Consider the following 57,671-nt stretch of genomic DNA (forward strand, 5'->3'; position numbering starts at 1 on the left):
TAATGATGGCAGAGAGGTCACACCCGTTCCCATACCGAACACGGAAGTTAAGCTCTCTAGCGCCGATGGTAGTTGGGACCTTGTCCCTGTGAGAGTAGGACGTTGCCAGGCTAATATTATTCCGCAGTAGCTCAGTGGTAGAGCTATCGGCTGTTAACCGATCGGTCGTAGGTTCGAGTCCTACCTGCGGAGCCATTATGCTTCCATAGCTCAGCTGGTAGAGCACTTCCATGGTAAGGAAGAGGTCACCGGTTCAAGCCCGGTTGGAAGCTTGGGAATAGGTTTAAAACTTTTTTGGCCCGTTGGTCAAGTGGTTAAGACACCGCCCTTTCACGGCGGTAACACGGGTTCGAATCCCGTACGGGTCACCACTTTTGGAGGATTAGCTCAGCTGGGAGAGCACCTGCCTTACAAGCAGGGGGTCGGCGGTTCGATCCCGTCATCCTCCACCATATATATTTAAAATGTCGGAGGGGTAGCGAAGTGGCTAAACGCGGCGGACTGTAAATCCGCTCCTTCGGGTTCGGCAGTTCGAATCTGCCCCCCTCCACCATTTTCTTTAAAATAACCTGAGAGGGTTTATTTTTTTGAAAAGATAACCATACTAGTAAATATTAATGGGCTATAGCCAAGCGGTAAGGCAACGGACTTTGACTCCGTCATGCGCTGGTTCGAATCCAGCTAGCCCAGCCATTTACGAGCCATTAGCTCAGTTGGTAGAGCATCTGACTTTTAATCAGAGGGTCGAAGGTTCGAGTCCTTCATGGCTCATCATTTTTGCGGAAGTAGTTCAGTGGTAGAATACAACCTTGCCAAGGTTGGGGTCGCGGGTTCGAATCCCGTCTTCCGCTTAATTAATAAGGGGCCTTAGCTCAGCTGGGAGAGCGCCTGCCTTGCACGCAGGAGGTCAGCGGTTCGATCCCGCTAGGCTCCATCTAAATAAAAAAGCTTACATCATACGATGTAAGCTTTTTTTGTGTTTAAAAAGACAACTTTTATACTTGTCGTTTAAAATGAAGAAAACGTAAAAATAAGGGATGGGGAGATAATTGTGAAAGTTGTTATTGCATCTGATTCATATAAAGAAAGCCTAAAAGCTATAGAAGTATGTGGAGCTATTGAAAGAGGTTTTAGAGCAATTTTTCCTAATGCAGAGTATGTGAAAATACCAATTGGAGATGGAGGAGAAGGGACGGTTGAATCGCTTGTTGATGCTACAGGGGGGAGAATTATATCAATTAGTGTGACAGGACCGCTTAGAGAAGGTATACAAGCTTTTTATGGCATTTCTAAAGATAAAAAGACAGCGTTTATTGAAATGGCAGCAGCATCAGGATTACAGCACGTTCCAGTTGAAAAGCGCAACCCACTTATTACAACGACAAAAGGAACAGGAGAACTTATATTACATGCGCTAGATCAAGGAGTGGAGTACATAATTTTAGGACTTGGAGGAAGTGCTACAAATGATGGCGGGGCAGGTATGTTAGCGGCTTTAGGAGTAAGGTTTATAAATGGCAAGGGTGAAGTAATAGATTCATCTGGAGGCACATTACACTCGATTGTTACTATTGATTTTTCACGAATGGACCCACGCTTAAAGGGGGTAAAGATAGAAGCGGCATGTGATGTGGATAATCCATTAGTCGGAATGCAGGGAGCATCTTTCGTATTTGGGAGACAAAAGGGTGCAAATATAGAGATGATGAAAGAGCTAGATGAAAATTTACAACATTATGCGAATATGCTTAAACGATATGTATCTTTTGATGTATCTGAAATACCTGGTGCAGGGGCAGCGGGAGGAATGGGAGCGGCTGTTATTTCAGTGTTAAAGGGAGACTTGCGTAGGGGCATTGAAATTGTATTAGATTATACAAATTTCGATAAACATATAGAAGATGCAAATCTTATTATAACTGGTGAAGGTAGAATAGATAAACAAACTGCATATGGAAAGGCTCCTGTGGGTGTTGCGGGGCGTGCAAAACGTTTTTCTGTGCCTGTAATTGCTATTGGAGGGTCTGTATCATCTGATTATTCAGCTGTGTACGAGAAAGGAATAGATGCGGTATTTAGTATTACAACGAGACCGATGACACTAGAAGAAGCATATAAAGTAGCAGAAGAAAATATTGAAATGACAACGAAGAATATTGCAACAGTATGGAAAATAGCATCAGAAAAACACTTCTAAATATAGGAGTGTTTTATTATTATTTAATAATAGTGATTGCGATTGTTTCATTAAGTTAACTTTATACATAGAATAGTCTTAAAATTTGGTTTTCAACGTGAATATAAGTGAATAAATTGTATATCCATACAGAAAAATGTCGAGTTGAGTCAGACTATATAAAAGATTTAAAATATTTAGTGAAGGCATAAAAGGGGGATACTATCTATGAAAAAAGAAATCTCAGTTATTGGAGTTCCAATGGATTTAGGACAGATGCGTCGTGGAGTTGATATGGGACCGAGCGCGATCCGTTATGCAGGGGTAATTGAAAGAATTGAAGAAATTGGATATGACGTTAAAGATATGGGAGATATATGTATAGAGAGAGAAAAAGAGATAGATGAAAATACAAAATTAAGAAACCTTACACAAGTTGCAACTGTATGTAATGAATTAGCAAGTAAGGTGGATCATATTATAGAAGAAGGTCGTTTTCCACTTGTATTAGGTGGTGACCATAGTATTGCTATCGGTACATTAGCTGGTGTAGCAAAACATTATAAAAACTTAGGCGTTATTTGGTATGATGCACACGGTGATTTAAATACAGAGGAAACTTCACCATCTGGAAATATTCATGGTATGTCACTTGCAGCAAGTTTAGGTTATGGACATTCTTCACTTGTAGATTTATACGGAGCATATCCAAAGGTGAAAAAAGAGAATGTCGTAATTATCGGTGCGCGTGCATTGGATGAAGGAGAAAAAGATTTCATTCGCAATGAAGGTATTAAAGTGTTCTCAATGCATGAAATTGATCGTATGGGGATGACGGCTGTGATGGAAGAAACAATCGCATATTTATCTCATACCGATGGTGTACACTTATCATTAGATTTAGATGGTCTTGATCCTCATGATGCACCAGGTGTTGGAACACCTGTAATTGGCGGTCTATCTTATCGTGAAAGTCATTTGGCGATGGAAATGTTAGCAGAAGCTGATATTATCACATCTGCTGAATTTGTTGAGGTAAATACGATTTTAGATGAGAGAAATAGAACGGCAACAACAGCAGTTGCTTTAATGGGTTCTTTATTCGGTGAAAAACTAAAATAAATGTAAGAAAAGCAACTGAGAAGTTGCTTTTTTTATTTGAAAATAAGCGTATAATAATGATTTATATTATACTGTACAATAAAAATGTTTGACATCTTACCAATTTGAGCTAAAGGGGGTTGTTTGTAATTGTCGTTTGTTTCATGTATGGTATAATTAACTAGTTGTTGGAAATACATACAGATAGAGCATAAAACAATATTTCAATATATGGATAGAATTGCTCGTAAGTAGGAGGAAGGGATAGCATGCCTTTTGAAGATACGACCATTTTGAAATATCTTAGTACGGCATTAGATATTGCCATTGTATGGTTTATTATATATAAGCTAATTCTTATAATCCGAGGGACGAAAGCTGTTCAACTTTTAAAAGGGATTACAGTTATTATCGTCGTTAAGATGATCAGTATTTTCCTTGAATTGCGTACGCTATCTTGGCTAACTGAACAAGTATTAACGTGGGGATTTTTAGCCGTTATTATTATCTTTCAGCCAGAATTGCGAAGAGCACTTGAGCAGCTAGGGCGCGGGAGTTTATTTTCGCGTGTTGGAACGCATGAGGATGATGAACCTGAAATGGTTGCAACAGCGATAGCAAAAGCAACCGAATATATGGGGAAACGTAGAATTGGTGCATTAATTACTTTGTCAAAAGAGACCGGTATGGGTGATTATGTGGAAACGGGTATTCCGCTTAATGCAAACGTATCATCGGAATTACTTATTAATATTTTTATTCCAAATACACCTCTTCATGACGGAGCGGTAATTATGCAAGGAAGTACAATTAAAGCAGCAGCATGCTATCTTCCATTATCAGAAAGTCCGTTTATTTCTAAAGAATTAGGAACTAGACATCGTGCTGCAATGGGAGTTAGTGAAGTTACTGATAGTATTACAGTAGTTGTGTCTGAAGAAACTGGTCAAATTTCTTTAACGAAAAATGGTAAGTTGCATCGTGATTTGAAGACAGAACAGCTGAAAGATATGTTATTAGCTGAATTTAGTGGAAACGAAAAAACGACTTCTTCGTCTTTATGGAATTGGAGGAGAAAGCGTCATGGATAAGTTAATGGAGAATCATTGGTTTTTAAAAGGGATCTCATTACTATTGGCGTGTATGCTTTTTATGTCAGCGACGTTAACTGAAAAAAATACGACATCAGGTATATTACCTTTTGCAAATGATACGAAAGAAACATTAACTAATTATGCTATTAATCTTAAGTATGATGAGGAAAAATATATTGTAAGTGGTATTCCGGCAGAGGGCGTTAAAGTAAAATTAGAAGGCCCAAAAGCATCAGTTGCTACAGCAAAAGCAAAAAAACAATTTGACATACCGGTTGATTTGCGAGATAGTCCAAAAGGAACTTATGAGATTTCTTTAAAAACGAACGGGCTTCCAGATGATGTGAAAGGAACAGTTCAGCCATCAACAATTAAAGTTACTCTTCATGAAAAGGCGAGAAAATATGTTCATGTAGATCTGAAATTATCAAATGAGGATCAGATGCCAGCGGGGGCTACTCTAGAAAAATCAAGCCTTAAACCGGATACTGTTGAGGTAGTTGGGACGAAAGAAGAAATTGAAAGCATTTCATCTGCCAAAGCGTATGTTGATTTAAAAGGTGTTAATAAAACTGTTACAAAAACTCCCGAAGTTACATTATACAATAAAGAAGGAAAACGTTTAAATGTAAGAACAAGTCCATCTAAGATTAGTGTAACGTTGAATGTGGCAACGCAAACTACAGCCAATAATACTGAAAAAACTGTTCCTGTAACGTATACGAAGAAGGGGAGTTTAGCAGAAGGATTGGCGGTTACAAATATCAGTGTTGAACCGAGAGAAGTAACGATAGCTGGTCCAAAAGATATTTTGGATAATATACAATCTCTAGAGGGGGTCGAAGTAGATCTTAGTCAATTGACAGAGTCTACAACATTCGATGCCTCTGTTTTATTACCCAAGGGTGTAACAAGTGCAAAACCGAATCAAGTGAAGGTTTCAGTGGGAGTGCAAAAAACAAAACAAACGAAAACAAAAACGATTGATGGTATCCCAATCCAGAAAAATGGACTGTCTAAAGATGTTACTGCTCAGCTACTTTCGCCGCAAGATGGAAAGATAAGTGTTGATATTTCAGGAGAAGCAAGTATAGTAGATAAAATAACAGCTGCTCAAATAACAGCGGTAATTAATCTGCAAAATGTATCCTCAGGGACGAAAGATATTTCCATTCAAGTGAGCGGTCCTGGTAATATTTCAATAGAGCCAAAACAAAAAAGTGCTAAAGTTACTATTGTGAAGAAAGAAAAACCAGATAAAGAAGTACAGGGTAACGGTCAACAACCGGATTCAAATACGGATCAAGAAAATCAAAATGAGAAACCAAAAAATCCTGAACCTGATTCAGAAAAAGAACAGGAAAAGAATCAAAACCAAAATCAAAATCAAGATAAAGATAAAGATAAAGAAACGAGTCAAGAACCAACAGTAGATAATCAAAAAGAGCAAGAAAAAGGAGCGAATCATAATGGGTAAATATTTTGGTACAGATGGAGTACGCGGAGTTGCAAATAAGGAGTTAACACCTGAATTAGCTTTCAAAATTGGACGTTTTGGTGGTTATGTATTAACAAAAGATACAGATCGTCCAAAAGTAATTATCGGTCGTGATACACGTGTATCTGGTCATATGTTAGAAGGAGCTTTAGTAGCAGGCCTATTATCAACTGGAGCAGAAGTAATGCGCCTTGGCGTTATTTCTACACCGGGCGTTGCTTATTTAACAAAAGCACTAGATGCACAAGCGGGTGTTATGATTTCTGCATCTCATAATCCAGTACAAGATAACGGTATTAAATTCTTTGGTTCAGACGGCTTTAAATTAACAGATGAGCAAGAAGCTGAGATTGAAGCTTTATTAGACAAAGAAGTTGATGAACTACCACGTCCGACAGGTACTAATCTTGGACAAGTGAGCGATTACTTTGAAGGTGGACAAAAATATTTACAGTACATTAAACAAACTGTTGAAGAAGATTTCTCTGGCCTACATATCGCTTTAGATTGTGCACATGGTGCAACTTCTTCTCTAGCTCCATACTTATTTGCAGACCTAGAAGCTGATATTTCAACAATGGGAACTTCTCCAAACGGTATGAATATTAATGAGGGTGTAGGATCTACACATCCAGAAGGCTTAGCTGAATTGGTAAAAGAAAAAGGTGCGGATATCGGACTTGCTTTTGATGGCGATGGCGACCGTTTAATTGCTGTAGACGAAAAAGGAAACATCGTTGACGGTGATCAAATTATGTTCATTTGTGCGAAATATATGAAAGAAACTGGTCAATTAAAACATAATACAGTTGTTTCAACTGTTATGAGTAACTTAGGTTTTTACAAGGCACTTGAAGCAAATAATATTACAAGTGATAAAACAGCAGTTGGTGACCGCTACGTAATGGAAGAAATGAAGCGTGGGGGTTACAACCTAGGTGGAGAACAATCAGGCCATATTATCTTACTTGATTACATTACAACTGGTGATGGAATGTTAAGTGCACTTCAACTTGTAAACATCATGAAAATGACGAAAAAGCCATTATCTGAGCTTGCAGGAGAAATGACGAAATTCCCACAATTGTTAGTAAACGTTCGTGTAACAGATAAAAAATTAGCATTAGAAAATGAAAAAATTAAAGAAATTATTCGTGTTGTAGAGGAAGAAATGAACGGTGATGGCCGTATTCTTGTTCGTCCATCTGGAACAGAGCCACTTATTCGTGTAATGGCAGAAGCACCAACACAAGAAGTTTGTGATGCATATGTACATCGCATTGTAGAAGTTGTGAAAGCCGAAGTTGGCGCTGAATAATTAGCTGAATTTATATGAAAAAGGAGCACAAAAAGTGCTCCTTTTTCATATGTTTTATAGACGATGAAAAAAATTTCATTGACGGTTTATCCATGTTTGTTATAAGATGGTCTTGTTCTTTTTCTCAAAGGAAATATTGTAAATTATAAAAGCGCCAGAACTACAAATAGTGTAGTTGACGAGGTGGGGTTTATCGAGATTTCGGCGGATGACTCCCGGTTGTTCATCACAACCGCAAACTTTTACTTAAATCATTAAGGTGACTTAGTGGACAAAGGTGAAAGTGTGATGAGAGAAGAGGAACGGATGAAAACTAGCTGTATAAGTATATACGGACTTAAACCCAATCGAGAGGAAGGTGAAAGCCGTTACAAGCTTACAGGGCTAGCAATATGTAATCCGTTTTTTAGTATAAATAAAAATGGTATCGGACTATGTCGTTACATGTTCGCAGAGCAGTGTAAGCATTTGTAACGGCGACTAAACATGTGTGGAATCGTAGGATTTATTGGAGAGCAAGATGCAAAGGAAATTTTATTAAAAGGTTTAGAAAAGCTAGAATATCGTGGATATGATTCAGCAGGTATTGCAGTACAAGCAGAGAACGGTGTTGTTGTATACAAAGAAAAAGGCCGTATCGCAAAACTTCGTGAAATCGTAGATGAGAACGTAGCAGCAAGCGTAGGTATCGGACACACACGCTGGGCTACACACGGTGTTCCAAGTAAGGTAAACGCGCATCCGCATCAAAGTACATCAAAACGCTTTACATTAGTTCATAACGGTGTAATTGAAAACTATGAATTAGTGAAAAAGGAATATTTACAAGATGTAACGTTCGTAAGTGAAACAGATACAGAGGTTATCGTACAGCTTATGGAACAACAAGTGAGCACAGGATTAAGTGTAGAAGAAGCGTTCCGTAATACGCTATCTCTTTTACATGGCTCTTATGCAATCGGATTACTTGATGCTGAAAATCCAAACATGATTTATGTTGCTAAAAACAAAAGCCCGCTATTAGTAGGTGTTGGTGACAACTTTAATGTTGTGGCAAGCGACGCTATGGCGATGTTACAAGTTACAGATCAATTTATTGAGCTAATGGATAAAGAAATCGTAATCGTAACGAAAGAAAGTATTACAATTAAAAACTTACAAGGTGAAACGATTGAACGTGCACCGTTTACAGCGGAATTAGACGCAAGTGATATTGAAAAGGGAACATATCCTCATTTCATGCTTAAAGAAATCGATGAGCAACCACTTGTAATCCGCAATATAATTCAAAAGTATCAAGATGAAAATGGCGAAATTGAATTAAATCAAGACATCCGCAATGCGATTTTAGATAGCGATCGTATTTACATCATTGCATGTGGAACGAGTTATCATGCAGGTCTTGTTGGAAAACAATTTATCGAGAAGTTTGCAAAAATGCCAGTTGAAGTACACGTGGCAAGTGAATTCTCTTACAACATGCCATTATTAACAGAAAGACCATTCTTCATTTACATTTCACAAAGTGGTGAAACAGCTGATAGCCGTGCAGTACTTGTGCAAACAAATGAAATGGGCCATAAAGCATTAACAATTACAAACGTGCCTGGTTCTACGCTTTCTCGTGAAGCTGATTATACACTTCCGTTATACGCTGGACCAGAAATTGCAGTTGCATCAACGAAAGCTTACACAGCACAGCTTGCAGTACTTTCAATTTTAGCGGCTGATATTGCTAAAGCAAAAGGTGAAGTTCTTGATTTCGATTTAACACACGAACTAGGACTTGTAGCAAATGCAATGATAGAACTTTGTGATCAAAAAGAAGAAATGGACGCATTAGCAAAACAATTTTTAGCGACAACGCGTAACTGTTTCTTCATCGGACGTAGCGTAGACTTCTACGTAGGATTAGAAGGTGCGTTAAAACTAAAAGAAATCTCTTACATCCAAGCAGAAGGATTCGCTGGAGGAGAGTTAAAACACGGTACAATCGCTTTAATCGAAAATGGTACACCAGTTATCGCACTTGCTACACAAGAGCACGTAAACCTTGGAATTCGTGGTAACGTGAAAGAAGTAGTAGCACGCGGGGCTAACCCATGTATCATTTCAATGAAAGGCTTAGAAATGGAAGGTGACAGCTTCGTATTACCAGCTGTACACGAAGCGCTAGCACCGCTAGTAGCAGTTATTCCATTACAACTTATCTCATACTACGCAGCACTTCACCGCGAGTGTGACGTTGATAAGCCACGTAACTTAGCTAAGTCTGTTACTGTTGAGTAGGAGATTGGTAGGTTAATAAGTATAGTTATACGTTTGAAATAAATTAAAACTAAGAAAAAACTCTGTAAAAATCATTTTACAGAGTTTTTTTAGTTATTTATTGTTTTACATAACAAATTGTTACTTGTTCGTCTATGTGGAAAATCTGTAACGCTTTACCATCTAAATTTTTAACCTCATATGATGAATAAATAGGTCTTTCTAATTTCACTTCTTGACCATTTTGAGTTCCTTTTTCCACCATTAGCGTTAACTGATGGGAAGAAACGTCTGCTTGGTATGTTCCTGTTAAGTAATTATCTTTATTTGGATAAGAACCATTTGCATATGTTTCAAATGTCTTATCTGCTTTTAGGACTAACGTAGTTTTGACTCCGTCTCCGTAATCAATACCCCAATTACCTACAAGCTCTGTACCGTCTTTATAGTTGTTCTGTACATTCTTAAACTTAGCGGAATCCTCGTCTGGTGTATCAATTTTTCCTTTGAATATACCAGTTTTATCTTGGGTACTGTATGTTTTAACTGTATTACCACTAGATAAACTCGGTGAGTTAGAAGAACTAGTACCACTTGTTGTAGAAGTAGTTGTTGAACCACCCTTAGCTTCCGCTTTTAACTTATTAAATACAGGTTTCCAAATGCGTTTTGCTTCATCTAATTTATTGTTTGCTTTATCTATGATTGCATCATCCGTATCTTTAAGTGTTTTAGAGTAATCAAATAACTTCGATACTTCTTTGAAAGATTCTTTTAACTTTTGAACAGCTTTTACAATTTCCTTATGATCTTCTTTGTATTTTCCTGGTGCATCTATACGCTCTATTTTATTAAATACTTTATCTAAGTCTTTAATACTATCTCGTACCTCTTCATTTGACTTACTTCCCTTTTTATTATCCCTCACAGAAGCATCATAGTAATCTAGACGTCTTAATAAGTCTTCTTCAATGTCTACCATAAGTTGTGGGTAATCCTCAGGCAAAACCATAATCATCTTAACATCTTTACTTTCTTCTTTTGAGTTAGTTGATTTTTCCTTTGTTTCAGATGATTTACCTTCTGACTTAGTTGGATTTGTTCCTTCTGTCTTAGTTTCTTTACTTTCTTGTTTACCAGATTCAGTATTTGTTTTTTCTTTTTCTCCAAATAAATTTGTTACACTACAAGCTGACATAGAAACTACTAATCCGGATGCTAGTAAAATTTTACCTGTACTCTTTTTGAAATTCTTCATATGATTTTTCAATTCTCCCTTTAAAAACATAAAATAGATGTGCTTTAGCCCCTTTAAAACTAAAAAACATACCCCTTCTATATTTATTTTATAATACCTTTCTACGTATAATATTTTACAATTAATTACAGATATGGTCAAAGTTTATCTTAGTTTAACGATGTTCACAAAAAAGATGCGAAGCTTTATTCCTTCAAGTAAAGATTCTAAGTGAGTTTGGATTAAAATTTTTTTATAAAAATCTCATACTTAGTTAAAAAGAGTGATTCTATTTTGATCAATCGTTTTTTCAAAATGAATTTTTTTGTTGTTAAATAAAGATTTGTGACTTCATTTTTATCAAATTTTATTCTAAACCAACATATAGTTATAGCTTTAAAATAAATTTACAAATTTGTATCTAAAAGGGGTGTTTTTGTGTCGAAAAAGAACATCTAGAATTGGTAAGTGGATAGAACTCCATAGATTAAAGTTTTACTTTATCGACTTCACTTTTATTTATCTGAATTTTCCGTTATCATTTTAAGTATTCGTGAACAATTTCCTTTATTACGGCAAAAAGAGATGAGAGATTTATAGACATTTCAAGGGGGTATATTGATGAAAGTGAATGAAAAAACATATCTAAGTATAGAAGAGATTATTTCATTACCAACCGTATCAAGTACAAACATAAGTGATGATGGTAAAAACGTAGCATTTGTTAAGAAGACGGCTGATTGGAAAGACAATACATATAGGAATCATGTATGGATATATGAAAAAGATAAGAAGCAGAGTTACCCATTATCAAATGGTGATATAGATAGTACACACCCATTATGGTCTCCAGATGCTAGGTGTATCGCATATCTTAGTCCAGTTGGTGATGGGAAAAATCAGATATTTGTTAAGTCACTAGATGGTTATAGAGAGGTTCAAATTACCGATGAGAAAGAAGGAGTCAGTACATTCAAATGGGGTCATACTGGCAAGGGTCTTTATTATGTTACGCAGTCAAAAGAATGTGAGGAGATAAAGAAACGTAAGGACCTATATGGAGATTTTCAACATATAGGTAAGGAACACCAGAATAATTGTTTATATTACATTGAAATAGAGAAGGTGATACAAAGTGATACAGATGAACACGAGAACAGAGTCGTTTATCAATTAACGGATGGTAAGGATTTTCATATCCATGAATTTGATATTTCAAATGATGGTAAAAAGGTTGTATTTATGGCGACACCAAGCTCAAATATGGCAGATTATATAAATGGAGATCTATACATACTCCATATTAAAACTGGAGAGCTACAAAAGCTGAATGTGGATAAGTTGTTGGGAGGGAGTGTTTGCTTTTCTCCTGACGGCAGTAAAATATGTTACACAGCAAGCATAAGAGAGAAGGATTACTATAGAAACCACATACAAGATAGTACTTTAGAGATATATGATATAAATACCGGAGAGCTAATTCAACCTGTAACAAATTTTGATAGTACGGTTATGCCATTACAGTGGACAGCTAAAGGGGTTTTAATTAGGTGGCAGAATAAAACGAATTATCTTATTGGTTTGCTAGCCGAAGATGGCACTGTGGAAATATTAAGCGAAAAAGTAGATGGCTTTATAATGGATGCTTCTATAACAAAGGATGGCAAACATATATCCTACAATAAGGCAATAACAAATGAAACCTTTGAAATCTATTTAGACGATAAAAAAATAACGGATGAAAATAGCTTTTTCAAAGGGAAACTTAGAAGTAACAGGGAAATCATCTCATGGAAAAGTAGCGATGGTCTTGAAATAGAAGGTGTTTTATCAACGCCAGTAGAGTTTGACACTAATAAAAAATATCCTTTATTAGTAGTAATTCACGGCGGTCCGGCTTGGGCATCTTTTCCGATATTTTCAGACTGCTTCAATGAGAAATATCCGATTGAACAGTTTGTTGAAAAAGGCTTTATCGTTTTAGAGCCAAATTACAGAGGAAGTTCAGGTTATGGTAATGAATTTTTAAAAGCTAACTATAGAAAACAGGGGATTGCTGACTACGGTGATGTTATATCTGGAGTGGATGAACTAGTAGAAAAAGGGATGGTAGACAAGGATAGAGTAGGAGTTATGGGATGGAGCAACGGTGGATATGTATCAGCTTTCTGTTCTACGTTTAGTAGTCGGTTTAAAGCTATTTCAGTTGGCGGTGGAATCACTAACTGGAGTACCCATTATGTAAATACAGATATACCTTACTTTATTAGAATGTATTTAGGAAATACTCCATGGAATGACCCAGAGATATATACGAAGACATCACCTATGACGTATATTAAATCAGCTTGTACGCCTACCTTAATTCAACATGGGGAAAAGGATGCAAGAATTCCAATTACAAATGCATATGATCTATATCAAGGATTAATGGATATGGAAGTTGATACAGAATTAATTATATTTAAAGGAATGGCATATAGTTCTGACCAACCAGGAGTTCATGTGGCTATTATGAAGCAGAACTTGATGTGGTTTTCACACTATATTCTTGGAGAGAGTATGGAGGGTTTTAGGAATTTGTAAGGGATGTTTGTACAAGGCATAAGGTTGAAACGGTCTTCATATTGAGATGATTTATTATAAAATATATACTTAAACTACTATCAGTACATAAATCAGGGAGGACTAATATGACAGGAAATAAAAATGACTTACTAGTAGAAAAACGTGAAGAGTTATTGAAAGTATTGCAAGCTCGTTTTGAGAAAAACATGAACCGCCATGAAGGTCTTGAATGGGCTAAAGTTGAAGCGAAGCTGACTACTAATAATGAAAAAATGTGGTCACTTAACGAAATGGAAGTAACTGGTGGTGAGCCGGATGTTGTTGGTTATGATGAAGAAAAGGACGAATATACTTTCTATGATTGTTCAAAGGAGAGTCCTAAAGGCCGCAGAAGTCTTTGTTATGATCTTGAAGCGTTAGAATCAAGAAAAAAACATAAACCAGAAAATAACGTTATTGATGTTGCCAATGCTATGGGCATTGAGTTATTAACGGAAGAACAATATCGAGAGTTACAACAACTTGGAGATTTTGATATGAAATCATCGAGTTGGGTACAAACACCTTCAGATATTAGAGAGCTTGGTGGTGCTCTATTTTGCGATTATCGCTTTGGACATGTTTTCGTGTACCACAATGGAGCAGACTCTTACTATGCTGCCAGAGGTTTTCGTGGTTCGTTAAAAGTTTAAATTAGGATAAATAAGAAAAAGAGCCTATATTCAGGCTCTTTTTCTTATTTATATTTTAAAAGTAAATTGTTACTACGCAGTTTTACTTAATTTATATGTTCTGTGGTTGTTTTTACGGAAAAGTTTAGGGAAAACATAGCCATCTAATCCAATACGTCCAGCGTTCTGCCCTGCAACTAAAATGAACATAGTCAAAATAAGCAGGTTTGGGTTTACACTAACAGTTCCACTTAATAAAAATGAAAGATTCATTATGATTCCGAAAAATGCAGCTGTTTTTGTTAATCCGCCTAAAATCAAACCTAGACCTACTAAAATTTCTCCCCATTGAACTAAAAAGCTAAATAGGTCTGCGTTTGGAAGGACAAAATGTTGAAGAAAATCTGCCCACCAACTTTGTACTGCAGGGTGGTCACCTGATGCTTGAGCAATAGCACCCTTTAGAAAACCGCTTGCGTCAAAAGATTGTCCGAAGACTTTGCCTATCCCAGCAGCGAGCCATGTATATCCTATGTAAAGCCGTAAAAGTAATAATATGAAAGTAGCACGTTTATCAGTTCTTAAAAAATTGATAACCATTGAAATCCCTCCAATATTGTATTTACAAGTTTATTATATATCCAATGTGAAAAGATTCACAATGGAGAGAATGTGAACAAGGATGGGTTGTGAATAATTGTTTTATTTTTTGTAACATTTTATCTGCTTTGATAAACTAAGAATAGAGATATATGTAAAGGAGACAAAGACTCAATATGTGGATGAACTTGTAATGATTAGAAACTAGATAGATGAATTTTGCTCTCATAAGCGAGGGTTTATTTAGTCATCTGTAAATCATTCAAGGAATGCATATTTGGATTGTACATCCCTTTTATAAGGATAGGTGCCTATTTTATGTATCTGTCTTTTTTGTGGGAAAGTTTATATCTCTTATATAAAATATGCGTCCTTTAAACTTGGAGGAGTATATGATGAACCAATTAAAAAATAAAGTAGCAGTTATTACAGGGGTAAGTCGTCTAGATGGTATAGGCGCAGCGGTTTGTAAAGAATTAGCTGAATCAGGATACGATATATTTTTTACGTATTGGACAGCTTACGATAAAGAGATGCCTTGGGGCGTTGATAAAAATGAACAAATACAATTAAAAGAAGAGTTACTAAAAAACGGTGTTAAAGTCTCAAGTATGGAGTTAGATTTAACTCAGAATGATGCACCGAAAGAGCTTATAAATAAAGTTACTGAACAATTAGGGTACCCTCATATATTAATTAATAATGCAGCATATTCTACGAATAATGATTTCTCTACGTTGACTGCTGAAGAATTAGATAAGCATTATATGGTGAATATTCGTGCGACTACATTGCTCAGTAGTCAATTTGCCCGAGGATTTGATAAAAAATCTGGTGGTAGAATTGTGAATATGACTTCGGGGCAATTTCAAGGTCCTATGGTAGGAGAACTAGCGTATGCAACAACGAAGGGAGCTATTGATGCTCTTACTAGTACGTTGTCAGCAGAGGTAGCTCATTTAGGAATAACAGTGAATGCAATTAATCCAGGACCAACTGATACAGGATGGATGACTGAAGAGATAAAACAAGGGTTAAAGCCGATGTTTCCTTTTGGCAGAATTGGTGAGCCAAAGGATGCAGCTAGACTCATTAAATTTTTAGTAAGTGAAGAAGCTGAGTGGATTACTGGGCAAGTTATTCATTCAGAAGGTAGATTTAAAAGATAAAAAAGAAGGTATCTCACCTTAGTGAGATACCTTCTTTTTTAATCTTTCTTCAACCTTCGTGCAATACCATTCCCTAAAGACTGTAATCCTTGAACGAGGATAATTAAAATAAAGACAGTTGCATACATTACTTCAGGTTCATAGCGTAAATGTCCGAAGCGATATGCTAAGTCCCCTAGCCCACCAGCGCCTACAAGACCAGCCATTGCTGTTGCGCCGATTAAGCCAATCGTTGCAATTGTTAATCCAAGTACAAGGGAGGGACGAGCTTCTTTCACCATAACGTGCCAAATAATTTTTATAGTAGAAACGCCCATCGCTTGATAGGCTTCAATAACGCCGCGATCTACTTCTAATAAAGCAGTTTCCATTAATCGTGCAATATAAGGGGCCGTGAATACGACAAGCGGTACGATTACGCCTTGTACACCAATGGAGGTTCCCATTAGAAACTTTGTAAAAGGTAAAATGAAGAATAATAGAATGATAAATGGAAGAGAGCGAATGATATTAATAATTGTATTAAGAATTGGGTAAATGATTTTATTTTCGTGCTGCCCACCAGGTCTTGTTAAAACAAGTGTGACACCAAGTGGTAGTGCAATAAGGATAGAGATGAATAGTGAAATAGATGTCATTTGAAATGTTTGAATGGTTGCTTCCCATATGACTTTACCCCATTCATCCAAAAAGGACTTGTTTCCCATAATCTGTTCTACCCCCTTCTACGATGATTCCTTGCTCTTGTAAAAATGATAAAGCGTGGTTGATTTCATTTTGTTCCCCTTGCATATGAATGACAAGTTTCCCGTATGCCTCATGTTTTAACTGTGTAATATTACCGGATAAAATATTTGGATACACTTGGAAACGTTTTGTAGCGATAGCTAACGCTGGTTCACCAGAAGAATTTCCTATAAATGAAAGTGTTACGATTTCTCCGGTTCTTTGTAGTTCTTTTTGTACTTCAGCTGGGATTTTTGCTGCAAATGCACTATTTACAAATTTCTTCGTTGTTACATGTTGTGGGTTTGTGAAGATCTCCTTCACAGTCCCGCTTTCAATTACTGCTCCATGTTCCATAACAGCAACTCGGTCGCATATACGTTGGATGACATTCATTTCATGTGTAATTAATAAAATTGTAATCCCGATTTCCTCATTAATCTTTAATAATAGGTCAAGAATAGAATCAGTTGTTTCTGGATCTAAAGCACTCGTTGCTTCGTCGCTTAATAACACTTCCGGTTCATGTGATAGTGCACGTGCAATGGCAACACGTTGTTTCTGGCCACCAGAAAGTTCACTCGGATAGGCATCTTTTCGATTAAAAAGATCGACAATACGTAAATACTTTTCTACCCTTTTTTCAATTTCTAATTTTGGAACGCCAGCAAGGCGTAACGGTAATGCGATATTTTCATAAACGGTAACAGTTTTGAGCAAATTGAATCCTTGAAAAATCATCCCGATTTTTTGTCTCGCTTTTGCTAGTTCTTTTGTAGACAGTGTTGTTAAATCTTGCTCGTTTACAATAATATTTCCTGTCGTTGGTTTTTCTAATAAATTTACACAGCGAATTAATGTACTTTTGCCAGCGCCACTATATCCAATGATTCCAAATACTTCGCCCTTTTTTACTTGGAGGGAAGTGGACTTAAGAGCTTCCACATTCCCCTTTTTTGTTGTAAATACTTTGGATACATTTTTTAATTCAATCATTATCGTCAGCTCCTACCAAGACGGTAAAACAGAACCATCAAATTTTTTCTCGATAAATTCTTTTACTTCTTTAGATTGATAAGCTTTTTTTAATTTATTTACAACAACATCATCTTTATTTTCAGTACGAACAACGACCCAGTTCACATAAGGCGAATCTTTGCCTTCACGGAAAATGGAATCTTTCGCAGGGCTTAATTTTGCACCTAATGCAAAGTTTGTATTAATTGCAGCTGCTTTTACTTCACTTAGTTGTGTTGGTAATTGAGATGCCTCTAACTCAACAATCTTTAATTTTTTTGGATTTTCAATTACATCTTTCGCAGTCGCTTTTTCTGTCGCTTTTGGATCCACTTTTAAAACCCCTGCTTTTTCAAATAACTTTAAAGCACGAAGTTCATTCGTTGGGTCATTTGGGACAGCGATTGCGTCGCCCTCTTTTAATTCTTTTACATCTTTTATGTCTTTAGAATAGACGCCCATAGGGAATGTTACTGTTGAAAATACTTCGGTTAATTTCATATTACGTTCAGCTTTAAATACGTCTAAATATGATTTCGTTTGATAGCTATTTACATCAAGGCTTTTTTCATCGAGGGATACGTTTGGTGCTACATAATCATTAAATACTTTTATATCAATTTCGAGACCATCTTTCGCTGCCACTTCTTTTACCTTTTCAAAAATCTGCTCATGCGGCCCGCCTGTTACACCGACAGTAATCTTTTTCTCATCTAACGCTTTTACTTGTTTATCTGAACCTGCGCTACATGCGCCTAATAATAGTACCGCTCCGCTTACAATGCTTAATAATACTTTCTTCATCTATGATTCCCCCCCTTCATATACGTTCCAAAATAAAAAGCACCTCTCAAAATAAGAGAGGTGCCGAATAGACGAAATAGGTTCCTCTCTTATCTTCCAAAACGAAAACTCGTTTTGCAGGAATTAGCACCTTAGCTTATACGTCATAAGCTCGGTTGCCGGGCATCATCGGGCCAGTCCCTCCGCCACTCTTGATAAGAGTATGTGTATGTAGTTTTTTAGTATGGTACTAATAGTAAATCTTACAAAAAGAATTGTCAATATTGTTTTCTGAATATATTTTATTTTAAGGTAATCGAAACGTTTCCTTTTTTATGCCCTTTTTCCACATACATATGAGCTTCAGCAATTTCTTCTAATCGGTAAGTTCTATCAATAACAGGTTTTAAATGTTCTGTTTCAGTTAGTCTTTTTAGTAGAATCATATCCTCTTTACTTACTTTTGCCATCATTCCATTCACAGATACATATTTTCCATTAGGCGCTAATACTTGTTTACAAAGGGATTTTTTATGCTTCCCAACTGCATCAAATATAATATCGTAACGCTCGCGCCGCTTAGTAAAATCTTCTTTCGTATAATCAATTACTTTATCCGCTCCTAAAGATTGCACTAGTTCAAAATTTGAATTACTACAAACAGCTGTAACGATCGCACCAAAATATTTAGCGAGTTGTATGGCAGCTGTTCCTACTGATCCAGAGGCACCATATATGAGAACTTGTTGCCCCTTTTTTATTCGGCCTTTTCTCAGAAAATGCAACGCTGAAGTTCCACCAAAAGGAATAACTGCGGCTTCTTCATACGTTACATTGGTAGGTTTTAATGTTATTAATCCACTTTCATGCACGCATGTGTATTCGGCATAACCACCAAGATTTAGTTCTGTTAATGCAAAAATTTGATCTCCTTTTTTAAATTGAGTTACATCTGTCCCGATCTCCTCTATCTCTCCTGCTAATTCTACGCCAAGTATAGGGTTTCTCGGTTTTCTAAGTCCTAATATAAGTCGCATAGGAATCCAAAATAATAGAGGGCTATTAAATCCGCGTATTCTACAATCTCCAGTCGATACACTTGTTGCGTGAATTTTAACTAATACTTCGTTCTTTTTAGGTATAGGTTTCTCTATATTTTGAAGCTGAAGAACGTTAGGTGGTCCATACTGTGTGCAAATGATCGCCTTCATAATGTCCTCCTGAAATGAGTTGTCTTTATTTACATCATATTTAAGATCTTTATTAAACATGTCGCTATATAGTGAGTATAGATTAAAAATTATATAGATTTCATAGGAAAAGAGGTGATATTATTTTGGGAAAGGGGGCAACAGTATGAAAAAAATTATTTTTGTTTCAAGTTTAGTACTTGCAATCAGTCTAGGGGTAGGGTGTAGTAATGAGAAAACAGCAAAGACGGATGAGCCGAAAAAAGAATCCGTTCAAAAAGAAAAGGAATTAACGGCGAAAGATGTTTTCAAGAAAACGAATGAAGCTTTTAAAAATGAAGAACATGTAACGATGACATATGGTGTAGGGGTAAAAGCTGAGGGAACAGAGATGGATATATTAAAGGCTAAGATGCAATTAGAGCCAAAGACAAAGAATTCTCGTTCTGAAATGAATATTTCCGGTACAGATATTGTAGTGTATACTGTGGATGGTAAAGTTGCTGGTGAGGTAAAAAACCCTAATACAGGAGAAGTTGTAACCGTACCAGAGGAGCAATTAAACGCTGGTGGAATGAAAGCGACTCAAGATATTATAGATAAATTAGAAGTACCGGAAGTAGTTTTAGATAAAATGAAGCTGGAGAAAAGCGGAGATAAATATAAACTGAAATTTACATTAAAAGGGCAAGAAACAGAAAGTATGTTAACTAGCATGGATGAAACACAGAAGAAAATGTTACAAGCACAAAATGCGAAGATAGAAGAAGTGGATGCAGAATATATCATTACAAAAGATTTTAAATATGAATCAGCAAAGATAGACATGATTATGAGTAGCAATGGCAAGGATAAAGCACACATTATTACGAACGCAAAATATACGTCGTATGAAAAGTTTGACCCAATACAATTGCCAGCAGCAAAGTAACAGTTTTGATAAGGAGGGACCTAAAATAAGGTCCCTCTTTTTTGTATTCTTTCTTCATAGGAAAATAGGTACAATATAAAGAGGAAAAGATGTAGAAGAGGAGAGTGTCATTTGAAAAAAGGAAAGATAGCGGCGGTCATTGTTGCATATACGGTTTTGCTTGCAACGTCTGTACATACGTATAAAAAACAAATTGATCATCCTATTATGAGTGATGTAGGTAAATTGCTTCCGACAAAAATAAAACGTGTTGAAAGTGCTACGGAAGAGCACTCGTTAATAAAATTAGTGCGAGATGCAAAAGTTTCAGGAGAGAAAATTTCCATTGCAGGCATGCAACATAGCCAAGGAGGACAGACATATTATCCAAATGGCACGATGCTCGATATGAAAGGGTATAATAAAATATTAGAATTTGATCCAGAGAAGAAGCAGATTACAGTTCAAAGTGGTATCACGTGGAATGATATTCAGAAGAAAATAAATCCATATGGCCTTGCGGTACAGGTCATGCAGTCTCAAAATATTTTTACTGTTGGTGGTTCATTAAGTGTAAATGTACACGGGCGTGATATTCGTCATGAGGCACTAATTGATACAGTAGATTCATTTAGATTGTTAATGGCAGATGGCACGGTACGTAATGTAAGTAGAGAAGAAAATGCAGAGTTATTTCCATATGTCATTGGGGGTTACGGTTTATTTGGAGTTATTTTAGATGTGACGCTGAAGTTAACAGATGATGAATTATATGAAATGCACACGAGAATGATAGATTATAAAGAATACGCATCTTATTTCAAAGAGAAAGTGAAAAGAGATGAGAATGTTCGTATGCACTTAGCGCGTATTTCTGTTGCTCCAAATTCATTTTTAAAAGAGATGTATGTGACAGATTATACTTTGGCACAAAATCAAAATATGAGAGAAGAGTACAGTGAATTAAAGGAAGAAAATATTATAGCGGTACCGAAATTTTTACTTGGGTTATCACGTTATAGTGATTGGGGAAAGAATGCGTTTTGGGATATACAAAGAGGTTATTTTGAACGTACAGATGGAAAGTATGAGACGCGTAATAATGTTATGAGATCAGATAGTGCTTTTATGGAATATGAAAATCCAAATAGGACCGAAGTGTTACAAGAATACTTTGTGCCTATAGATGCTTTCACGGAGTATATAGATGATTTACGTAACGTATTAAATGAAGAAGAGTTTAATTTACTCAACATTACGATTCGTTACGTGGAAAAGAATGAAAATGCAGTTTTGTCCTATGCGAAAGATGATATGTTTGCGCTGGTTCTTTTGATTAACCAGGGACGCTCAGAGAGTGAGATAAAGAAAACAGAGGATGTCATTCGGAAGATGATTGATGTTACTTTAAAGCATAACGGTAGTTACTATTTGCCGTACTATTCTTATCCAACGAAAGAGCAGTTAAAGAGGGCATATCCTCGTATTGAAGAATTTCTCAAGAAAAAGAAGGAAGTAGATTCAGAAGAGAGATTTGTGAATTTATTTTATAGGGAGTATACGAAATGACATATAGAAGATTTGTGGCTTCGCAAAGTATCATCATGATGGCAGGAAGTATGGTATTTCCTTTTTATATATTATTGCTTCGAAACGTTGGAAATAGCTTCTCGCAATTTGGCTGGGCGTATGGCTTATTTGCTTTAACATCAGCACTTGTATATCCACTAGTGGGAAAGATATCTGATCAAGTAGGTGATAAAAAATTATTAATCATATACGCTTGGTCCATGGCAATCTTAATGCTTTGCTTTCCGATTGCCACGGAAGTATGGCATGTATATATTCTTCAAATTGTAATGGGCATTTTAGGTGCTGTGCAGCGTAATACTGAGAAGACTTCGTTAGCACGAAAGGTTGCGCAGGAAAAGGCTGGTTATGAGATTGGAAAATACCATGTGTGGACATCCATTGGCGGAGCAGTAGCGGTTATTGCCACGGGATATTTAGTAGATTTCTTTACGATTGGTACAATTTTTTATATTGCATCTATTCTATATGTAGTGAGCGGGATTGTATTAAGTAGTAAAAAAATATAACTATTCCTATTTTCACCTTAATACCCTTTATTTGTTATACTAAAAGGAATACAAAAGAAAAGGGGACAGTGCCTTTGATGAAATTTGTAGTTTTAGCTATTCTTACTTTGTTTTTGATTCCATGGACAAGAAGTAGTAGTAAGCTTCGAGCAGTGGATAAGAAGGGAGATAAGAAGGTTGTAAAGGGTAAGAAATCATCTATTTTAGTTATTCCTGTTTTATTTTGGATAGGTATTGCAATCTATGAATACTTTTGGCTAATTGATGATCGGGTAGACTCGATTCTTACTCATTATTCTGTTGCAGTAGCAATTTTAATTGGGCTTGTTTTATTTTCACAAGATCAAATAGGGAAATTAGAAGGCACATTAAAAGGACTTCTAATGTTTATTTTACTCGCAAGTTACGGCTACTTTGGTTATTTGCATGATATAGTAATCTCGCAAAAGAAATATGATTCTGTTGTTAAGGTAGAGAAAGATATTTCAGAGCCATTTACTGAAAATGACCAGCCGTTTACAGTGCCGCCAAAGACAGCGGAGAATAAGATGAAAAAAGTATTTGGTGATATTCCAAAAGTAGCTTATTTTGAGCTAGGAGAATTAACGCCACAAATGGTAAACGGCGAGGCTTTATATGTAGCGCCGATTGAAGTTTCAGGATTTTTTAAAGCGCGTAAAGCTGAGACAATTCCAGGGTACGTAACGATGTCAGGTACGAATCCTGATGCGGAAGCGAAACTGCACCTCGGTTATAAAATGAAATATGTGCCAAGCATGTTTTTTGGTAATAATTTAGAGCGTGTGGTAAGGCAAGCAGAACCAAATTTAATCTTTAAAGGAAAACCTAAATTTGAGGTTGATGATAAAGGAAAACCATATTATACAATGACGTATGGTGAATTTATTTCAGGAAGATCTGGATTTGAGGTAGAAGGTGTTGTCGTAGTAGATGCACAAACAGGTGAAGTGAAAAGATATGATAAAGGAAAGGCACCTAAATTTGTTGATGGTGTATTAAATCATGAGACTGCATCTACGTTAAATACGTACTTTGGTAAATATATTCACGGATTTTGGAATACGAAATTCTCACAAACAGATATGAAAATTCCGACTGAGTGGGGAACGAAAGAAGGCGTGACCCCGATCTTTGGTAAAGATGGAACATTGTATTATTTTACAGACTTTACTTCTCCAAAAGAAGGAGTAGATTCAGCCCTAGGCTATTCATTAGTAGATGCACGCACAGGCAAGCTATATTACTATAATGGAAAAGAAGTAAAGGGGATTATGGATGGTTCAGCAGCTACAGAAGTAGTAGATAATTCCTTTAAGAGAGAGAAATGGCATGGGACAATGCCTGTCATTTATAACGTATACGGTAAACCAGCTTGGATTATTCCGGTTGTTGATGATGGAGGCCTAGTACGTGCACATACAGTTGTATATGCTGCTAATGCAAAAATATTTGCGACAGGTTCTTCGCAGAAAGAAGCGCTTGAGAATTATAAAAACGTAATGAGCGGTAATGGTGATACATTTAGACCAACCTCAACAGGAAAAGAAGCGCAAAAAGAAGGTATTGTACAACGTGTATATAAAGAGAAATCAGGTGAAAATACAATCGTGTACGTACTTTTAGAGAATGAACAAAAGGTATTTATGATACCGGTGAAGAAATTCCCATATGCTATGTTTACAGAAGTAGGAGACCCAATTCAAATTACATATTTAGATACGGGAGAGACGATGGCCTCAGTATCTAAATTTACGAATAGCAATGTAAAAAAGTAAAGCGATAGAATTTCTATCGCTTTTTTTACATTATGAAAGAGGAAAATGCACTGTACTTGACGTATGTTTATGATGTAACTATAATTGTTACGATTCGGTTTGTATAGGAAAGGGTGAATTGAAAAAGTGAATGAAGTTAATCATGAAATATATAAACCTGTAAAGGCAAACAGGTTATGGATGATTCTTGTATTAGGAACACTTACGGCGATTGGGCCATTATCTATTGATATGTATTTGCCTTCATTACCGAAGTTAACGGATGACTTGCAAACAGGTGCATCCCTAGCGCAGCTTACATTAACAGCTTGTTTGCTTGGGCTGTCAGTAGGACAATTATTTGTTGGCTCAATTAGTGATATTTACGGAAGACGCAAACCGCTTATTATTGCTCTTATTATTTATGTTGCTTCTTCTTTACTTTGTGCTGTCGCGCCATCTATTTGGACATTAGTGTTATTGCGCTTTCTACAAGGAGCTTCAGGATCAGCCGGTATTGTTATATCACGTGCCATGGTACGTGATATGTACTCAGGTTCTGAAATGACGAAGTTTTTCTCACTGCTTATGTTAGTAAACGGAGCAGCACCTATTTTGGCACCGATTATTGGGGGGCAATTATTACAGTTTACAACGTGGCGCGGTGTTTTCATCGTCCTTGGGGCAATTAGCGTATTTATGTTAATCTCAGCTACTTTCGTATTGCGCGAAACATTACCTCCTGAAGAAAGAGAAACGGGTGGTTTGTCAGGGACTTTGGCGACGTACGGGAAACTATTAAAGGACCGTCTGTTTATGGGATATGCATTGTCACAAGGATTAGTAACAGCGGCAATGTTTGCATACATTTCGGGCTCACCATTTGTGTTGCAGAACATATACGGAGCATCACCACAGCAATTTAGTTTATTCTTTGCGATTAACGGCATCGGTATTATTATTGCTAGTCAGGTAACGGGTCGTTTAGCGGGGAAAGTGAATGAGAAGACATTATTTGTTGCTGGTATTATTATCGCAGCTGTTGGTGGCCTATCTTTACTACTTACAATCGTACTAGGAATAGGTTTAATCGGTGTTTTATGTTCGTTATTCCTTGTCGTATCAAGTGTCGGGGTTGTATCAACAACTGGGTTTTCATTAGCGATGAGAAATCAGAAACAAGCTGCAGGAACAGCATCAGCTTTATTAGGCTTATTACAGTTCATTTCAGGAGCTCTTGTTGCGCCGCTAGTAGGTATCGGTGGAAGTAATACAGCATTACCGATGGGGGTTGTTATTGCGCTTTGTGAAGTAGGAGCAGTGTTATGTTATCTATTTATGGCCAGAAGAAGTGAGAAGCAGTTTGAACTGCAGCAAAAACAAAATTTAGAGGCTTAACAAAAAAGAACTGATTCAAAGGGAATGTTTGAATCAGTTCTTTTTTTCATTTCTTTGAAATACCTCATACATATTATTCATGATCGTATCATATAAAACAGCAAGTTTATCCCACACCCAGCGATTACTATCGACTTCTTTTTCCCCACAGTCGATAATATCGGTATGGTCAGTAATTTTATACGCTTTTTTAACGATAATAGGAGCAATCTTCGGTATACGTGGGATTTCCTTTAAGGTATCTGCAAAGTTTCCAATGTAGACATGACCGATGATTTCGATTGTTAATGATTTATCCGATATATTTAGCACGGTATGAAATTGATTTGTATGTTGTTGTTTTAAATATTGAGCTAACTTAAATGGAGCATGCTTCTTCTTTAATACGCGGCGAAGGCTCTCTGTATTTTCGATATGAAGTGATTTTTCGCGAATAAGGACACGAATATCTTCTCCCATAAAAGGTATTGTGTTGTACATAGATGATTCTCCTTAAAACCTTACATATGTTTGCGTTATGCATATGTAAGTCTAGCATGGTTTGTTCTTTATGTGTGCTTACAGTTTTGTAAGGTGAGTAGTAAAGCAGTGCAAAAGTTATTTGTATAAAGTGACGATACTGTGACAAACATGTTGGTATATATATTACGATGTCGTCTTAAGTGTAAAAAGTAGGATGTTCTCGGTATAATAACAAGTGGAGATAAAAGAAACTATAATGAGTAGTAGCTGTAGATAAAAGGAGAAGAAGAGATGAAGAAGGTTTTGGGTATTGCTGTAATGGGAAGTATGATCCTTCTAGCAGGATGTAATGGAAATAAGGATACGAAAGAACCGAAAGAAAAGGTAGAGCAATCTACAGAACAAACAGAAGAAATGAAAGAATACCTTGCAGTACATGAAAAATACGATTTGAAAATGAATAAAGAAATTAATAACGCACTGCAGTTATTTGAAGTGGCAAAAGAAAAGGGCGGTAAGGAAATAACGACTGCTACATATAAAGAAGATGTGCAAAAGGTAACAACGAGCATGTTAGAAGATATTGATCATATACGAAAAGAAATTCGTGTTCCGAAGTCGAAAGAGCAAGAACATGAGGTATATGTCGGTTTCTTGAATGAATCGGAACAAGCAATGAAAAAATTACAGAAGTTAGCTAAAGAAGAAGATTCATCGTTGATTCGTGATATAGAAATTAATTTTGCAACAGCATCGACATACTATAAACGTTTTCAAGCAGAAACGAAAAAATAACCTTGCCTATGCAAGGTTATTTTTTCTTCTTACTACCGCCTACTTCTTTATTTTATTTCTCTTTTATATTCTTTTTTCGTTCCATCAGAGAAGACAACTTCTAAATCGAATTTTTGATAGTCTTTATCAAGTTTGAACACGTTCACTACTTGATCGATTACTTCTTGATCAGGAGTATCTTTATCAAATTTTAATTCTTGTAGAAGTGGGCTTAATTTTGTGATAGCCTCGTCTCCTGTTAATTTTACATCTGCTTTATGATCTTCAATTTTTGCTTCCATTTTCTTGTCAGCTGCTACATTTTTATAGTCTGCTTCGTAGTCTTTCTTTGTATCTTGGTAGTCTGCCTTTAAATCGAATTCATTGAAGTTTAGTTTTAAATCTGCAGGAGCCTCATTTTTTGCTTCTTCAGTCGTCTTTTTATTAGAAGTTGTGTCTTCTTTGGCAGGAGCTTTACATCCTGTTAATGCAGGTACTAGCATAAGAGCTAATAAAACTGATAGTAGAATTCTCATTATAAATTCCTCCTTATGTAAATTCGTTCTATACAAGTTTTTCCCAAAAACATGTAATTATGTATGTGTTGAAAATAAATTATTATCCTGCAGTCACAAGGGCTAATCCGCAATTTAAATCAAAAACGATTTGTATGTATATGGTAAATTGAAGTTGTGAGGGAGGGGCTAAAATGCATGAAGAATATAAAGAGATAATAAAAAAATCAATTGAATATATAGAGAATCACTTACATGAGGAGCTTACAACAGAAAGAGTGGCATCTCACAGTGCAGTATCGATGTACCATTTTCATCGCATCTTTCAAAGATATGTTGGGATGAGTGTAACAGATTATATTCGAAAGAGAAGGTTAACTCATGCTGCGCAAGTTTTAGTGTCAACGGAGAGAGCTGTTATTGATATTGCAGTGCAATACGGTTTTTCCTCACAAGAGGCATTTACGAGAGCTTTTAAAAGAATGTTTCAATTGCCACCAAAGAAATATCGAAAGTACTTTCAGTCATTTTATATAGAAAGAGAGGGTGTTTCAATGCAAAAAGGTATACCGAAAGGATGGATCTTAAGTGGAAGTCATCCTGCTGAATATGAGATGGGTTTAGATTATGAAGTTGTCCATCAAGGAAAAGTATCTGCATACATAAAAGCAAAAGAGAATGTTACGCATGGAGGATTTTCAACATTAATGCAAATGTTCCGAGCGGATAAATATGTAGGGAAGAGATTACGTTTTACAGCATTTATTAAGAGTGAAAATGTAAGAGATTGGGCAGGATTGTGGATGCGAGTAGATGGAAAAGATACAGAACCGCTCGCTATGGATAATATGCAAAATCGCCCCATTAAAAATACGAATAACTGGCAATCGTACTCGGTTGTATTAGATATAAAAGAAGAAGCACTTGGTATTGCATTTGGTGTTTTATTATCAGGAGAAGGTTGTGTGTGGCTAGATAGTATTCGATTTGATGAAGTAGATGAAAAAATCCCTTCAACAGATTTGGCAGAGAACTTTTATGAAACACTTTTAGAAGATCCGGTGAATCTACAGTTTGAAGAAGTAGAAAAATAAAAACAAGGAGAAAAGATATGCTCAAATATGTAAAACTAATAAGTATTAGTTTAGTAATATCGTCTTGTATTATGGGAATTAATTATTTAGTTAGCTATCTTTGGTCAGGGCATATACCTTCTTTGACGTGGAGAACATATTTGATGTTTGTGTTTATATTTATGATGAGTTTTGGTTCGATGCAAAAAGAAGGAAAAGAGGATTATTGACAATAGTCTTTTCCGCCTTTCTTTCATTAACACAAATGGTTGTAACTGTGCCACATGAAATGCTTTCTAAAACATATCAAACAATCAGTGAATTATTTCCTGCAACATATGCAGCGAATGGCTATTATACAATAATATTTGGAGGAGTTAGTTTAGAGAGAAATATTATTTCATTATTAGTTATTGTATTGGTTACACAATCAGTAGCAGTGATGACTTTAGCTATAAAAGGAATGGTAAAGGGAAGAAGAAGCTCTGTAGTTAAAGAAGTATAAAATAAAAAGGTATCCTCGGTGGGATACCTTTTTATTAGCACTTATTATTTTGTAACTTCTGTCCACTTGTAGTTAAACTCACCACCGAAGTCAGTTGTTACAAGTCCTTTAATGAAAGAGCGTTGTAGGTAAGAACGGCCTTGTTGGTATAAAGGAGCGACAGCGCCGTCTTGTAATAGAATTTTTTCAGCTTGCTTCATTGCTTCAAAGCGTGCTTTTTCATCGCCAGCTAAATCTGTTTTCACTTTATGAATTAGCTCATCGTACTCTTTGTTAGAGTATTTATCGAAGTTATAAGCACTATCTGTTGTAAATAAATCTAAGAATGTAATTGGATCAGCGAAGTCAGGGCCCCAGCCGTCAATACCAATTTCATAGTCACCACTTAATAGTAGTTTTAGCTGTTGTTTACGTGGTTGTGGTTTTAAATTCACTGTTAATCCATCTAGGTTCTTTTCTAATTCACCTTTTAAATATTCACCAGTCTTTTTAGCTAAAGCATTGTCACTTGTTAATAGTTCGATTGTTACTTTGTCAGTACCAAGTTCTTGTTTTGCTTTTTTCCAGTTTTCTTTCGCTGTTTTCACATCATCCTTGACTAGATTTCCATTTTCTTTACGGAAGTCATTGCCTTCTGGGCTCTTTGCAAATTTCGCAGGAACCATTCCTTCAGCTGGAACAGCGCCGTTATTTAAGATTGTTTCTACGTAAGCTTTTTTATTCATTGCGCCGTTAATAGCAAGGCGTGCATGTTGATTTTTTAATGTTTCATTTTTCTGATTTAATCGTAAGAATTGAATACCGACTTCAGCGCGTTCTTTGAAGTTTGGATCGCTCTTATATTTATCAACAAACTCTGCAGTTAAAGCAACACGATCAATTTGTCCTGAATCATATAAGTTCACTTCTGTAGACTTATCTTTAACGACATTGAAGTTGATTTCTTCTAATTTTACAGTTTTAGCATCCCAATAGTTAGGATTTTTCTTCAATTGGAAGCTTTGTTCATGTTTCCAGTTATCTAATGTGAAAGCACCGTTATAAATTAAATGATTTGTTTCTAAACCATATTTATCGCCTTGAGACTTTAAGTACTCTTCATTAATTGGTAAGAATGTTGAGAATGTAGTTAAGCTTAAGAAGTAGGGAACAGGACGGTCTAGTTGTACTTCTAACGTTTTATCATCAACAGCTTTGACCCCTAGTTGATCAATTGGCAATTGTTTTTGGCTTATTTGTTTCGCATTCTTTATATCGAAGAATAAGAATGCGTATTCAGCTGCTGTATCAGGATTTACGGCACGTTGCCAAGCGAAGGCAAAGTCCTTTGCTGTAACAGGAGTACCGTTTGACCATTTTGAATCACGGAGATGGAATGTATATTTTGTTTTATCGGGACTAATGTCAACCGACTCAGCGACACCAGGAACCGGTTTATTATCTTCTCCCATTGCATATAGCCCTTCAAAAACATTACGCATTACGTTCATGGATTCCCCATCCGTTGCTTTTGCAACATCCATTGTTGGAATTTCTGAAGCGAATGATAAGTTAATTGCCTGTTTATCAGGTGCTTTATCGTTTGCTTTCGCTCCGCTTGCATTATCTTTATTTCCCCCGCAAGCAGTTAGTAATAGACTTGCCCCCAAAACAGATGCAACAACAGGTACAACTTTTTTCTTCATTGTTCGTTCCTCCCTAAATGTGTTGTTCGTAACGTCATAATGTCCGTGTCTTGAAGTAGCTATAGAAGGAGATAAAACCTATTATAAATATTTGTTTATAGGTAATCAGGTGTTCTACATGTATATACATGTAGAACTGTAATCTATCGTTATATGTTTCAACGTAGTAGACATTATATTTTGATGGTGAAATATTTTGTTTCTTTGATTATTTAGAATATTAACACTGAAAAGAACTATATGTCAATAATAAAAATAGATTGTTAATTTCTCAGAATAATATATTAAAAAAGCAGATTCTCATGTGTGAGAGAACCTATTTTTAATATATTTTGCTAAAAAAACAATTGGTGTGGGCTAATAATAAGTGGGGATGAAGAAACCCCCACTTATTAAAGTTTCACTTTATTTTTCAATTTTTGCCCACTTGAAGTTTAATTGACCTGCAAAGTCTACTTGCACAATTCCTTTCACATAAGAACGTTCTAAATAAGATTCGCCTTTTTGGTAAAGAGGAGCGATAACAGAGTCTTTAAATAATATTTTCTCGGATGCTAGTAATGCTTCCCAGCGAGCTTTTTCATCACCAGCTAAAGTTGTTTTCACTTTTGCTATTGTTTCATCGAATTCCTTATTAGAGTAATGATCTAAGTTATAAGGGTTATTCGTTGTAAATAGCTCAAGGAATGTAATTGGATCCGCAAAGTCAGGGCTCCAGCCATCAATTCCGATTTCGTAGTCACCTTTTAATAAAAGCGAAACTTGTTGCTTACGCGGCTGAGGTTTTATATTTACTGTTAATCCATCTAGATTCTTTTCTAGTTGTCCTTTTAAGAATTCACCAGTTTTCTTATCAAGGTCAGCATCACTCGTTAATAATTCTAATGTTATCTTTTCAGAACCAAGCTCTTGTTTAGCTTTTTTCCATAACTCTTGTGCAGATTTTGTATCAACTTTTGTTAAATCGCCGTTTGCAGTACGGAAGTCTTTTCCTTCAGGTCCTTTTGCAAAGTTTTTTGGAACGAGACCAAATGTTGGTGTAGAGCCATCATTTAATAACGTATTTACAAAGGATTTTCTATCAATTGTTTGATCAATTGCTTGGCGTGCAGAAACGTTTTGAAGTACTTTGTTTTGTTGATTCATACGTAAAAATTGTACGCCTACGTTTGGACGTTCTTTAAAGTTAGCATCCTTTTTATATTTATCGACGAAGTCAGATGTTAGTTTTATACGATCTAATTGTTTTGACTCGAATAAATTTACTTCTGTTGATTTTTCTTTTACGACATTAAAATTGATTTCTTCTAGTTTGACAGTATCTTTATCCCAATAGGTAGGGTTCTTCTTAAATTTAAAGCTTTGTTCGTGCTTCCAATCGCTTAGTGTAAAAGCTCCATTGTACAAGATTGTATTATCTTCTAAAGCGTACTTATCACCTTGTACTTTAAAGAATTCCTCATTAATTGGTAGAAATGTTGGGAACGCTGTTAAGCTAATAAAATAAGGAACAGGACGCTCTAATTCTACCTCAAACGTATGGTCATCAACTGCTTTTACACCAAGTTGGTCGGCTGGAAGTTCTTTGTTGTTAATTTTTGTTGCGTTTTTAATATCAAAGAATAAAAATGCATATTCAGAGGCTGTTGCTGGATCTACGGCACGTTGCCAAGCGAACACAAAATCTTTAGCTGTAACAGGAGTGCCGTTTGACCATTTTGAATCTCGCAAATGGAATGTGTATTTCGTTTTATCGCCACTTACTTCATGAGATTTTGCAACACCAGGAACAGGTTTGTTACCTTCACCAAGATTATACAAACCTTCAAATACGTTTCTCATTACTTGACCAGAATCAGTATCTGTAGCACGAGCCGTATCCATTGTTCGTATTTCAGTAGGTGAAGATAAGTTTAAAACCTGTTTACTAGGTGCCTCGTCTTTTGCATTTGCTCCGCTTGCTTCGTTTTTATAACTACCGCAACCAGTTAATAAAATACTTACTCCTACAACTGATGCAATACCGGGTACAAACTTCTTTTTCATTTGATTTTCCTCCTAAATAATTAAGTTTGGATGATGATGAGGGAAATGAAAAATAAAAAATCCCTCTTTTCATATTGAGAAAGAGGGATTTTTACGTACAAGTTATGCACCCGTATATAAACGAAGTCCCTCATTCTATCTTTCAAGCATAAAGCTTGCAGGAAGTGGCACAGTATTCAAAATGAACCTGTTGCCGAGGTTTCAAAGGGCCAGTCCCTCCACCTCTCTTGATACAATGAGTAAACGAATAAATTTTATTAATTTTTGTGTTTCTTTGATAATTCAAAATCTTACACCTTGAATAATGAAGTGTCAACTAAATGAAATATAGTTTAAATTTTCAGTTTTCTTAAATGAAAAAACCACTGCATATGGCAGTGGTTTTTCTACTAGAAGTTAAAGTTATCTGGATCTGGACCAACGCGACGATCTTCATTTAAAGCTTGAATTGCTTTCATATCATCAGCACTTAATTCAAAGTCGAAGATGTTTGCATTTTCAATAATGCGATGTTCTTTAATTGATTTGGGAATTGTTACAACTTCGTTTTGTAAATCCCAACGTAAAATAATTTGCGCAGTTGATTTATTATATTTTGTCGCAATTTCTTGTAACGTTGGATTATCTAGTAGTTGTCCTTGCATTAATGGTGACCAAGCTTCAAGCTGGATATTATGTTCTTTACAGAATGCATGTAACTCTTCTTGTGCTAAACGTGGGTGGTATTCCACTTGGTTGACCATTGGCTTAATTTCAGCAATTTCAAATACGTCTTGTAAGTGGTGAATGTGGAAATTACTCACACCGATAGCGCGAACACGGCCATCTTTATAAAGTGTTTCTAATGCTTTCCATGATTCAGTATATTTCCCTTTTACAGGCCAATGTACTAAATATAAATCTAAATATTCTAGACCTAATTTCTCTAATGTAGTTTCAAATGCTTGAAGCGTTGTTTCATATCCTTGATCGCTATTCCATACTTTTGAGGTAATAAATAATTCTTCACGTGAAACACCGGATTCACGAATCGCTTGCCCAACGCCTTCTTCATTTTGATAGATTGCTGCAGTATCGATGCTGCGGTAGCCATTTTTAATTGCTGCTTTTACAGAATCAATTACTTCTGAACCATCTTCTACTTTAAAAACACCTAAACCAAACCAAGGCATTTTTACACCGTTATGTAATGTTGTATAGTCTTTTAAACTTGTTAAAATCATATTATTTCCCCCTAGCTTTTTTGTTTGTTGCTTCTACTGCTTTTTGAATTGCCTCTGAAAAATTATATTCGTATAAAGTTTTGAGACCTTCAGCTGTGGAACCACCTGGCGTTGTTACTTGTTCGCGAAGGTTAGCTGGATTTTGCGTTTGTTCAAGCATAGAAGCAGAGCCAGAAATCATTTGAATGACAAGATGTTTTGCGGTTTCTTCATCAACTCCATAACTTTTTGTTGCTTCAATTAAGCTTTCAGCAAAGTAATAAAGGAAAGCTGGTGCACTTCCAGTAACTGCAGTAAGCTGATGAACTTCTTCCTCAGTACAAAGTTGCGAAGTACCAATACCTTTTAAAAGTAGTTGCAGGGTTTCTTGATGTATCTCGTTTACTGATTGTCCCATTGTATATAAGGAGATAGACTTTCCAATTTCAGCAGCTGTATTAGGCATAATCCAAGCAACAGGCGTGCCTTTTGGGAGTCTAGCTTCTAAATAAGATGGTCCAATGCCAGCTGCTACTGTTACGACTAGTTGATTTGATATTAACGGAGATAGCTCAGCTAATAACTCTTCATGAGCCGAAGGTGGCATTGCTAAAACAACCGTATCAACAGATGTAACATGCTGTTTCCAATCTGTTGTAGTAGACACATTATATCGATGTTGTAACTGTTTTAGCTTTTCTATGTTGCTTCGGTTAGAGACGATAATTTCTTCGATGTACTCTTTGCTTGTTTTAAGTAATCCGGAAAATATAGCTTCTGCCATACGACCGGCACCAATAAATAAAATTCGATGTTTAGTTAGCATATCCTTTATTCCTTTCTAGTAGAGATATGTTATAAAAACGATATCATCTTTAAGAGAATTTTGTAAAAAGAAAAGACTTACCGTAGATGGAATGGATAATGAGAAGGAGGAAATTCATGGTAAAGGAAAGGGCTATTCCTTATACTGGTGATAGGGAATTTATTACACATCTGGGGAGAGATAAATATGGTTAGAAGTTCACTTTTTTTACTTGTTTCTAGTATTATTTGTGTATTAGTTGGATTGTATATTCAATCGAGTTATATTGAAATTTTCGCATCAATTATGGGGATCATTAATGTTTGGTTATTAGCGAGAGAAAAAGTATCCAACTTTTTATTTGGCATGATTACTGTTGCGGTATTTCTATACATTTTTATTACACAAGGTTTATATGCAATGGCAGTATTAGCCGCTTTTCAATTTATATTTAATGTATATGGTTGGTATTATTGGATTGCACGAAGTGGGGAGGGAGAGGTAAAAGCAACAGTTCGTTTAGATTTGAAAGGATGGACTTTTTATATAAGTTTTATTTTAGTTGCTTGGATTGGTTGGGGTTATTATCAAGTCCGTTATTTAGAGTCAACAAGTCCATATTTAGACGCTTTAAATGCCGTATTGGGACTAGTGGCTCAATTTATGTTAAGTCGAAAAATATTAGAAAACTGGCATTTATGGATTTTATATAACGTAGTTAGCATTGTAATTTATATTTCTACTGGTTTATACGTCATGCTAATATTAGCTATTATTAATCTCTTTATATGTGTAGCTGGTTTGCTAGAGTGGAAGAGCAATTATAAGGGGCAAGAACATACAAATAATTATATCTAGAAAATAATTAGAATTAAAAAACCCCTGAAGTACATATGCTTCAGGGGTTTACTAATAGAATATAAGATTATGCTTTTGTCATACCAAGTAATACAGCGCCGCCAATAATTAAAACACTACCGAGTGCAATAAAGATCAATTGACGTTTTGTTTTCTTTTCACCTAAGAATACAATCGCACCGAATGTTGAGATAACGATTCCAGTTTGAGATAATGGGAAGCTTGTTGCTACTCCAACACGTGGTAATGAAAGAAGTAAGAATAAGTTTCCAGTTCCCCATAGTAAACCAGACAAAGCATTACGGATTGCATATTTGTTAAATGGTTTATGTTTAGACGTCAGTACAACCGCACCAACAAACATACCAACTGCTTGTGGTAAAATAGCAGACCAACCATCGATATTATACCAACGAATAATAATTACATATACAAGATAGCCGAAAGTAGAAACAATTAAAGTAAGAAGTCCTTTTTTCAATTGTCCAGGTGGCTGAGCATTTTCTTTATCATCTAATGATGTGAATACAACACCAACTACGATTAATAGGATTGCAATCGTTCCCAGAATGATCGTTGTAGTAGTAGTCCACTCACGGAAAGCGATAACCCCAAAGATAGAAGTTGCAACAAGTTGCATACCAGTAGAAATCGTTACAGTAGTTGAAACACCTAGTTTTTCAACTGTTTTTAATTGGTTTACTTGTCCTAAAGCCCAGAATAAACCTGAAATAAAACCAACAATTAAGATTGTCATTGTTAAAGCTGGTTGAGTAAATACATACATAATTGTTGCGAAGAATAGAGCACCGATTGTCATACCTACCGTTTGGCTATATGCACCACCGCCCATTTTTACGCTTACTAATAAGATGTTTCCCCATGCAATTGCAGGAAGAAGCGCTAATAAAATGTCCATTACAAGACTCCCTTCGGTTTGCTATACCAATATAGTTACATATCGTTCTAACGATCGGTAATGCCCCACTAATAGAGTAGAAGATTACCGATCGCTAAAACAGGATGAAGAATTCACGATATAAATGCGTTTTCATTTCTTCATTTTTTGAAACACCTCCATATAATAACAGGAAATTGCCTATTTTAGAAAGTGAATTCAAATAAAATGTATATTTTAATAAGAGGTAAAATTCAGTTATTTCCCGATGGTATATTTTATTTCCTAAGAAATAAAGAAGCAGCTTCGAAAAAAGCTGCTTTAAGAGTTAGTAATTCTTTTATTAATAAGTTGAATACATAGTAGAAATACGAGTGACATACCGATAGTAATAACTACAAGTGTCCATGCGAGTTGCATATTACTTGCATCAATAGCCATGTAAATTGCAGTTGGGATTGTCTGTGTTTTACCAGGAATGTTCCCGGCAAACATAAGTGTAGCGCCAAATTCACCGAGCGCGCGGACAAAGCTCAAAATCATCCCGCTTAGTAAGGCAGGAAATGCGAGCGGAAGTGTAACGTGCAGAAAAACTTGATATTCACTTGCGCCAAGGTCACGAGCACTTTCTTCAATTTGTACATTTGCGATAGAAAATCCCGTTTTCGCTGATTGGTACATAAGCGGAAATGCAACAACTGTAGAAGCAATGATCGCAGCAGTAGATGTGAACATAATAGACTGCTGAAATAATGATTCAACCCACTTTCCGATCGGGCTGTTGTTTCCAAAGATGATAATGAGAAAGAAGCCGATAACAGTTGGTGGAAGTACCATTGGTAATAAAAATATGGTTTCTAATAGTACTTTATATCGCCATGAGGAGCGAGCTAGTGCTCGCCCGACAATTGTCCCTAAAATTGTAACGAGAATAGTGGCGCATGCAGCTACTCTTAAAGATAGAAAGACAGGCGATAAAATAGCATCAATGCTCATAGTAATTACGACAGGACTGTAAATCCATATTTTTTAAAGATAGATTGTGCATTTTTTGACTGCAAATACTCATAAAATGAAGTCGCCTCTTTCTTATGTTTAGATTCCTTTATAACACCTAAAGGATAGTGGATTGGCTCATGAGAAGTAGCTGCTGCTGTCTCACCAATCTTTACTTTATCCGAAATGAGAGCATCTGTTTTGTATACGATACCAGCATCGACATTCCCTGTTTCTACATATGTTAACACTTGGCGAACATCTTTTGTAAATACGACTTTATTTTGAACATCATTCCAAAGGTTTTCGTGTGTTAGAGAAGCCTTTGCATATTTGCCAGCAGGTACAGATTCAGGTGTACCAAGTGCAATTTTTTTTATTTTTTCATCTTTTAAATCTTGAATTTTTGTAAGAGAACTATCTTTTGGGACGACTAGAACTAGTTCATTTCCAAGAAGATTTTTCCCTTCTTTTTCATTAATGAATCCTTTTTTTACAAGGGTTTGGAATTTATCTTCTGCTGCTGAGAAGAATAAATCAGCAGGTGCACCTTGTTCAATTTGTTGTTGAAGTGCTCCAGAAGCACCGAAGTTAAAAGAAAGTTTGATATTTGGCTCTTTTTCTTTATATTGTTTTTCGATTTCTTTTAATGCATCTTGTAAGCTTGCAGCAGCTGAGATAGTCAGTTCAACTGTTTTATCCTCTTTAGTAGCTGACTTTGTATGCTTTTCCCCACTTGTACAAGCAGCGCTAAATATAAGAAGGAAAGAAAGTATAAGTGCCCCGATGGAACGTAATATAAATTTATTCATAAAAAAATCCCCTTTCATTTTGACACATCTAATTATAACTAAATATAACTAAATATAACTAGTTATAATTGAATATAATTTGAACATATGTCTATTTTTAAAAAATAGGAGAAATATTCTTTTCTTTGTTACAATGAAAGGAGAAAGTGAGGAATCGTCTATGGATCATCATTCCTACACAACGGAAGAAGTAGCAAAGCGATTAAAAGTATCAAAATTAACTGTATACGACTTAATTAAAAAAGGAGAACTTCCTTCTTATAGAGTTGGTAGACAGATGCGCATTGATGCAGCAGATTTAGATCAATATATAAAGCAAATGAAAACAGGGAAAGTACAAGTTAATCCTGTGAAAAACGATGGTAGTAGTATCTTGAACACGTGTATTATTAGTGGTCAAGAACTAACGTTAGATATGTTAGCTAAACGTATAGAAAATCGTTTGCCAAGTTCTAATGTTTTAAGAGCGTATCAAGGTAGCTTAACGAGTTTAGTGAAAATGTATCAAGGAGAAGGAAGTATCGTTAGTTTGCATTTGTTTGATGGTGAAACGGGTACATATAATATTCCTTACGTAAAACGTATTTTAGTAGGACAGCCATGTCTTATGATTAATTTATTGTCCAGAAATGTAGGGTTTTATGTTCATAAAGGAAATCCGAAGAAAATAAAGACATGGGCTGACATATCCGGGTCCACTATAAAGTTTGTGAATCGAGAAAAGGGTTCTGGTATTAGAGTGTTAGTGGATGAACAATTACGAATCCGAAAATTAAATAAAGCTGATATTAGTGGATATGAATGGGAAGAATCGAATCATCTTGGTGTTGCCACGCAAGTTGCAAATGGAAAAGCTGATGTAGGAGTAGGTTCAGAAAAGTTTTCGCAAATTGTAAATGTGGACTTTATTCCAATCATGAAAGAACAGTATGATTTAGTAATTTTGAAGAATAAAGAAAATGAAGAGCTGATTGAAGTTGTGAAAGACATTCTGCAATCGGAAGAATTTCATAATGAATTAAATGCGATTGGCGGATATGATATTACGAAAACAGGTCAAATTGTATATGAAATAAAGTGAAACTTTAATCAGTGTGGGGGTTCTTCATCCCCCACTGATTATTAGTTGAACCAATCGGACTTTAATGGGCAGCCCGACCCCTACCTAACTTCTTTGCTTTCGCTGAATTTTGAGGAGGGGGTCTTACTGCCCATTAAAGCGGGACAAACTAAAAAGCTGCTTGTCTATAAGACGAGCAGCTTTTTCTATATATAAAGGGGTTTGGGGAAACAAAGTGTTAAATAAGACCTTGAGCAAGTGTATAAATGAAAGCCGTAAGAAGAGTAGCTCCACTTGCAAGTCCGATAAAGTCTGATTTGTTGAAAGTAATGTTGTTCATTATAATCTCTCCTTATTTGTTTAATGTAGTTGCAACAGCTTTTGCATCGACAAGTGCGGATAGCACCATGCCCATTGTATTTAAAAATTTATTTGATTTCATATTGTTCATCATGCGTATCCGCTCCTTTTCGAATAGTTGTTGCCCTGCTTATGTCTTAATTATAGGGAATATGGATACTTCCAACTATCGAATTAGCTTACGAAAGACTTACACTTTTGTAAGAAAAAAAGACATTCATGTAAGAATGTCTTTCACAGCATATTGATATGATGATGGTCTTCAATTGTTTTTAAAAAACTACGCATTGAATTCGTCATATAGCTATCTTTACGGCGTATGAAAACCGTTGAAATACTGCCGTATTTTTCAGGGATTGCATGACAATGTACCTTACCTGCTTTAGAAAGATGATGGACAGCAGACTGTGGTACGAGTGTAATTCCGAGACCGAGTGCAACACTGTTTAATATTGTCTCTAATATATTGAATTCCATAATTCTTTTTGGTAGCAAACCTTCGTCTTTAAGCCAACGTTCTAGTTTGGAGCGGTATCCACATCCTTGGTTAAAAACGAGTAGAGGCGTTGTTGTAAATTCTTCTATATGAAAGGCTTTATTTTGTGTTATAAGCATTAATTTCTCTGTACTAACATCGTATTGTTCGATTAGTGGATGTTTAATAGGACCTGATATAAAGGCGCCATCTAATTGATGATCAAGTACTTCTCTAATTAATTCTTCTGTTAGACCCGCTTGTAATGATAAATCGACATTCGGATAGCTTTTATAGTAAGAAGATAAAATGGTAGGCAGTGTACTTACTGTTTCGACTGTACCGATTTTTAATATACCAGAAGGTGTTTCGCTATCTAAAAATACTTGTTTTAGTTCGTCGACATCTTGCAAAATTTTACTAACATAAACGAGCATTTTTCTTCCTTCAGCTGTTAAAGTCATTCCTCGTTTATGGCGGTAAAAGAGTGGGGTTTTTAATTCGTTTTCTAGTTGTTTAATACGTGCAGTTACATTTGATTGTACATAATTTAATTCCTTTGCTGCGCTACTTACACTACCCTGATCGGCAACGCTTTTAAAGATTTGTAAGTCTCTTAATTCCATTTTGTAATCCCCCTTGATGTTAACTATCATTATAAATGATAGTTAACATCATTTTGAATCATTTTACGTGATATATTTTTTCTTTTACAATTCTCTTTGTGCAAATAGAAAGAAACGGGGGATTGCGGTGAGAAGAGGTCAAATGATAATAGGGGCTTTGGCGTGTTTAATTGCGAGTATGTCATGGGGAGCGATGTTTCCAGTTGCTGATCATGCGCTAGAATACATAGATCCATTTTATTTTTCGCTTATTCGCTATGGAGCAGTGGCGATAATGCTGATTGTATTGTTGTTAGTGAAAGAAGGAAAACAGGCATTTTGTTTAGAGGGAAGAGGAAAGTTACTCGTCTTTTTTGGAACGATGGCATTTACAGTATATAATGTCCTCATATTTTTAGGGCAAATGTTAATGGGTAAGTCGGGTGTAATGGTAGCTTCCATTATGGAAGCACTTATGCCGATGATTTCTATTTGTATTTTATCGGGATATAAGCATATAAAACCGAAGAAGTATATGATAACGAGTATGGTTATTGCTTTTGTAGGAGCTGTGTTTGTTATTACAAAAGGTGACATGAGTTTCTTTGTAACATTGAAAGATAATATGTTCCCATTAGCATTTATATTTATTGGTGTTGTAGGGTGGGTTATTTATACGATGGGTGGTCAAACTTGTAGTGATTGGTCAACGTTACGTTATTCTACGTTGACGTGTGTATTCGGTACGACTGTTACAGCGATTATAACGGTAATTATTACGTCGCTTGGATATATTTCAGTTCCAAGTATGGGAACGATTTCTATTGTGAAATATGATTTGTTATTCATGATGACATTGCCAGGTATTGTAGCGCTACTTGCTTGGAACTATGGTGTGAAAATTTTATCATCCATTAATGGGATTTTATTTATTAATTTTGTACCAATTACGACTTTAGCTATTATGATGATGCAAGGGTATCAAATCACAATGTTTGATATTATAGGGACTGTACTTGTTATTGCAGCGCTTATTCGCAATAACGTTTGCCAGAGAAAAGAAGAAAATATAAATAAGAGAGTTTTACAAGAAGAACAATTACGTCAAGCTGTTTAATAGGCAAATGGAGGATTTCACATGTTAGAAAGTTTATTGTTTTTCTTCGCCGTCGGAGTTGCCTGTGAGCTTGCAGCAATTAATCGAAATGGTCGTAAAAAGATAAAACAACAAGCTGAGCTGATACAGCTTTTAAAAGAATTGAAAGAAAGAAAAAATTAAAAAGACGACCGGGCATAGACGGTCGTCTTTTTCTATATAAAGGGGAAAGGGGACACAAAGTTATACAAGCGTAGCAGCGTAAATGAAAGCAGTAAGAAGAAGAGAGCCGCTAGCTAATCCTAAAAAATCTAATTTGTTAAAAGTAATGTTATTCATAATACATTCTCCTTACTTGTTTAATGCAGAAGCAACAGCTTTTGCATCGAAAAGAGCCGATAATACCATGCCCATTGTATTTAAGAAATTGTTCGTTTTCATTTTGTTCATCATATTGATCCACTCCTTTTCGAATAATTGTTGCCCTGTTTCTGACTTAATTGTATGAAATATAGTAAGAAGTAACTATCGAATTAGCTTACAAGAAAATTACACTTTTGTAAGAATTGAAATTTAACAATTCATCCTTAATTTTATTACCAACTCCTAAAACTTAGTGTTATAATTATTATAAGAATATGATTATACTTCGGATGTTTAGAAAGGAACGAAATAAATGTATAAACCAATTACATTTTTGTTGAAATATATATTTAAAACAGCTGGGAAAGTAGAAGTACAAGGAAGAGAAAAGCTACCAGAAGGTGGACCCTATGTTGTTGCATGTACACATACAAGTTTTATGGATGTATTAATGTTAGCTACAGGGATGTATCCAACTCAAATTCATTACATGGCCAAAAAAGAATTATTTGAAGGGAAATTCAAAAATTGGTTCTTTAAAAATGTAAATGCATTCCCTGTAGATCGTGCGAATCCAGGACCAAGTACACTTAAAATTCCATCACGTTTATTAAAAGAAGGAAAGGTAGTAGGGATTTTTCCGAGTGGAACAAGATCAGCGGAAGATGTTTCATTAAAAGCGGGTGCTGTGACAATTGCGATGCGTTCCAATGTTCCGTTAGTACCAGCAGCTTATGTTGGTCCATCAAGTGTAAAAGAATTAATAAAGGGGAAAAAGGCACAATTGATTTTTGGAGATCCAATTCAAATTGAGGCTGGAGAACAAATAGATCGAAAAACCGCTATGAAAATGATGACGGATCAATTAAATGAGAAGTTTGAGGAGTTAAAAGAAGCTTTGCAATCAAATCAAAAATAAGAAAAGACGACCGGGCATAGACGGTCGTCTTTTCTATTACTATTTATAATAAAGGGGAAAGGGGACACAAAGTTATACAAGCGTAGCGGCGTAAATAAAAGCAGTAAGAAGAATCGAGCCACTAGCTAGTCCTAAAAAATCTAATTTGTTAAAAGTGATGTTATTCATAATACATTCTCCTTACTTGTTTAATGTAGAAGCAACAGCTTTTGCGTCGATAAGAGCGGAAAATACCATGCCCATTGTATGTAAGAAATTGTTCGTTTTTATTTTGTTCATCATATTAATCCGCTCCTTTTCGAATAGTTGTTACCTTGTTTCTGACTTAATTGTATGAAATGTTGCGGAAAGTCACTATCGAATTAGCTTACAGAAAAATTACACTTTTGTAAGAGAAACGAATGAAGGTGTAATGATAAGAAGATTTGACATATGTTCATGAGATTCATTAAGTTAAAGGTAGAGGTGAGTGTATGGCTAATATTAAAGATATTGCAAAGATGGCGGGAGTTTCAGTTACGACTGTTTCGAGAGTGTTGAATGATCACCCATATGTAAGTGAAGAAAAAAGAAAAGCGGTTATAGAGATAGTTGAGAAATTGAATTACTCGCAAAACGCAAATGCTGTTCATTTATCAAAAGGAAAAACGAATATTGTTGGTGTGATTTTACCGTATATTAATCATCCGTGTTTTGATGCGATGGTGAGCGGAATGATGGAGACTGCGTTAGCGCATAATTACAGGGTGCTACTTTGCCAAACGAATTATAATAAAAAAGAAGAAATGAAAAGTTTACATATGTTAAAAACAAAACAATTGGATGGTCTTATTATTTGTTCACGTGCAAATGATTGGGAAACGATAGAACCGTATGCTTCTTACGGCGCAATAATTGCTTGTGAAGACAATGATATTTCAAACATCTCAAGTGTATATACGAATCATTCAGCGGCCTTTCAATTAGGAATGGATTATTTGATTGAGAAAGGTTATAAAAAAATTGGTTATTGTACGGGAAGAAAATTAGGGCCGAGTAGTCAAAAGCGTTTTGATGTTTATAAACAGCAATTGCAATCTATAGACGAAGAGGTTAATGAAGAATGGATTTTTACAGAATGTTTTACACTAGAAGATGGTGTGAAAGTGGCTCATAAGTTAAAAGAGATGCAGGATCTTCCTGAAGCATTAATAGTAGCAGGCGATGAAGTTGCGATTGGGGTTATGACAGAGGTTGAAAAATTAGGGATTCAAGTTCCTGAGGATTTAGCGATTATTGGCTTTGATAATCAACCTATCTCGCAAGTGTTACAATTGACAACTATTGATCAAAATTTAAAGGAGATAGGGAAAACTGCTTTTGAAATGTTGCATAGAAAAGTGAATGAAGAGAGTTCTGAACAAGAAAAGCTGGAAATTCCATACGAACTTGTGGAACGCTCTACAGTTTAATTTTAACCCGTTATGTGTATAATCGCATAACGGATTATTTTTTTGAAATACCTTTGACAGGAAACGCGTTTCATACTTTATAAAGGAGTTAAACCGGTTTGTAACAATCCATGGATTCTTTTCAAGAATAGTATTTGGAGGGATATGCATGAATGAACTTTTATTAAGTGTGAACAAGTATATAGAGGATAACGAAAAAATGTTAGCCTTTGTAGTAGGGATCTTTGAGAAGGATAATTTTATGTTATGTTACCAACATGGAATTTTTGTTGCCACTACTAGACGTCTCCTTTTTTACGGGAAATTTCCGTACTATCCTTCAACATTTAAAGAGTACCCATATTTGCATATAGATAGCATAGATTTTCATTCGTACTTTGAGTTTACTTATAATCATGAAACGGTTAGAGCTAAGCATATTCAGAAAGGGAATGTGGAGCGATTTGTCCATGTAGTTAGAGCAAATATGAATAATTAATCAACCCTCTGTTTAAACATAATATTTCAATTTTTAAGAGGGAAAATGCGGAATAAAAACCACTTCTAAACCTCTAGGAGATAGTGATACAATGTCAAATGGGGGGAGGGTATGAACTATGGTTAATCAACGTATAAAGGAAATAACACTAATTACAATTGGTTCATTATTATTCGCAATTGGTATTAATTACTTTGCAATTCCAAACCGTTTATCGGAAGGTGGAATTATTGGTTTAACGGTTGTTACGTACTACTTATTTGATTGGTCACCAGGAATTGTGAATTTTGCTATAAATGCAATTTTACTAGCTATTGGTTATAAATTTTTTGATAAGAAAACAATGATTTATACAATTTTAGGGATTGTAGAAACATCTTTGTTTTTATACGTTACAGAACATATTGAGTATCATGTAAATAGTGATACATTATTAGCAGCTTTATTTGCTGGTTTATTTGTGGGTATTGGATTAGGCTGTATGTTCAAAGCCGGAGGTACATCGGGAGGATCAGCAATCTTAGCTCAGTTAGCAAATCAATATTTAGGTTGGAGTGTAGGTAAAGGTGTACTAATTATTGATATTGTTGTAATTGCTGGTTCTGTATTTATAATAGGGCAAGAAAAGGCAATGTATACACTTGTAGCTGTGTTCATTGGAGCGAAGGTGATTGATTTCATTGTAGAAGGAATGGACACAAAAACGGCTGTTACGATTATTTCGAATCAACCAGACTTAATTCGTGAAGCTATTACGAAAAATATGACACGCGGTGTTACTGTATTAGAAGGGCGCGGCGGATATACTGGTAAAAATAAAGAAGTTTTATATGTTGTTATTAATAAACAAGAGCTTGTTAAGTTAAAACAAGTTATTAGTCGGGTAGATGAAGATTCTTTCGTTGTTATACATGATGTACGTGATGTACTTGGCGGTGGCTTTAAAGCAAGCTAAAAGGTGAACGAGCAAATTCGTTCACCTTTTTTAATTCTTACAAAAATGTAAGTGTAATGTAATGAGATTCAATAGTAGATTTTATTCCCCCTTTTTAAAATGGATGTATATATATCCTGCAGAGGAGGAATGTTTATTATGAAGAAAAAAATGATCACTACTATAATAGCGATGATAGTGATAGTAGTAATGTTACTGCCTACGAAACTTGGACCGGTTATCGATAAATATAATCCATTTTATAAGACGAAAGAATACTATACGGTTGTGAATACAATTGGTCAGCATATTGGTGATGAGTGGTATGAATATGAATTTATTGCATTCGATGAACGTGGTAGAGAGCAGAAAATAAAGAAAACGGTTAAGCATATGTTAAAGAGAGATGAAGCATTAAAGGTTTTTGCAAAAGGACGTTACGGTGAATCGATTGAAGAGATTGAGGTTGCAAATATTCCTATAAATGCGAAGAGCAAACTTTTAACGATGAGATAGTAAAATATACCCCTAGCTATTTTTTGTCGAAAATAAAAATACTGGGTAAGGGTATTTTTAAGATTAACAAAAAAGCCTTAGTCCATATAGACTAAGGCTTTTTTATTATATAAAGAGGAAGGGGGTACATTGTAGTAGCATGGGTGAAAGGTATAAGAAGAGTAGCTACTAGCAATGTAATTTGGTTATGTGAGTGTTCTTCTTATTTGGCTTACTTCCTAACTTTATTGTACGAAATATAAGTAAGGGGAACTATCGAATTACATTACACATAACTTACAAACATGTAAGCCTTCTGTAATGTAATTCGATAGTTAAAAGATAGTAATTTTCATATAGTGTAACTAGAAAGTCTCAATGTATTACTTTCTGTTTGTAATGAAGAATGAAAAACCAACTAATTTTTAATAATCCTCATCTGAATAAAGATGGGGATCCTTTTTTAAACCTTACAACATTGTAAGGTTTACGTAAGTTAATTCGATAGTAAATTTGTCATATTTTTTGCATAATAGATACAGATAGAAAAATAATTAGGGATCTAGTAAGAAGGGAGAAGAATGGGATGCGTAAAGAAGAAGTAGTGAAGTTACCAATTAAAGATTTCTGTAGCTACTTTACTGTTGCCGTAGTGTGTATTGGATTATTTGATATCATAACAAACTTAATTGTTAAATAATATAGATGCTAAAACAAGAAAGGAAGTCCTTTCTTGTTTTTTTTATGGGGGCATAAAGATGAAATGGATTGATAGTCATATACATGTTGATCAATATAAGGATGAAGAGAAGAGCAGATTACTGAAAGAGGTGGAAAATAGTAATGAAATAAAGGGGCTTATTGCAGTATCTATGAATTATCAATCTTGTAAGGAAACGTTATCTTTAGCGAAGAAGTATCCCTTTATATATCCAGCGATAGGGTTTCATCCAGAGCAACAGATTCATAAAGAAGAGTGTGACCAGATTTATCAACTTATTGAACAGAACGCAGAGGAAATTGTTGCGATTGGTGAAGTAGGTTTGCCCTATTATTTGAGGAAAGAAGATGAAAGAATTGCTGTAGATCCATACATAGCTGTATTGAAAAAATTTATAGAACTAGCTAGTAAGTATAATTTGCCGATTATATTACACGCAGTTTATGAAGATGCTGACACTGTATGTGATTTGCTAGAGAAATATAAAGTTTCACGTGCACATTTCCATTGGTTTAAAGGAAGTGATGAAACAATGAAACGGATGATGAAGAATGGTTATTATATTTCGATTACACCGGATGTTTTACATAAGGAGAAGATTAGAAAAATTGTTTCGTATTATCCGCTTGAATATATGATGGTAGAAACAGATGGACCATGGGAATTTCAAGAGGGTGTTATAACGCATCCAAGAATGATTCGAGAGGTATTAAAGGAAATTAGTTCTATAAAAAACATATCCATTGATAAGGTCGCAAAAACAATATATGGAAATACAAGTCGATTTTATTTGAAAGGATAGGAGAATTATAATTTTCATAATGTAACGGAAAAAGTAAAAGTTGAATTTATTTAATAAAATGCCACGGTTTGATATATGAAAAAAACCACCGAGCGTTCCGCTCGGTGGTTTTGTATTAGGATTCTAATTTTTTCGCACGTTTTAATAATAAAAGAAAGACAATGATAACGAACCCCAGTATAAGGAAGAAGCCATATTGCTTTATATAATCAATTATGTCATTCGCACGGGTTGGTTTTTCGACGTGAATGCCGTCTTTATTCGTCGTAATATGAATATCTTTCATTTTTACTTCATTCTTTTCCTTTTGTAAATCAATCCATTCTATATTTGGAATACTTTCTAGATCCTTTAATACTTCTTTTAATGGTTTCACACCTAAGTAAGGATGATAGAATGCACCAATAACTCCATCTGATAATTTAGAAACAGATAGAGCACGTTCTTTCATTTTAGCAATAGTTTGTGGCGTATCTTCTTCAATAAATCCGACTGTTTCAGGCAATAGTTTCATTCCATGTAAAAATGACGGAGTACTTGTATAATATGGTGAGTGCATGGATTTCCAAGTTGTATCATTTAACTGTAGTTGTCCTACATAAGTTGAAAAGTACCTTGATAATATTTCATATCCTTTTTGAGACATCGTGTAATGAGGTGCTTCAAAGGCAACAGGATATAGTTTAGCATCTACAAGTTCTTGAATTCCTTTTTCGATATGATCTTTCGTATATTTTTCCTCGAATTCTTCCCCTTTTTTTACATATTGGTTATATGCCTCTATATTTGGAAAGTCATCTTTTGTCTTCGGTTTTTCATGCTTCGGTTGGCGAATTGGTTGATCTGTTTTTACATCCCAAAATTCAAAGCCCTCACCTGTTTCACTGTCATAAAATTGGTGAGTATAACCATGCATAATAATTGCTGCACCATCATCTTGCATAGAGCGTAAAAGATCAACTAGTTCTGGTCTATCTTTTAAATGTATTATCTTTCCTGTATCTGGATCTTTATATACCGGAATAACAGTAATCATGTAAGGCATCTTTTTCTCTTTTAGTAATTCAGCAATTTCTTTCAATTGATTTATATCTGCTGCTGGGTGAACATCCTCAAGGCGTAAATAAGCTTCAACTTTATTTTTCGTTGGTTTTTGGCCGAAATAAGAAAATAACATTTCACCGACGTAATGAGACATCCAGTCAAAGAGGTTAGGTGTTGCAACATAATAAGATGTTTCATGCTGAACAATTAGTGGATTAGTGTTATTTGAGCTTAAGGCGTTAGCAAGCACAGTTCCATTCGTATCAAATGATTGAATTAATCGTTCCTCCTCTAAGGTATTTTTTAGCTTCTTGTCTGGATATTCAATTTTATTAACTCGTATATCATCACTATTCAAAGTAATGAAAGAAAAACGCTTAGATAATTGTTCAACATTTTGTCCTAATACTAATACAGGGCCGGAGAAGTTTTCTAGAAATTGTTTCGTTTCATCAGAAAACGCTTCTTTTGTTTCACCGATATAAACAATATGTGTATAGGAGGATACGTTATTAATTGAAGTTGCTTCTTTTAAGTTTTTTACGGTTATATCATTTGTAAAATGTCCTAATTGAGTATTAAGGATTTGGACATTATTTGAAAATTTATCGTCTTGTGTACTATACAAAACAAGTACTTTTGGTTTTGATGATGTTTGTGCAGAGGTGTAGGTAGGGATGAGTAGTAAAATGCTGAACAAGAGTGTTAGGCATTTTTTCATTTTGTATGCTCCTATTCTATATATAGAGTTCAGTTTACAATTATATACAATAAATGCGTTATAGTCTATGAAAGTTACATTTTTGTACGTATTTACCAGCTGTTTTTTCACAAAATCGGTCTAAAGCATGATGATAATATGTATAGTTATTTGCTATGATAAAAGAGTAATAGAATGTAGGTAATTGTAAAGGGAAGGCTGAAAGGGGACAAATTTCAGCGGAGAAAGAGGTAGAGGTAGTGAAGAAATTCTTTGTAGGATTTTTAGTTGTTCTTGGAGTATATTTATATTTCCAAGGAAAGTCTGAAGGAATGGATAAGCTAGTGAATGGAACAAGCTATGTTGATTCAGAAGAAGCAAAACAGATGAAACAAATCATTATAGAGGAAGCGAAGAAAGTAAATCTTCCAGAATGGATACCTCTTGCAATTGCCGAGCATGAAAGTCGATTAAATCCAAGAAGTGTTGGAGATAATGGAACTTCATTCGGATTGTTTCAACTACACCGCGGCGGCGGGCTTGCACCAGAGCATTTAACTGATGATGAGCTGAAAGATCCACGTACAAATGCGCAAATTGCAATGCCGCATTTAATGAAAGGATATAAGCGTGGGGTGCAAAAAGGTTTGACTGATTTTGCATTACTGAAATATATAGCGAATACATCTGGATGGCCAGGGAATTTAGGGCCAGAGTGGACGGATAATAACATGAAGTATAACATCGGATTAGAAGATGTGTACTATCGAAATAAAGGTGTAATTAAAGAGTAGGTTTTCTATACCTACTCTGTTTTTTTATGAATAATTTCATCCTTTTCTTTCGTGAAATACTGCGTGAGTTGTATTTTCACCTCTTCTAGTTTTGTAGAAACTTGCGGTATTTTATATCCTACATACAATGGTGAAACGACAAATCTAGGTACAACTTTACAAATGATTTTTCCATTTAAGTAATAGAAGAATAAGTTATAACTACTGCATCCTTTATGGAAATCTGTCAGTATGTAACGTACAGTTTGCTGAATGTAATTTGCCATTTCATCTATATATGAAATGTTATCAATGATTATATTGAATTCAGTGAAGCCAATAATGGGACGCTCTGAAATATTAAACTCAATGCATTCATTTTTTTGAACAATTAACCCTTGGAAATTTTCTTCTTCAATATTTTCAAGATAATCTACATATTTCATTCCGATAATTTGCATGTGTGCATGATGCAAACTTCCACCTGAAAATGGACCGTGATTTTTATATAAAATCACAGATGCGAACTCTTCGTTCTTCTGTAAGTGTAACCAATGTTGAATAGAAAATTGCATTAATTTTCTCATATGTTCTTCTGTATATGTTGCGATATGATCTTCGCAATTATCGGTTTCGATTAACACTGTTTGAAATGTATCTTGTAATGTAGGAAATTTATTTTTTAACCAAATAATAGAACCATCAGTTGCTAAAATATCCGTTAATTGTTCTTTATCGCAAAATGGACATGCAGCGCTTCTATTCCGAATACTTTCTGGTTTTTGTTTACCGATATCGTTTAAAAAATATAGTTGTTGTGTATCCATTTGTATATATGCCCCTTTAAAATATGTGTAAAAATCCCGCTTAATACATTCGGGAAAAGGAGAAGGAAATCCTCTAAAGGAATAGGGGAAAAATAAAAGACAAGATATCCTCATTACGATAGGGTACCTTGTCTTTTATTTTTTCTCTAATAGCGTGTATGGATAATATAGAACATTTTCATTATTTTTCTTTTTTCTCTTTTTTATTGTGTATAAGGTAATTGCTGTGCTTGCAATTATAATAATGGCTTTCTTCATATTCATATACCCCTTTTTATTGTTGGTTTAATTCTTGGCTAACTGCTTTTGCATCGACTAAAGCGTGTAAAATCATTTTCACCATGTTCATCATATTTCTTCACTCCTTTTTATAGTTCATTTAGTTCTTTTACAACTGCTTGTCCGTTCACTAATACCTCAAAGATTGCTTTTACGATTTCTTTCATCATGTTTGTTTCCTCCTTTTGTTTGTCTCGCTTGTTTACATCTTTATTGTATAGGGAGGCATCTTTTCGTACTATCGCTTTCCATTACGTGAACATAACAGTTTTGTAAGATTTGATGTCACTTATTGAAATGTTTAGTCTATCTTCATTATTTTCAGAAAAATGACTATTCAAACATGAAATTGGAAAGTATAATAAAGAAGTAAGTATTAAATTCCGTACGAAAGGGGTGAATGAGATGAAACGTTCTTTAGCTGCACGTGCCAAATTTTTAGATTTTATCTATTTTTGTCGTGCGATTTTTCATGATGTAGTTGTTAACGGGATACGTATGCCCTTTTTTAACAATTGCATAGTGACTATTGAACGATAGAAATCTCTTCACCCATTTTTAATAAACGTGTGAAAAGGGAGCTATTTGGCTTCCTTTTTCTATGCCGAAAAACCATGGGGAATGTTTCTTTCTCATGGTTTTTTATATTGAAAGGAGTACGGAAAATGACTATTTGTAGTGTAAATAATGTAACGAAATCTTTTGGTGGAAACACCATATTTGAAAATATATCGCTTGAAATAAAGAATGGTGAACGTGTTGGATTAGTTGGTCGTAACGGTAGTGGGAAGACAACAATCTTTGGGCTTCTAACTGGAATGGAGAGTTTGGATGCAGGAGCCATTCATATGAAGAAAGGTACACGTATTGGTCATGTCGCACAAATTCCGAAGTTTGATGAGGTTATGACTGTATATGATGTATTGAGTTCTGCTTTTAAAGTAGAAAAGGAATTAGAAAAAGAAATGCATGCTTTAGAAAAAAATATGGCGGAGGAGCAGGAACAATCTTCTTTGCAAAAGCTAATGGAGAGGTACGGAATAATTCAAGAAAAATTTGCATTTCTCGGTGGTTATGAAATAGAGGCAAATATAATGAAGGTAGCAAATGGCTTACAAGTAACAGACTTATTTCCAAGAGTATTTACGGAATTAAGTGGAGGAGAACAGACGAAAGTAAGCCTTGCATATATGCTATTGCAGAAACCAGATTTACTTCTATTAGATGAACCAACAAATCATTTAGATTTGTTTGCAGTTGAATGGTTAGAGAAATTTTTAAAAGAATATAATGGAACAGTTATGGTTATTTCACACGATCGCTATTTCCTTGATGAAGTTGTAACGAAAATTTTTGATTTGGAAGATGGAGAGATTCACGTGTACCATACGAATTATTCTCAGTTCGTTGAGGAGAAGGAAGAAAGATTACTTCAAGAGTTTCAAGCTTATCAAGAGCAGCAAAAGAAAATAAAGAAAATGAAAGAAGCAATTAAGCGCCTACGTGAATGGGCAAATCAAGCGAATCCTCCGAATGAAGGGTTGCATAAAAGAGCGAGGAATATGGAACGTGCGTTAGAGCGTATAGAGAAATTAAAGAGGCCGATTTTAGAAAGAAAACAGATGGGTCTTCAGTTTGAAGGGCAAGAGAGAAGCGGAAAAGATGTTGTTGTAATGAAAGAAGTGAGTAAAGGTTTTGCTGGCCGATCTTTATTTGAACAAGCGAATTTACATGTTCGTTTTCAAGAGCGTGCTGCTATCGTTGGTCGTAATGGTACAGGAAAGACTACATTATTAAAACTACTATTAGAAGAAATAAATCCAGACGTTGGTGAAATTCGAATTGGTAGTAGTGTCAAAATTGGTTATTTATCACAACATGCATATGAAAATATGAAGAGTAATGTATTGGAAGCATTCAGAGAGAATGTGGCTGTAACAGAGGGAGAAGCAAGACATATATTAGCTAAGTTTTTGTTTTATGGTCCAGCAGTATTTAAGAAAGTAACGCAACTTAGTGGTGGAGAAAAAATGAGATTAAGACTTGCGCAACTTATGTATCAAGACATCAATTTTCTAATTTTAGATGAGCCGACAAACCATCTTGATATTGAATCAAGGGAAGTTTTAGAGGAAGCCCTTGAGCAATATAACGGAACGATTTTAGCTGTTTCACACGATCGCTATTTTTTAAATAAGTTATTTGAAAAGACGTACTGGATTGATAGATGCAAATTATTTGAGTTTGCAGGAAACTATGCATGGGCTCGTCAAAAGTGGGAAGAAAAGCTTGAGGAGGAAGTAATAAAGCATAAGCACCATGGAAGAAAAAGTGTTGAAGCAATCTCTATAAAAAAGAAAGATTCTAGAAGTTTTGCGGAGATTGAAAACGAGTTAATGCATATAGAAGAAGATATATATGCATTAGAAAGTGAAATGGAATATGTAGCTGATGTTGAAAGACTTGAAAAATTATATGAGGAAAAAACGAAGAAAGAGTTGTTACGAGCAGATTTATATAATGAATTAGAGAATATGGTGGAGTAATGAGTAGAAAGCCACTTCCTTTCAGTTTTGCTGGAGGAAGTGGCTTTTTTCATAATGATATTTTGCTTTAAAGGTTAAATGAAGCGATGTGTTTCACGTGAAACAGTAACTTAGATAAATCCATTTTCCTTAATTTTCATAGTTTGTGAAACATATGAAAATGATAAGCTGAAAAATAAATGTCATTAGTGGTTTTTCGATAGGAGTAATTACAAAAACAAAGGCTAATTATTTCCCGAGAGATAAAGTGAAACTTTAATCAGAGGGGGTCTTACTGCCCGGCAAATAGCGGAATAAATATGTGTAACAGAGACTAGTGAATGAAAACAAAAAGAGAGCAAAGTTACAGCTTTACGCGCTGAACTCTGCTCTCTTTTTGCGTGGCATCTTCTCTCGTTGAAATTATAATAGCGATCCCGAGCATGATAAAAAAAGCTAAAAAGAGGACGAACTTTGGGAAGAACGGGAATAGTAATAGCGCTCCGACTATCATAATTGTTAATAATACGTAGTGCAGGACGTATTGGAATAGGTTGTCCATATTTTCGCCCCCTTTTTTGTAATTGGTTATTAGTATTCTATGTTTCATGCTGAAGGAATAGAAGTAGATTTTTAAGTTTTAATACGAATTATAGCTGAGTTTTCTTAAAGTATAAATGTAGAGTGATAATTTTGGAAAAATTCTCAAAATATTTATTTAGAAAGAATTGACAAAACATAATGAACGATATAAGCTAATAACCATAAAGTCTACCGGAAAGGTCGGAATAAGATTGTTACCCCTCAAAAACATCTATTTTTTTACGATTAAAACCGACTTTTCCGATTGGCTATAAATGTTGCTGTGGGAGGCATACATAAGGTAATTCGTTCAGAGGGTATAATCATAAAAAGTTAGGGTGGGGACAATGAAGAAAAAGACAAAAAAATGGGCTGGTGTATTTTCGGTATTAATAAGTAGTTCGCTTGTGTTGTCTGCTTGTGGGGGACAGGAGGACGCGGCTTCTACAGAGCCGGTTAAACAGCAGGATTTAAAAAATGTGAAAATTGAAAAGATCGCTGCGACAGATAAAACGAAAGTGCCAGACAAAGCGAAGAATAGAAAAGATACGTTAGTAGTTGGTATTAGTAAGCCAGGCGGCGTATTTTTGCCATACTTCCAACAAAATGGTTGGGATGGAAACGTAACTTCAGTTATTTTTGCATCTCTCGTATCAACCGATAAACAAGGGAAACCAATTCCAGAATTAGCTGAGAAGTGGGACGTTTCTTCTGATCAGTTAACATATACATTCCATTTACGTAAAGATTTGAAATTTAGTGATGGATCGCCATTAACGGCGGATGATGTAGCTTTCACATTGACGCTTTTACATGATAAGGCATATGAAGGTGAAGTAGATATCTCTCAATATGCGGTTAAAGGTGGTAAAGAATATAAAGAAGGGAAAGCAACTTCAATTGAAGGTATTCAAGTTGTTGATCCACAAACAATTAAAATTACAACTGAAAAAGTGAATTCACAAGCTATATTTGTTTTAGGAGGTACAGTACTATCAAAAGCTTATTATGGAAAAGATTATAAGCAAAATACAAGCTTAGATTACTTAAAAGATTTATATGGAAAGCCATTAGCTGCGGGTCCATATAAATTTGAAAAGTATATTCCAGGTCAAGAAGTTCGTTTTGTAGCAAACGAAAATTATTATGCGGGTAAACCAAAAATTCAAAACTTCATTTATAAAATTACTTCTGGTGATACGAAGCTTCAGTTATTCCAAACAGGAGAAGTTGACCATACTGGCTTAGGTACTGGTGATGAGGTTATTGAACAGGCTAAGGCTTTAGAATTCGCAAATATCCAAATTGAAACAGCACCGTCATTTAGTTATATTTATATGAATAATAATAAGCCTTACTTAAAGGATAAAAAGGTTCGCCAAGCACTTATTTACGGATTAGACCGCAAAAAATATGTTGATACAGCGTTAAAAGGATACGGTACAGTAGCCAATGTACCAATTCATCCAACTTCTTGGGCTTATACGGAAGAAGGAGTTAATAAATACGAATACGATAAAGAAAAAGCGAAAAAATTATTAGATGAAGCAGGGTGGAAAGTTGGTTCGGATGGAATTCGTGAAAAAGATGGTCAAAAATTAAAACTTTCTTATTTCGGTCCAAGTTCGGCTAAAGATAGTGATTTATTAATTCCGATTGCGAAAGAGAATTATAAAGAAATAGGTGTAGAGTTTAATCCTGAATTTATGGACTTTAATACGATGCTTTCTAAGGTAAACAAAGGGGATTATGATTTAGCTTCTGTTTCGACACCGATTACAAGTGATCCGAGTGAAACAGCTGGTGAATATTTGTCTACTGCAAATGAAACTAGTCTTGGTTATAAGAATGCAAAAGTAGATGAGCTAATTCAAAAAGGTATTGAAACTGTAGATATCGAAAAGCGTAAACCTATTTATAAAGAATTGTATAAAGAATTAAGTGATGATCCACCAGTAATTCTATTAAACTACCGTAGAACAATTACTGGTTATAACGGGAATATAAAAGGAATTGATCCTGAAAAGTACAACAGTATTAGTGCAAACTTACCAGTATTATCATTTGAAAAATAACGATAAGAATGTATAAGTAGAAGACATTTTTTCATTCGGTTAGTAATGTGCCGCTTTGAAAAAATGTTCTTCTATTTTAAGCATAAGATTGGAGAGAAAAAGGGTGAAAACATATATTGTTCGTAGGTTGTTACAAATGATTCCTACACTGCTTGGTACATCAATTATTATCTTCGTCCTGTCCGCACTTCTTCCTGGGGATTATATTGATTCAAACCCGAAAATTACACCGGAAAGAGCAGCTGAACTGAGGGAGTTATATGGGTTGAACAAACCAATTGTTGAGCGTTATTTTCATTGGTTAGGTAATGCATTGCAAGGGGACTTTGGCTTTTCGCTTCAATATCAAGAGCCTGTAACGTCATTATTAAATAAATTTATTTGGAATTCTTTTAGTGTAGCAATTATTGCATTGTTTTTTATTTGGCTAATTGCACTTATTATCGGTGTATTCTCGGCGACGAAGCAACATTCTTTATTCGATAAACTTGTAACAATCGGTGTTTTTGCAGCAATGTCATTCCCTTCATTCTTTATCGGTTTGTTTTTAATTAAGGTGTTTGCGGTTGACTTTAAGTTATTACCGATAGGTGGAATGATTGATGTTGGCAGTAATTCAACAGGATTTGCTTACGTGATAGAAGTTGCAAAACATATGATTTTACCAGTATTTATTTTGACACTTCTTGGGGTCGGCTCGCTAACTCGTTATTTTAGAACAAGTATGTTAGAGGTTGTAAGACAAGATTACATACGAACAGCAAGAGCGAAAGGTTTGAAGGAGAAGACGGTTATTTATAAGCATGCATTAAAAAATGCAATTTTACCGGCAATTACGTTATTAGCATTTGAATTACCTGGATTGTTTTCTGGGGCAA

57 protein-coding genes, 9 tRNA genes, 1 rRNA gene and 2 riboswitches (1 of these 69 running past the window's edge) are annotated in these 57,671 nt (G+C 35.2%); of the genes, 44 read left to right on the top strand and 23 right to left on the bottom strand.

Features of this window, described 5'->3' with window-relative positions:
- The 17 genes from rrf to glmS form a co-directional block, all read left to right on the top strand.
- Nucleotides 1-111, top strand: a 5S ribosomal RNA gene (gene rrf, locus ACTFRU_RS27780); the annotation flags it as partial.
- 9 nt (nt 112-120) lie between these two features.
- Nucleotides 121-195, top strand: a tRNA-Asn gene (locus tag ACTFRU_RS27785).
- Nucleotides 196-199: 4 nt separating this feature from the next.
- A tRNA-Thr gene (locus ACTFRU_RS27790) sits at nt 200-272 on the top strand.
- 24 nt (nt 273-296) lie between these two features.
- Nucleotides 297-371 (top strand) — tRNA-Glu (locus ACTFRU_RS27795).
- Between the two features lie 5 nt (nt 372-376).
- Nucleotides 377-452: transfer RNA gene (locus ACTFRU_RS27800), tRNA-Val, on the top strand.
- A 17-nt stretch (nt 453-469) separates the two neighbouring features.
- A tRNA-Tyr gene (locus ACTFRU_RS27805) sits at nt 470-553 on the top strand.
- A 65-nt stretch (nt 554-618) separates the two neighbouring features.
- Nucleotides 619-693, top strand: a tRNA-Gln gene (locus ACTFRU_RS27810).
- 5 nt (nt 694-698) lie between these two features.
- Nucleotides 699-771 (top strand) — tRNA-Lys (locus tag ACTFRU_RS27815).
- A gap of 8 nt (nt 772-779) precedes the next feature.
- A tRNA-Gly gene (locus ACTFRU_RS27820) sits at nt 780-851 on the top strand.
- Between the two features lie 10 nt (nt 852-861).
- A tRNA-Ala gene (locus tag ACTFRU_RS27825) sits at nt 862-934 on the top strand.
- A 117-nt stretch (nt 935-1,051) separates the two neighbouring features.
- Nucleotides 1,052-2,197 (top strand): glycerate kinase, encoded by a 1,146-nt coding sequence (locus ACTFRU_RS27830; RefSeq protein WP_440037988.1) that lies wholly within the window; start codon nt 1,052-1,054, stop codon nt 2,195-2,197.
- Between the two features lie 207 nt (nt 2,198-2,404).
- The gene (gene rocF / locus ACTFRU_RS27835; protein WP_000711563.1) at nt 2,405-3,298 is read left to right on the top strand and encodes an arginase; all 894 of its coding nucleotides are present in this window, start codon (nt 2,405-2,407) and stop codon (nt 3,296-3,298) included.
- A gap of 248 nt (nt 3,299-3,546) precedes the next feature.
- The gene (cdaA, locus tag ACTFRU_RS27840) at nt 3,547-4,368 is read left to right on the top strand and encodes a diadenylate cyclase CdaA (protein ID WP_001115697.1); all 822 of its coding nucleotides are present in this window, start codon (nt 3,547-3,549) and stop codon (nt 4,366-4,368) included.
- Nucleotides 4,361-5,848, top strand: coding sequence for a CdaR family protein (locus ACTFRU_RS27845; RefSeq protein ID WP_000359600.1), 1,488 nt, complete (start codon nt 4,361-4,363; stop codon nt 5,846-5,848). Before cdaA ends, ACTFRU_RS27845 begins: the two co-directional genes overlap by 8 nt.
- On the top strand, nt 5,841-7,187 hold the full coding sequence (gene glmM, locus ACTFRU_RS27850; protein WP_000521476.1) for a phosphoglucosamine mutase: 1,347 nt from the start codon (nt 5,841-5,843) through the stop codon (nt 7,185-7,187). Before ACTFRU_RS27845 ends, glmM begins: the two co-directional genes overlap by 8 nt.
- Nucleotides 7,188-7,475: 288 nt before the next feature.
- Nucleotides 7,476-7,661 (top strand): hypothetical protein, encoded by a 186-nt coding sequence (locus ACTFRU_RS27855; protein ID WP_001206405.1) that lies wholly within the window; start codon nt 7,476-7,478, stop codon nt 7,659-7,661.
- A 12-nt stretch (nt 7,662-7,673) separates the two neighbouring features.
- A complete protein-coding gene (glmS, locus tag ACTFRU_RS27860) occupies nt 7,674-9,476 on the top strand; it encodes a glutamine--fructose-6-phosphate transaminase (isomerizing) (protein ID WP_000334163.1) in 1,803 nt (600 codons plus the stop codon).
- A 97-nt stretch (nt 9,477-9,573) separates the two neighbouring features.
- On the opposite strand, the gene ACTFRU_RS27865 is transcribed toward glmS, so the two are convergent.
- The gene (locus ACTFRU_RS27865; RefSeq protein WP_076876317.1) at nt 9,574-10,725 is read right to left on the bottom strand and encodes a DUF3994 domain-containing protein; all 1,152 of its coding nucleotides are present in this window, start codon (nt 10,723-10,725) and stop codon (nt 9,574-9,576) included.
- 588 nt (nt 10,726-11,313) lie between these two features.
- Between ACTFRU_RS27865 and ACTFRU_RS27870 the strand changes: the two genes are divergently transcribed.
- Both ACTFRU_RS27870 and ACTFRU_RS27875 read left to right on the top strand, forming a co-directional pair.
- Nucleotides 11,314-13,278, top strand: a complete 1,965-nt coding sequence (locus tag ACTFRU_RS27870; protein ID WP_016124181.1) for a S9 family peptidase — start codon at nt 11,314-11,316, stop codon at nt 13,276-13,278.
- Between the two features lie 107 nt (nt 13,279-13,385).
- Entirely contained in the window at nt 13,386-13,952 is a 567-nt protein-coding gene (locus ACTFRU_RS27875) for a DUF4256 domain-containing protein (protein WP_000147394.1), read from the top strand.
- Between the two features lie 72 nt (nt 13,953-14,024).
- On the opposite strand, the gene ACTFRU_RS27880 is transcribed toward ACTFRU_RS27875, so the two are convergent.
- Complete coding sequence (locus ACTFRU_RS27880) at nt 14,025-14,531, bottom strand: DoxX family membrane protein (protein ID WP_000236368.1); 507 nt, start codon at nt 14,529-14,531, stop codon at nt 14,025-14,027.
- Nucleotides 14,532-14,923: 392 nt separating this feature from the next.
- Here ACTFRU_RS27880 and ACTFRU_RS27885 point away from each other — a divergent pair, with 392 nt between their 5' ends.
- Complete coding sequence (locus ACTFRU_RS27885) at nt 14,924-15,700, top strand: SDR family oxidoreductase (RefSeq protein ID WP_440037989.1); 777 nt, start codon at nt 14,924-14,926, stop codon at nt 15,698-15,700.
- 38 nt (nt 15,701-15,738) lie between these two features.
- On the opposite strand, the gene ACTFRU_RS27890 is transcribed toward ACTFRU_RS27885, so the two are convergent.
- From ACTFRU_RS27890 to ACTFRU_RS27905, 4 genes are all read right to left on the bottom strand, one after another.
- Nucleotides 15,739-16,407, bottom strand: coding sequence for a methionine ABC transporter permease (locus tag ACTFRU_RS27890; RefSeq protein WP_000527136.1), 669 nt, complete (start codon nt 16,405-16,407; stop codon nt 15,739-15,741).
- Complete coding sequence (locus tag ACTFRU_RS27895; protein ID WP_000571355.1) at nt 16,382-17,422, bottom strand: methionine ABC transporter ATP-binding protein; 1,041 nt, start codon at nt 17,420-17,422, stop codon at nt 16,382-16,384. Before ACTFRU_RS27895 ends, ACTFRU_RS27890 begins: the two co-directional genes overlap by 26 nt.
- A 12-nt stretch (nt 17,423-17,434) precedes the next feature.
- Nucleotides 17,435-18,247 (bottom strand): MetQ/NlpA family ABC transporter substrate-binding protein, encoded by an 813-nt coding sequence (locus tag ACTFRU_RS27900; RefSeq protein ID WP_000756980.1) that lies wholly within the window; start codon nt 18,245-18,247, stop codon nt 17,435-17,437.
- An 86-nt stretch (nt 18,248-18,333) separates the two neighbouring features.
- Nucleotides 18,334-18,448: riboswitch (SAM riboswitch) on the bottom strand.
- An 80-nt stretch (nt 18,449-18,528) separates the two neighbouring features.
- Nucleotides 18,529-19,437 carry an NAD(P)-dependent alcohol dehydrogenase gene (locus tag ACTFRU_RS27905; RefSeq protein ID WP_000643882.1) on the bottom strand — a complete coding sequence of 303 codons (909 nt, stop codon included), beginning with the start codon at nt 19,435-19,437 and terminating at the stop codon, nt 18,529-18,531.
- Between the two features lie 145 nt (nt 19,438-19,582).
- Between ACTFRU_RS27905 and ACTFRU_RS27910 the strand changes: the two genes are divergently transcribed.
- From ACTFRU_RS27910 to ACTFRU_RS27930, 5 genes are all read left to right on the top strand, one after another.
- Nucleotides 19,583-20,347 carry a hypothetical protein gene (locus ACTFRU_RS27910; protein ID WP_431154990.1) on the top strand — a complete coding sequence of 255 codons (765 nt, stop codon included), beginning with the start codon at nt 19,583-19,585 and terminating at the stop codon, nt 20,345-20,347.
- Nucleotides 20,348-20,458: 111 nt separating this feature from the next.
- Entirely contained in the window at nt 20,459-21,895 is a 1,437-nt protein-coding gene (locus ACTFRU_RS27915) for an FAD-binding oxidoreductase (RefSeq protein ID WP_440037990.1), read from the top strand.
- Nucleotides 21,892-22,425 carry an MFS transporter gene (locus tag ACTFRU_RS27920; RefSeq protein WP_000222361.1) on the top strand — a complete coding sequence of 178 codons (534 nt, stop codon included), beginning with the start codon at nt 21,892-21,894 and terminating at the stop codon, nt 22,423-22,425. Before ACTFRU_RS27915 ends, ACTFRU_RS27920 begins: the two co-directional genes overlap by 4 nt.
- 77 nt (nt 22,426-22,502) lie before the next feature.
- Nucleotides 22,503-24,221, top strand: coding sequence for a DUF3981 domain-containing protein (locus ACTFRU_RS27925; RefSeq protein ID WP_000674048.1), 1,719 nt, complete (start codon nt 22,503-22,505; stop codon nt 24,219-24,221).
- 117 nt (nt 24,222-24,338) lie between these two features.
- The gene (locus tag ACTFRU_RS27930; protein ID WP_224200803.1) at nt 24,339-25,598 is read left to right on the top strand and encodes a multidrug effflux MFS transporter; all 1,260 of its coding nucleotides are present in this window, start codon (nt 24,339-24,341) and stop codon (nt 25,596-25,598) included.
- Between the two features lie 33 nt (nt 25,599-25,631).
- Here the strand turns inward: ACTFRU_RS27930 and ACTFRU_RS27935 are convergent, their stop codons facing one another.
- The gene (locus ACTFRU_RS27935) at nt 25,632-26,078 is read right to left on the bottom strand and encodes a hypothetical protein (protein WP_000282860.1); all 447 of its coding nucleotides are present in this window, start codon (nt 26,076-26,078) and stop codon (nt 25,632-25,634) included.
- 273 nt (nt 26,079-26,351) lie between these two features.
- Here ACTFRU_RS27935 and ACTFRU_RS27940 point away from each other — a divergent pair, with 273 nt between their 5' ends.
- The gene (locus tag ACTFRU_RS27940; protein WP_000756525.1) at nt 26,352-26,855 is read left to right on the top strand and encodes a hypothetical protein; all 504 of its coding nucleotides are present in this window, start codon (nt 26,352-26,354) and stop codon (nt 26,853-26,855) included.
- A gap of 47 nt (nt 26,856-26,902) precedes the next feature.
- On the opposite strand, the gene ACTFRU_RS27945 is transcribed toward ACTFRU_RS27940, so the two are convergent.
- Nucleotides 26,903-27,370, bottom strand: coding sequence for a YusW family protein (locus tag ACTFRU_RS27945; RefSeq protein ID WP_001221552.1), 468 nt, complete (start codon nt 27,368-27,370; stop codon nt 26,903-26,905).
- 173 nt (nt 27,371-27,543) lie between these two features.
- Here ACTFRU_RS27945 and ACTFRU_RS27950 point away from each other — a divergent pair, with 173 nt between their 5' ends.
- From ACTFRU_RS27950 to ACTFRU_RS27960, 3 genes are read left to right on the top strand one after another with little or no spacing between them, the layout of a single operon-like run.
- Nucleotides 27,544-28,443: a helix-turn-helix transcriptional regulator gene (locus ACTFRU_RS27950; RefSeq protein ID WP_000544202.1), complete on the top strand. Its 900-nt coding sequence runs from the start codon at nt 27,544-27,546 to the stop codon at nt 28,441-28,443.
- 17 nt (nt 28,444-28,460) lie between these two features.
- On the top strand, nt 28,461-28,652 hold the full coding sequence (locus tag ACTFRU_RS27955; protein ID WP_000922547.1) for a hypothetical protein: 192 nt from the start codon (nt 28,461-28,463) through the stop codon (nt 28,650-28,652).
- Nucleotides 28,649-28,927 (top strand): hypothetical protein, encoded by a 279-nt coding sequence (locus ACTFRU_RS27960; RefSeq protein WP_140421641.1) that lies wholly within the window; start codon nt 28,649-28,651, stop codon nt 28,925-28,927. The genes ACTFRU_RS27955 and ACTFRU_RS27960 overlap by 4 nt, the downstream gene beginning before the upstream one ends.
- A gap of 44 nt (nt 28,928-28,971) precedes the next feature.
- On the opposite strand, the gene ACTFRU_RS27965 is transcribed toward ACTFRU_RS27960, so the two are convergent.
- The 4 genes from ACTFRU_RS27965 to proC form a co-directional block, all read right to left on the bottom strand.
- Nucleotides 28,972-30,612 carry a peptide ABC transporter substrate-binding protein gene (locus tag ACTFRU_RS27965; protein WP_088363513.1) on the bottom strand — a complete coding sequence of 547 codons (1,641 nt, stop codon included), beginning with the start codon at nt 30,610-30,612 and terminating at the stop codon, nt 28,972-28,974.
- Nucleotides 30,613-31,017: 405 nt separating this feature from the next.
- Nucleotides 31,018-32,658 carry a peptide ABC transporter substrate-binding protein gene (locus tag ACTFRU_RS27970; protein WP_000726482.1) on the bottom strand — a complete coding sequence of 547 codons (1,641 nt, stop codon included), beginning with the start codon at nt 32,656-32,658 and terminating at the stop codon, nt 31,018-31,020.
- A gap of 132 nt (nt 32,659-32,790) precedes the next feature.
- A riboswitch (SAM riboswitch) is annotated at nt 32,791-32,895 on the bottom strand.
- 152 nt (nt 32,896-33,047) lie between these two features.
- On the bottom strand, nt 33,048-33,881 hold the full coding sequence (locus ACTFRU_RS27975) for an aldo/keto reductase (protein ID WP_000604203.1): 834 nt from the start codon (nt 33,879-33,881) through the stop codon (nt 33,048-33,050).
- A 1-nt stretch (nt 33,882) separates the two neighbouring features.
- Nucleotides 33,883-34,686 carry a pyrroline-5-carboxylate reductase gene (gene proC / locus ACTFRU_RS27980; protein WP_000956253.1) on the bottom strand — a complete coding sequence of 268 codons (804 nt, stop codon included), beginning with the start codon at nt 34,684-34,686 and terminating at the stop codon, nt 33,883-33,885.
- A 186-nt stretch (nt 34,687-34,872) separates the two neighbouring features.
- Here proC and pnuC point away from each other — a divergent pair, with 186 nt between their 5' ends.
- Nucleotides 34,873-35,523 carry a nicotinamide riboside transporter PnuC gene (gene pnuC, locus ACTFRU_RS27985; RefSeq protein ID WP_226368416.1) on the top strand — a complete coding sequence of 217 codons (651 nt, stop codon included), beginning with the start codon at nt 34,873-34,875 and terminating at the stop codon, nt 35,521-35,523.
- A gap of 67 nt (nt 35,524-35,590) precedes the next feature.
- Here pnuC and ACTFRU_RS27990 read toward each other — a convergent pair whose 3' ends face one another.
- From ACTFRU_RS27990 to modA, 3 genes are all read right to left on the bottom strand, one after another.
- Nucleotides 35,591-36,442 carry a GRP family sugar transporter gene (locus ACTFRU_RS27990; RefSeq protein WP_000353544.1) on the bottom strand — a complete coding sequence of 284 codons (852 nt, stop codon included), beginning with the start codon at nt 36,440-36,442 and terminating at the stop codon, nt 35,591-35,593.
- Between the two features lie 300 nt (nt 36,443-36,742).
- Nucleotides 36,743-37,417, bottom strand: a complete 675-nt coding sequence (modB, locus tag ACTFRU_RS27995; RefSeq protein WP_000020526.1) for a molybdate ABC transporter permease subunit — start codon at nt 37,415-37,417, stop codon at nt 36,743-36,745.
- Between the two features lie 5 nt (nt 37,418-37,422).
- Entirely contained in the window at nt 37,423-38,229 is an 807-nt protein-coding gene (modA, locus tag ACTFRU_RS28000) for a molybdate ABC transporter substrate-binding protein (protein ID WP_440037991.1), read from the bottom strand.
- Between the two features lie 160 nt (nt 38,230-38,389).
- Here modA and ACTFRU_RS28005 point away from each other — a divergent pair, with 160 nt between their 5' ends.
- On the top strand, nt 38,390-39,310 hold the full coding sequence (locus tag ACTFRU_RS28005) for a substrate-binding domain-containing protein (RefSeq protein ID WP_290102077.1): 921 nt from the start codon (nt 38,390-38,392) through the stop codon (nt 39,308-39,310).
- A gap of 217 nt (nt 39,311-39,527) precedes the next feature.
- On the opposite strand, the gene ACTFRU_RS28010 is transcribed toward ACTFRU_RS28005, so the two are convergent.
- Both ACTFRU_RS28010 and ACTFRU_RS28015 read right to left on the bottom strand, forming a co-directional pair.
- Entirely contained in the window at nt 39,528-39,629 is a 102-nt protein-coding gene (locus ACTFRU_RS28010) for a DUF3948 family protein (protein ID WP_001060017.1), read from the bottom strand.
- A 254-nt stretch (nt 39,630-39,883) separates the two neighbouring features.
- Nucleotides 39,884-40,750: a LysR family transcriptional regulator gene (locus tag ACTFRU_RS28015; protein WP_000423031.1), complete on the bottom strand. Its 867-nt coding sequence runs from the start codon at nt 40,748-40,750 to the stop codon at nt 39,884-39,886.
- Between the two features lie 127 nt (nt 40,751-40,877).
- Between ACTFRU_RS28015 and ACTFRU_RS28020 the strand changes: the two genes are divergently transcribed.
- Entirely contained in the window at nt 40,878-41,846 is a 969-nt protein-coding gene (locus ACTFRU_RS28020) for a DMT family transporter (protein ID WP_290102078.1), read from the top strand.
- 21 nt (nt 41,847-41,867) lie between these two features.
- Nucleotides 41,868-42,008, top strand: a complete 141-nt coding sequence (locus ACTFRU_RS28025) for a YrzO family protein (RefSeq protein WP_000894065.1) — start codon at nt 41,868-41,870, stop codon at nt 42,006-42,008.
- Between the two features lie 60 nt (nt 42,009-42,068).
- On the opposite strand, the gene ACTFRU_RS28030 is transcribed toward ACTFRU_RS28025, so the two are convergent.
- Complete coding sequence (locus tag ACTFRU_RS28030) at nt 42,069-42,164, bottom strand: DUF3948 family protein (protein WP_001060007.1); 96 nt, start codon at nt 42,162-42,164, stop codon at nt 42,069-42,071.
- Nucleotides 42,165-42,501: 337 nt separating this feature from the next.
- Here ACTFRU_RS28030 and ACTFRU_RS28035 point away from each other — a divergent pair, with 337 nt between their 5' ends.
- Complete coding sequence (locus ACTFRU_RS28035) at nt 42,502-43,107, top strand: lysophospholipid acyltransferase family protein (protein ID WP_000277778.1); 606 nt, start codon at nt 42,502-42,504, stop codon at nt 43,105-43,107.
- Nucleotides 43,108-43,179: 72 nt separating this feature from the next.
- Here the strand turns inward: ACTFRU_RS28035 and ACTFRU_RS28040 are convergent, their stop codons facing one another.
- A complete protein-coding gene (locus tag ACTFRU_RS28040; protein ID WP_001059999.1) occupies nt 43,180-43,275 on the bottom strand; it encodes a DUF3948 family protein in 96 nt (31 codons plus the stop codon).
- A 305-nt stretch (nt 43,276-43,580) separates the two neighbouring features.
- On the opposite strand from ACTFRU_RS28040, the gene ACTFRU_RS28045 reads away from it, so the two are divergent.
- The 5 genes from ACTFRU_RS28045 (at nt 43,581) to ACTFRU_RS28065 (ending at nt 47,988) form a co-directional block, all read left to right on the top strand.
- Entirely contained in the window at nt 43,581-44,558 is a 978-nt protein-coding gene (locus ACTFRU_RS28045) for a LacI family DNA-binding transcriptional regulator (RefSeq protein WP_074790799.1), read from the top strand.
- A 148-nt stretch (nt 44,559-44,706) separates the two neighbouring features.
- A complete protein-coding gene (locus ACTFRU_RS28050) occupies nt 44,707-45,036 on the top strand; it encodes a PH domain-containing protein (protein ID WP_001004230.1) in 330 nt (109 codons plus the stop codon).
- 118 nt (nt 45,037-45,154) lie between these two features.
- Entirely contained in the window at nt 45,155-45,991 is an 837-nt protein-coding gene (locus ACTFRU_RS28055; protein WP_000248038.1) for a YitT family protein, read from the top strand.
- 138 nt (nt 45,992-46,129) lie between these two features.
- On the top strand, nt 46,130-46,486 hold the full coding sequence (locus tag ACTFRU_RS28060) for a YxeA family protein (protein WP_000728422.1): 357 nt from the start codon (nt 46,130-46,132) through the stop codon (nt 46,484-46,486).
- A 737-nt stretch (nt 46,487-47,223) separates the two neighbouring features.
- Nucleotides 47,224-47,988 (top strand): TatD family hydrolase, encoded by a 765-nt coding sequence (locus ACTFRU_RS28065; RefSeq protein WP_000871106.1) that lies wholly within the window; start codon nt 47,224-47,226, stop codon nt 47,986-47,988.
- 115 nt (nt 47,989-48,103) lie between these two features.
- Here ACTFRU_RS28065 and ACTFRU_RS28070 read toward each other — a convergent pair whose 3' ends face one another.
- A complete protein-coding gene (locus ACTFRU_RS28070; RefSeq protein ID WP_290102079.1) occupies nt 48,104-49,753 on the bottom strand; it encodes a polysaccharide deacetylase family protein in 1,650 nt (549 codons plus the stop codon).
- A gap of 239 nt (nt 49,754-49,992) precedes the next feature.
- Here ACTFRU_RS28070 and ACTFRU_RS28075 point away from each other — a divergent pair, with 239 nt between their 5' ends.
- Nucleotides 49,993-50,526 (top strand): transglycosylase SLT domain-containing protein, encoded by a 534-nt coding sequence (locus ACTFRU_RS28075; RefSeq protein WP_000713249.1) that lies wholly within the window; start codon nt 49,993-49,995, stop codon nt 50,524-50,526.
- 11 nt (nt 50,527-50,537) lie between these two features.
- On the opposite strand, the gene ACTFRU_RS28080 is transcribed toward ACTFRU_RS28075, so the two are convergent.
- Nucleotides 50,538-51,332 (bottom strand): DUF4931 domain-containing protein, encoded by a 795-nt coding sequence (locus ACTFRU_RS28080; RefSeq protein WP_290102080.1) that lies wholly within the window; start codon nt 51,330-51,332, stop codon nt 50,538-50,540.
- 135 nt (nt 51,333-51,467) lie between these two features.
- Nucleotides 51,468-51,596 carry a hypothetical protein gene (locus tag ACTFRU_RS28085; protein ID WP_002023099.1) on the bottom strand — a complete coding sequence of 43 codons (129 nt, stop codon included), beginning with the start codon at nt 51,594-51,596 and terminating at the stop codon, nt 51,468-51,470.
- A 420-nt stretch (nt 51,597-52,016) separates the two neighbouring features.
- Here ACTFRU_RS28085 and ACTFRU_RS28090 point away from each other — a divergent pair, with 420 nt between their 5' ends.
- On the top strand, nt 52,017-52,151 hold the full coding sequence (locus tag ACTFRU_RS28090; protein WP_000830643.1) for an RAxF-45 family protein: 135 nt from the start codon (nt 52,017-52,019) through the stop codon (nt 52,149-52,151).
- A gap of 125 nt (nt 52,152-52,276) precedes the next feature.
- Nucleotides 52,277-54,157: a ribosomal protection-like ABC-F family protein gene (abc-f, locus tag ACTFRU_RS28095; RefSeq protein ID WP_290102081.1), complete on the top strand. Its 1,881-nt coding sequence runs from the start codon at nt 52,277-52,279 to the stop codon at nt 54,155-54,157.
- A 343-nt stretch (nt 54,158-54,500) separates the two neighbouring features.
- Here the strand turns inward: abc-f and ACTFRU_RS28100 are convergent, their stop codons facing one another.
- Nucleotides 54,501-54,698 (bottom strand): hypothetical protein, encoded by a 198-nt coding sequence (locus ACTFRU_RS28100; RefSeq protein ID WP_000369254.1) that lies wholly within the window; start codon nt 54,696-54,698, stop codon nt 54,501-54,503.
- A gap of 367 nt (nt 54,699-55,065) precedes the next feature.
- Here ACTFRU_RS28100 and ACTFRU_RS28105 point away from each other — a divergent pair, with 367 nt between their 5' ends.
- Nucleotides 55,066-56,793, top strand: a complete 1,728-nt coding sequence (locus ACTFRU_RS28105) for an ABC transporter substrate-binding protein (RefSeq protein WP_440037992.1) — start codon at nt 55,066-55,068, stop codon at nt 56,791-56,793.
- Between the two features lie 103 nt (nt 56,794-56,896).
- Nucleotides 56,897-57,671, top strand: the 5' portion of a protein-coding gene (locus ACTFRU_RS28110) for an ABC transporter permease (RefSeq protein WP_440037993.1). The gene runs 182 nt beyond the window's last position; the window shows 775 of its 957 coding nt (coding positions 1-775); it begins with the start codon at nt 56,897-56,899; the stop codon falls past the right edge of the window.

The sequence above is a fragment of the Bacillus cereus group sp. MYBK220-1 genome, from assembly GCF_051916445.1.
Classification (GTDB): domain Bacteria; phylum Bacillota; class Bacilli; order Bacillales; family Bacillaceae_G; genus Bacillus_A; species Bacillus_A cereus.

Coding starts and splice junctions, on each gene's coding strand:
- modA (WP_440037991.1), bottom strand. CDS start 38,229: ATGAATAAATTTATATTACGTTCCATCGGGGCACTTATACTTTCTTTC.
- ACTFRU_RS28005 (WP_290102077.1), top strand. CDS start 38,390: ATGGATCATCATTCCTACACAACGGAAGAAGTAGCAAAGCGATTAAAA.
- rocF (WP_000711563.1), top strand. CDS start 2,405: ATGAAAAAAGAAATCTCAGTTATTGGAGTTCCAATGGATTTAGGACAG.
- ACTFRU_RS27970 (WP_000726482.1), bottom strand. CDS start 32,658: ATGAAAAAGAAGTTTGTACCCGGTATTGCATCAGTTGTAGGAGTAAGT.
- ACTFRU_RS27955 (WP_000922547.1), top strand. CDS start 28,461: ATGCTCAAATATGTAAAACTAATAAGTATTAGTTTAGTAATATCGTCT.
- ACTFRU_RS27975 (WP_000604203.1), bottom strand. CDS start 33,881: ATGATTTTAACAAGTTTAAAAGACTATACAACATTACATAACGGTGTA.
- ACTFRU_RS27885 (WP_440037989.1), top strand. CDS start 14,924: ATGATGAACCAATTAAAAAATAAAGTAGCAGTTATTACAGGGGTAAGT.
- cdaA (WP_001115697.1), top strand. CDS start 3,547: ATGCCTTTTGAAGATACGACCATTTTGAAATATCTTAGTACGGCATTA.
- ACTFRU_RS28085 (WP_002023099.1), bottom strand. CDS start 51,596: ATGAATATGAAGAAAGCCATTATTATAATTGCAAGCACAGCAATTACC.
- ACTFRU_RS28070 (WP_290102079.1), bottom strand. CDS start 49,753: ATGAAAAAATGCCTAACACTCTTGTTCAGCATTTTACTACTCATCCCT.
- ACTFRU_RS28030 (WP_001060007.1), bottom strand. CDS start 42,164: ATGAATAACATTACTTTTAACAAATTAGATTTTTTAGGATTAGCTAGC.
- ACTFRU_RS27870 (WP_016124181.1), top strand. CDS start 11,314: ATGAAAGTGAATGAAAAAACATATCTAAGTATAGAAGAGATTATTTCA.
- ACTFRU_RS28010 (WP_001060017.1), bottom strand. CDS start 39,629: ATGAACAACATTACTTTCAACAAATCAGACTTTATCGGACTTGCAAGT.
- ACTFRU_RS27905 (WP_000643882.1), bottom strand. CDS start 19,437: ATGAAGGCGATCATTTGCACACAGTATGGACCACCTAACGTTCTTCAG.
- ACTFRU_RS27855 (WP_001206405.1), top strand. CDS start 7,476: ATGAGAGAAGAGGAACGGATGAAAACTAGCTGTATAAGTATATACGGA.
- ACTFRU_RS28080 (WP_290102080.1), bottom strand. CDS start 51,332: ATGGATACACAACAACTATATTTTTTAAACGATATCGGTAAACAAAAA.
- ACTFRU_RS28105 (WP_440037992.1), top strand. CDS start 55,066: ATGAAGAAAAAGACAAAAAAATGGGCTGGTGTATTTTCGGTATTAATA.
- pnuC (WP_226368416.1), top strand. CDS start 34,873: ATGGTTAGAAGTTCACTTTTTTTACTTGTTTCTAGTATTATTTGTGTA.
- ACTFRU_RS27950 (WP_000544202.1), top strand. CDS start 27,544: ATGCATGAAGAATATAAAGAGATAATAAAAAAATCAATTGAATATATA.
- ACTFRU_RS27890 (WP_000527136.1), bottom strand. CDS start 16,407: ATGGGAAACAAGTCCTTTTTGGATGAATGGGGTAAAGTCATATGGGAA.
- ACTFRU_RS28045 (WP_074790799.1), top strand. CDS start 43,581: ATGGCTAATATTAAAGATATTGCAAAGATGGCGGGAGTTTCAGTTACG.
- ACTFRU_RS28025 (WP_000894065.1), top strand. CDS start 41,868: ATGTTAGAAAGTTTATTGTTTTTCTTCGCCGTCGGAGTTGCCTGTGAG.
- ACTFRU_RS28065 (WP_000871106.1), top strand. CDS start 47,224: ATGAAATGGATTGATAGTCATATACATGTTGATCAATATAAGGATGAA.
- ACTFRU_RS27920 (WP_000222361.1), top strand. CDS start 21,892: ATGACATATAGAAGATTTGTGGCTTCGCAAAGTATCATCATGATGGCA.
- ACTFRU_RS27895 (WP_000571355.1), bottom strand. CDS start 17,422: ATGATTGAATTAAAAAATGTATCCAAAGTATTTACAACAAAAAAGGGG.
- ACTFRU_RS28100 (WP_000369254.1), bottom strand. CDS start 54,698: ATGGACAACCTATTCCAATACGTCCTGCACTACGTATTATTAACAATT.
- ACTFRU_RS28090 (WP_000830643.1), top strand. CDS start 52,017: ATGAAACGTTCTTTAGCTGCACGTGCCAAATTTTTAGATTTTATCTAT.
- ACTFRU_RS27845 (WP_000359600.1), top strand. CDS start 4,361: ATGGATAAGTTAATGGAGAATCATTGGTTTTTAAAAGGGATCTCATTA.
- ACTFRU_RS28055 (WP_000248038.1), top strand. CDS start 45,155: ATGGTTAATCAACGTATAAAGGAAATAACACTAATTACAATTGGTTCA.
- glmS (WP_000334163.1), top strand. CDS start 7,674: ATGTGTGGAATCGTAGGATTTATTGGAGAGCAAGATGCAAAGGAAATT.
- modB (WP_000020526.1), bottom strand. CDS start 37,417: ATGAGCATTGATGCTATTTTATCGCCTGTCTTTCTATCTTTAAGAGTA.
- ACTFRU_RS28050 (WP_001004230.1), top strand. CDS start 44,707: ATGAATGAACTTTTATTAAGTGTGAACAAGTATATAGAGGATAACGAA.
- abc-f (WP_290102081.1), top strand. CDS start 52,277: ATGACTATTTGTAGTGTAAATAATGTAACGAAATCTTTTGGTGGAAAC.
- ACTFRU_RS27875 (WP_000147394.1), top strand. CDS start 13,386: ATGACAGGAAATAAAAATGACTTACTAGTAGAAAAACGTGAAGAGTTA.
- ACTFRU_RS27945 (WP_001221552.1), bottom strand. CDS start 27,370: ATGAGAATTCTACTATCAGTTTTATTAGCTCTTATGCTAGTACCTGCA.
- glmM (WP_000521476.1), top strand. CDS start 5,841: ATGGGTAAATATTTTGGTACAGATGGAGTACGCGGAGTTGCAAATAAG.
- ACTFRU_RS27900 (WP_000756980.1), bottom strand. CDS start 18,247: ATGAAGAAAGTATTATTAAGCATTGTAAGCGGAGCGGTACTATTATTA.
- ACTFRU_RS28060 (WP_000728422.1), top strand. CDS start 46,130: ATGAAGAAAAAAATGATCACTACTATAATAGCGATGATAGTGATAGTA.
- ACTFRU_RS27910 (WP_431154990.1), top strand. CDS start 19,583: ATGAAAAAAATTATTTTTGTTTCAAGTTTAGTACTTGCAATCAGTCTA.
- proC (WP_000956253.1), bottom strand. CDS start 34,686: ATGCTAACTAAACATCGAATTTTATTTATTGGTGCCGGTCGTATGGCA.
- ACTFRU_RS27880 (WP_000236368.1), bottom strand. CDS start 14,531: ATGGTTATCAATTTTTTAAGAACTGATAAACGTGCTACTTTCATATTA.
- ACTFRU_RS28040 (WP_001059999.1), bottom strand. CDS start 43,275: ATGAATAACATCACTTTTAACAAATTAGATTTTTTAGGACTAGCTAGT.
- ACTFRU_RS27925 (WP_000674048.1), top strand. CDS start 22,503: ATGAAATTTGTAGTTTTAGCTATTCTTACTTTGTTTTTGATTCCATGG.
- ACTFRU_RS27935 (WP_000282860.1), bottom strand. CDS start 26,078: ATGTACAACACAATACCTTTTATGGGAGAAGATATTCGTGTCCTTATT.
- ACTFRU_RS28015 (WP_000423031.1), bottom strand. CDS start 40,750: ATGGAATTAAGAGACTTACAAATCTTTAAAAGCGTTGCCGATCAGGGT.
- ACTFRU_RS27940 (WP_000756525.1), top strand. CDS start 26,352: ATGAAGAAGGTTTTGGGTATTGCTGTAATGGGAAGTATGATCCTTCTA.
- ACTFRU_RS28035 (WP_000277778.1), top strand. CDS start 42,502: ATGTATAAACCAATTACATTTTTGTTGAAATATATATTTAAAACAGCT.
- ACTFRU_RS27965 (WP_088363513.1), bottom strand. CDS start 30,612: ATGAAGAAAAAAGTTGTACCTGTTGTTGCATCTGTTTTGGGGGCAAGT.
- ACTFRU_RS27990 (WP_000353544.1), bottom strand. CDS start 36,442: ATGGACATTTTATTAGCGCTTCTTCCTGCAATTGCATGGGGAAACATC.